The 56886-nt window shown below is 66.7% G+C and carries 53 protein-coding genes and 2 pseudogenes (2 of these 55 running past the window's edge); 22 read left to right on the forward strand and 33 right to left on the reverse strand.

Annotated elements, in window-relative coordinates:
- On the reverse strand, positions 1–922 hold the 5' portion of the coding sequence (locus tag EB75_RS16445) for an SDR family oxidoreductase (RefSeq protein WP_286150218.1). The gene continues 578 nt to the left of window position 1, outside the view; only the first 922 of its 1500 coding nucleotides appear in the window; the start codon lies at positions 920–922; its stop codon lies beyond the left edge, outside the window.
- Positions 923–1118: 196 nt separating this feature from the next.
- Between EB75_RS16445 and EB75_RS29320 the strand changes: the two genes are divergently transcribed.
- Genes EB75_RS29320 through EB75_RS16465 form a run of 5 tightly spaced genes read left to right on the forward strand, consistent with a single transcriptional unit; the run spans position 1119 to position 5180 of the window.
- Positions 1119–1268, forward strand: a complete 150-nt coding sequence (locus tag EB75_RS29320) for a DUF4193 family protein (RefSeq protein WP_168176053.1) — start codon at positions 1119–1121, stop codon at positions 1266–1268.
- Between the two features lie 51 nt (positions 1269–1319).
- Complete coding sequence (locus EB75_RS16450) at positions 1320–1670, forward strand: PNPOx family protein (RefSeq protein ID WP_073696426.1); 351 nt, start codon at positions 1320–1322, stop codon at positions 1668–1670.
- Between the two features lie 59 nt (positions 1671–1729).
- Positions 1730–2683: an enoyl-CoA hydratase/isomerase family protein gene (locus tag EB75_RS16455; protein ID WP_061001415.1), complete on the forward strand. Its 954-nt coding sequence runs from the start codon at positions 1730–1732 to the stop codon at positions 2681–2683.
- Complete coding sequence (locus tag EB75_RS16460) at positions 2680–3882, forward strand: CoA transferase (RefSeq protein WP_061001414.1); 1203 nt, start codon at positions 2680–2682, stop codon at positions 3880–3882. The genes EB75_RS16455 and EB75_RS16460 overlap by 4 nt, the downstream gene beginning before the upstream one ends.
- Positions 3876–5180 (forward strand): amidohydrolase family protein, encoded by a 1305-nt coding sequence (locus EB75_RS16465; protein WP_061001413.1) that lies wholly within the window; start codon positions 3876–3878, stop codon positions 5178–5180. Before EB75_RS16460 ends, EB75_RS16465 begins: the two co-directional genes overlap by 7 nt.
- Here EB75_RS16465 and EB75_RS16470 read toward each other — a convergent pair.
- Positions 5177–6175, reverse strand: coding sequence for an NAD(P)H-dependent flavin oxidoreductase (locus EB75_RS16470; RefSeq protein ID WP_073696427.1), 999 nt, complete (start codon positions 6173–6175; stop codon positions 5177–5179). The two genes, EB75_RS16465 and EB75_RS16470, sit on opposite strands and share 4 nt — an antisense overlap.
- Before the next feature lie 271 nt (positions 6176–6446).
- Here EB75_RS16470 and EB75_RS16475 point away from each other — a divergent pair, with 271 nt between their 5' ends.
- Positions 6447–7001: a PadR family transcriptional regulator gene (locus EB75_RS16475; RefSeq protein ID WP_073696428.1), complete on the forward strand. Its 555-nt coding sequence runs from the start codon at positions 6447–6449 to the stop codon at positions 6999–7001.
- Between the two features lie 3 nt (positions 7002–7004).
- On the opposite strand, the gene EB75_RS16480 is transcribed toward EB75_RS16475, so the two are convergent.
- Positions 7005–7664 (reverse strand): class I SAM-dependent methyltransferase, encoded by a 660-nt coding sequence (locus EB75_RS16480; RefSeq protein WP_073696429.1) that lies wholly within the window; start codon positions 7662–7664, stop codon positions 7005–7007.
- The gene (locus tag EB75_RS16485) at positions 7664–9028 is read right to left on the reverse strand and encodes a cytochrome P450 (RefSeq protein ID WP_073696430.1); all 1365 of its coding nucleotides are present in this window, start codon (positions 9026–9028) and stop codon (positions 7664–7666) included. The genes EB75_RS16480 and EB75_RS16485 overlap by 1 nt, the downstream gene beginning before the upstream one ends.
- Before the next feature lie 190 nt (positions 9029–9218).
- Here EB75_RS16485 and EB75_RS16490 point away from each other — a divergent pair, with 190 nt between their 5' ends.
- The 3 genes from EB75_RS16490 to EB75_RS16500 all read left to right on the forward strand — a co-directional run bounded on the left by EB75_RS16490 (position 9219) and on the right by EB75_RS16500 (position 13627).
- Entirely contained in the window at positions 9219–10112 is an 894-nt protein-coding gene (locus tag EB75_RS16490) for a universal stress protein (RefSeq protein WP_073696431.1), read from the forward strand.
- 219 nt (positions 10113–10331) lie between these two features.
- Complete coding sequence (locus tag EB75_RS16495; protein ID WP_073696432.1) at positions 10332–11237, forward strand: universal stress protein; 906 nt, start codon at positions 10332–10334, stop codon at positions 11235–11237.
- Positions 11234–13627: a phosphoketolase family protein gene (locus EB75_RS16500; RefSeq protein ID WP_073696433.1), complete on the forward strand. Its 2394-nt coding sequence runs from the start codon at positions 11234–11236 to the stop codon at positions 13625–13627. Before EB75_RS16495 ends, EB75_RS16500 begins: the two co-directional genes overlap by 4 nt.
- Positions 13628–13665: 38 nt before the next feature.
- Here EB75_RS16500 and EB75_RS16505 read toward each other — a convergent pair whose 3' ends face one another.
- The 8 genes from EB75_RS16505 to EB75_RS16540 form a co-directional block, all read right to left on the reverse strand.
- On the reverse strand, positions 13666–14367 hold the full coding sequence (locus EB75_RS16505) for a DUF998 domain-containing protein (protein WP_073696434.1): 702 nt from the start codon (positions 14365–14367) through the stop codon (positions 13666–13668).
- A 137-nt stretch (positions 14368–14504) separates the two neighbouring features.
- Positions 14505–15902, reverse strand: coding sequence for a WS/DGAT/MGAT family O-acyltransferase (locus EB75_RS16510; RefSeq protein WP_073696435.1), 1398 nt, complete (start codon positions 15900–15902; stop codon positions 14505–14507).
- 25 nt (positions 15903–15927) lie between these two features.
- A complete protein-coding gene (locus tag EB75_RS16515; RefSeq protein ID WP_286150219.1) occupies positions 15928–16362 on the reverse strand; it encodes a hypothetical protein in 435 nt (144 codons plus the stop codon).
- Positions 16359–17390: an Acg family FMN-binding oxidoreductase gene (locus tag EB75_RS16520; RefSeq protein WP_073696487.1), complete on the reverse strand. Its 1032-nt coding sequence runs from the start codon at positions 17388–17390 to the stop codon at positions 16359–16361. The genes EB75_RS16515 and EB75_RS16520 overlap by 4 nt, the downstream gene beginning before the upstream one ends.
- A 219-nt stretch (positions 17391–17609) precedes the next feature.
- The gene (locus tag EB75_RS16525; RefSeq protein WP_083612346.1) at positions 17610–19313 is read right to left on the reverse strand and encodes a GAF domain-containing sensor histidine kinase; all 1704 of its coding nucleotides are present in this window, start codon (positions 19311–19313) and stop codon (positions 17610–17612) included.
- Between the two features lie 57 nt (positions 19314–19370).
- Positions 19371–20018: a hypoxia response regulator transcription factor DosR/DevR gene (gene dosR / locus EB75_RS16530; protein ID WP_073696437.1), complete on the reverse strand. Its 648-nt coding sequence runs from the start codon at positions 20016–20018 to the stop codon at positions 19371–19373.
- 75 nt (positions 20019–20093) lie between these two features.
- Positions 20094–20921 (reverse strand): universal stress protein, encoded by an 828-nt coding sequence (locus EB75_RS16535; protein WP_168176054.1) that lies wholly within the window; start codon positions 20919–20921, stop codon positions 20094–20096.
- A gap of 308 nt (positions 20922–21229) precedes the next feature.
- A complete protein-coding gene (locus tag EB75_RS16540; RefSeq protein ID WP_073696439.1) occupies positions 21230–22243 on the reverse strand; it encodes an Acg family FMN-binding oxidoreductase in 1014 nt (337 codons plus the stop codon).
- Positions 22244–22466: 223 nt separating this feature from the next.
- Here EB75_RS16540 and EB75_RS16545 point away from each other — a divergent pair, with 223 nt between their 5' ends.
- Together EB75_RS16545 and EB75_RS30300 are read left to right on the forward strand one after the other, a co-directional pair.
- A complete protein-coding gene (locus tag EB75_RS16545) occupies positions 22467–23384 on the forward strand; it encodes a universal stress protein (RefSeq protein WP_073696440.1) in 918 nt (305 codons plus the stop codon).
- Between the two features lie 116 nt (positions 23385–23500).
- Positions 23501–23701 carry a three-helix bundle dimerization domain-containing protein gene (locus EB75_RS30300; RefSeq protein ID WP_502689378.1) on the forward strand — a complete coding sequence of 67 codons (201 nt, stop codon included), beginning with the start codon at positions 23501–23503 and terminating at the stop codon, positions 23699–23701.
- On the opposite strand, the gene EB75_RS16555 is transcribed toward EB75_RS30300, so the two are convergent.
- The 5 genes from EB75_RS16555 to EB75_RS16575 form a co-directional block, all read right to left on the reverse strand.
- Positions 23655–24266 (reverse strand): phosphatase PAP2 family protein, encoded by a 612-nt coding sequence (locus tag EB75_RS16555; RefSeq protein ID WP_073696442.1) that lies wholly within the window; start codon positions 24264–24266, stop codon positions 23655–23657. The genes EB75_RS30300 and EB75_RS16555 overlap by 47 nt on opposite strands.
- Positions 24267–24342: 76 nt before the next feature.
- Entirely contained in the window at positions 24343–25338 is a 996-nt protein-coding gene (locus EB75_RS16560) for an NAD(P)H-quinone oxidoreductase (RefSeq protein WP_073696443.1), read from the reverse strand.
- Position 25339: 1 nt separating this feature from the next.
- A complete protein-coding gene (locus EB75_RS16565) occupies positions 25340–26179 on the reverse strand; it encodes an oxidoreductase (protein WP_073696444.1) in 840 nt (279 codons plus the stop codon).
- Positions 26180–26204: 25 nt separating this feature from the next.
- A complete protein-coding gene (locus tag EB75_RS16570; RefSeq protein ID WP_286150220.1) occupies positions 26205–27200 on the reverse strand; it encodes an AraC family transcriptional regulator in 996 nt (331 codons plus the stop codon).
- Positions 27201–27247: 47 nt separating this feature from the next.
- Positions 27248–28273, reverse strand: coding sequence for an AraC family transcriptional regulator (locus tag EB75_RS16575; RefSeq protein WP_286150221.1), 1026 nt, complete (start codon positions 28271–28273; stop codon positions 27248–27250).
- 157 nt (positions 28274–28430) lie between these two features.
- On the opposite strand from EB75_RS16575, the gene EB75_RS16580 reads away from it, so the two are divergent.
- Positions 28431–29120, forward strand: coding sequence for a type 1 glutamine amidotransferase domain-containing protein (locus EB75_RS16580; protein ID WP_073696446.1), 690 nt, complete (start codon positions 28431–28433; stop codon positions 29118–29120).
- A 225-nt stretch (positions 29121–29345) separates the two neighbouring features.
- Here the strand turns inward: EB75_RS16580 and EB75_RS16585 are convergent.
- From EB75_RS16585 to EB75_RS16605, 5 genes and pseudogenes are all read right to left on the reverse strand, one after another.
- Positions 29346–29453, reverse strand: a pseudogene (locus EB75_RS16585) (PPOX class F420-dependent oxidoreductase); the annotation flags it as partial.
- A gap of 30 nt (positions 29454–29483) precedes the next feature.
- Positions 29484–30581 (reverse strand): saccharopine dehydrogenase family protein, encoded by a 1098-nt coding sequence (locus tag EB75_RS16590; protein ID WP_073696447.1) that lies wholly within the window; start codon positions 30579–30581, stop codon positions 29484–29486.
- Between the two features lie 7 nt (positions 30582–30588).
- A complete protein-coding gene (locus tag EB75_RS16595; RefSeq protein WP_073696448.1) occupies positions 30589–31026 on the reverse strand; it encodes a nitroreductase family deazaflavin-dependent oxidoreductase in 438 nt (145 codons plus the stop codon).
- Positions 31023–32597 carry a succinic semialdehyde dehydrogenase gene (locus tag EB75_RS16600; protein ID WP_073696449.1) on the reverse strand — a complete coding sequence of 525 codons (1575 nt, stop codon included), beginning with the start codon at positions 32595–32597 and terminating at the stop codon, positions 31023–31025. Before EB75_RS16600 ends, EB75_RS16595 begins: the two co-directional genes overlap by 4 nt.
- On the reverse strand, positions 32594–33559 hold the full coding sequence (locus EB75_RS16605) for an alpha/beta hydrolase (RefSeq protein WP_073696450.1): 966 nt from the start codon (positions 33557–33559) through the stop codon (positions 32594–32596). Before EB75_RS16605 ends, EB75_RS16600 begins: the two co-directional genes overlap by 4 nt.
- Positions 33560–33751: 192 nt before the next feature.
- Between EB75_RS16605 and EB75_RS16610 the strand changes: the two genes are divergently transcribed.
- Complete coding sequence (locus tag EB75_RS16610; RefSeq protein ID WP_073696451.1) at positions 33752–34666, forward strand: acetoacetate decarboxylase; 915 nt, start codon at positions 33752–33754, stop codon at positions 34664–34666.
- 63 nt (positions 34667–34729) lie between these two features.
- The gene (locus EB75_RS16615) at positions 34730–35617 is read left to right on the forward strand and encodes an SDR family NAD(P)-dependent oxidoreductase (protein WP_073696452.1); all 888 of its coding nucleotides are present in this window, start codon (positions 34730–34732) and stop codon (positions 35615–35617) included.
- Here EB75_RS16615 and EB75_RS16620 read toward each other — a convergent pair.
- Both EB75_RS16620 and EB75_RS16625 read right to left on the reverse strand, forming a co-directional pair.
- Positions 35614–36591, reverse strand: a complete 978-nt coding sequence (locus tag EB75_RS16620; protein ID WP_083612349.1) for a Dabb family protein — start codon at positions 36589–36591, stop codon at positions 35614–35616. The two genes, EB75_RS16615 and EB75_RS16620, sit on opposite strands and share 4 nt — an antisense overlap.
- A gap of 77 nt (positions 36592–36668) precedes the next feature.
- Complete coding sequence (locus EB75_RS16625; RefSeq protein WP_073696453.1) at positions 36669–37805, reverse strand: GGDEF domain-containing protein; 1137 nt, start codon at positions 37803–37805, stop codon at positions 36669–36671.
- Between the two features lie 386 nt (positions 37806–38191).
- Between EB75_RS16625 and EB75_RS16630 the strand changes: the two genes are divergently transcribed.
- Both EB75_RS16630 and EB75_RS16635 read left to right on the forward strand, forming a co-directional pair.
- The gene (locus tag EB75_RS16630) at positions 38192–39706 is read left to right on the forward strand and encodes a sensor domain-containing diguanylate cyclase (protein WP_168176055.1); all 1515 of its coding nucleotides are present in this window, start codon (positions 38192–38194) and stop codon (positions 39704–39706) included.
- A gap of 146 nt (positions 39707–39852) precedes the next feature.
- On the forward strand, positions 39853–40866 hold the full coding sequence (locus EB75_RS16635; RefSeq protein ID WP_073696455.1) for an NAD-dependent epimerase/dehydratase family protein: 1014 nt from the start codon (positions 39853–39855) through the stop codon (positions 40864–40866).
- Position 40867: 1 nt separating this feature from the next.
- Here the strand turns inward: EB75_RS16635 and EB75_RS16640 are convergent, their stop codons facing one another.
- The 3 genes from EB75_RS16640 to EB75_RS16650 are packed head-to-tail and all read right to left on the reverse strand — an operon-like array spanning position 40868 to position 43782.
- Positions 40868–42154: a ClC family H(+)/Cl(-) exchange transporter gene (locus EB75_RS16640; RefSeq protein ID WP_073696456.1), complete on the reverse strand. Its 1287-nt coding sequence runs from the start codon at positions 42152–42154 to the stop codon at positions 40868–40870.
- The gene (locus EB75_RS16645) at positions 42154–43308 is read right to left on the reverse strand and encodes an acyl-CoA dehydrogenase family protein (RefSeq protein WP_073696457.1); all 1155 of its coding nucleotides are present in this window, start codon (positions 43306–43308) and stop codon (positions 42154–42156) included. The genes EB75_RS16640 and EB75_RS16645 overlap by 1 nt, the downstream gene beginning before the upstream one ends.
- A 45-nt stretch (positions 43309–43353) precedes the next feature.
- Entirely contained in the window at positions 43354–43782 is a 429-nt protein-coding gene (locus EB75_RS16650; protein WP_073696458.1) for a three-helix bundle dimerization domain-containing protein, read from the reverse strand.
- Positions 43783–43924: 142 nt separating this feature from the next.
- Here EB75_RS16650 and EB75_RS16655 point away from each other — a divergent pair, with 142 nt between their 5' ends.
- On the forward strand, positions 43925–44200 hold the full coding sequence (locus EB75_RS16655) for a hypothetical protein (RefSeq protein ID WP_073696459.1): 276 nt from the start codon (positions 43925–43927) through the stop codon (positions 44198–44200).
- Here the strand turns inward: EB75_RS16655 and EB75_RS16660 are convergent.
- Entirely contained in the window at positions 44175–45542 is a 1368-nt protein-coding gene (locus EB75_RS16660; RefSeq protein ID WP_073696460.1) for an FAD-binding oxidoreductase, read from the reverse strand. The genes EB75_RS16655 and EB75_RS16660 overlap by 26 nt on opposite strands.
- A gap of 105 nt (positions 45543–45647) precedes the next feature.
- On the opposite strand from EB75_RS16660, the gene EB75_RS16665 reads away from it, so the two are divergent.
- Together EB75_RS16665 and EB75_RS16670 are read left to right on the forward strand one after the other, a co-directional pair.
- Positions 45648–47591 (forward strand): serine/threonine-protein kinase, encoded by a 1944-nt coding sequence (locus EB75_RS16665; protein ID WP_083612353.1) that lies wholly within the window; start codon positions 45648–45650, stop codon positions 47589–47591.
- A 124-nt stretch (positions 47592–47715) separates the two neighbouring features.
- Positions 47716–50817, forward strand: a complete 3102-nt coding sequence (locus EB75_RS16670) for an FAD-dependent oxidoreductase (protein ID WP_073696462.1) — start codon at positions 47716–47718, stop codon at positions 50815–50817.
- Here the strand turns inward: EB75_RS16670 and EB75_RS16675 are convergent.
- The 5 genes from EB75_RS16675 to EB75_RS16695 all read right to left on the reverse strand — a co-directional run bounded on the left by EB75_RS16675 (position 50811) and on the right by EB75_RS16695 (position 54010).
- Positions 50811–51662 (reverse strand): FHA domain-containing protein, encoded by an 852-nt coding sequence (locus EB75_RS16675; RefSeq protein WP_168176056.1) that lies wholly within the window; start codon positions 51660–51662, stop codon positions 50811–50813. The two genes, EB75_RS16670 and EB75_RS16675, sit on opposite strands and share 7 nt — an antisense overlap.
- A gap of 328 nt (positions 51663–51990) precedes the next feature.
- Positions 51991–52359 (reverse strand): LytR/AlgR family response regulator transcription factor, encoded by a 369-nt coding sequence (locus tag EB75_RS16680; RefSeq protein WP_073696491.1) that lies wholly within the window; start codon positions 52357–52359, stop codon positions 51991–51993.
- A 41-nt stretch (positions 52360–52400) separates the two neighbouring features.
- Positions 52401–53450, reverse strand: a complete 1050-nt coding sequence (locus tag EB75_RS16685) for an ATP-binding protein (RefSeq protein WP_073696464.1) — start codon at positions 53448–53450, stop codon at positions 52401–52403.
- An 85-nt stretch (positions 53451–53535) separates the two neighbouring features.
- Positions 53536–53727 (reverse strand): hypothetical protein, encoded by a 192-nt coding sequence (locus EB75_RS16690; RefSeq protein ID WP_073696465.1) that lies wholly within the window; start codon positions 53725–53727, stop codon positions 53536–53538.
- Positions 53728–53776: 49 nt separating this feature from the next.
- On the reverse strand, positions 53777–54010 hold the full coding sequence (locus tag EB75_RS16695; RefSeq protein ID WP_073696466.1) for a hypothetical protein: 234 nt from the start codon (positions 54008–54010) through the stop codon (positions 53777–53779).
- Between the two features lie 283 nt (positions 54011–54293).
- Between EB75_RS16695 and EB75_RS16700 the strand changes: the two genes are divergently transcribed.
- The 3 genes and pseudogenes from EB75_RS16700 to EB75_RS16705 form a co-directional block, all read left to right on the forward strand.
- Positions 54294–54950 carry a response regulator gene (locus EB75_RS16700; protein ID WP_073696492.1) on the forward strand — a complete coding sequence of 219 codons (657 nt, stop codon included), beginning with the start codon at positions 54294–54296 and terminating at the stop codon, positions 54948–54950.
- Positions 54951–55091: 141 nt separating this feature from the next.
- On the forward strand, positions 55092–55247 hold the full coding sequence (locus EB75_RS29325; RefSeq protein ID WP_168176057.1) for a hypothetical protein: 156 nt from the start codon (positions 55092–55094) through the stop codon (positions 55245–55247).
- Positions 55248–55541: 294 nt separating this feature from the next.
- A pseudogene (locus tag EB75_RS16705) lies at positions 55542–56886 on the forward strand (N-acetylglutaminylglutamine amidotransferase); it runs 460 nt beyond the window's last position.

Raw genomic sequence — 56886 nt, forward strand, 5'->3', positions numbered from 1 at the left:
GCGCCAGCCTGACGGCTTCGCGGTATCCGGTGGTGCCGCCGGGCGGGGGCGGGATGACGGCATCGATATCGTGCTCGGCGACCACCGCGTCGGTGCTCAGGGACTCGATCAGGGCGCGGCCGATCTGCGGTGGCACCGGGGTCACCAGCCCGATCCACAATCCGGCGAGTTTGGGTGTGAGAACCGGCAGGACCAGGATTCTGCGTTTGGCCAGTCCGGCGATGTCGGCATAGATCTGCATCATCTCGCCGTAGCGCAGGACGTCGGGTCCGCCGATGTCGTAGGTGCGGGAGCGCGGCAGCTCGGCGGTGGCGGCGGCCAGCAGGTAGTACAGGACGTCGCGGATGGCGATGGGCTGGATGCGGTTGTTGACCCAGCGCGGCGTTGTCATCACGGGTAGCCGGTTGGTCAGGTGGCGGATCATTTCGAAAGAGGCCGAGCCGGAACCGATGACCACGCCGGCCTGCAGCACGAAAGTCGGGACTCCGGAACTGATCAGGATTTCTCCGACCTGGCTGCGGGACCGTAGGTGGGTGGACAGCCGATCAGATTCGGTGTGGAGTCCGCTGAGGTAGACGATGCGTTTGACGTTGGCGCAGCGCGCCGCGGACGCGAGATTCTCCGCGCTCCGGCGTTCGGCTTCGGTGAATTCGCCGTGGTTACCCATCGAGTGCACGAGGTAGTAGATGACGTCGATGTCGCGGCAGGCGTCGCCGAGGGTGTCCGCATCGGTGAGGTCGCCTCGCACCACCTCCACATCGGCCGCCCAGGGCACGTCACTGATCTTGTCCGGATTGCGTGCCATCACGCGCACCCGATGACCGGACTCGATGACACGCGGCACCAAACGCCCGCCGATGTAGCCGGTGGCGCCCGTGACCAGTACGCGCAACGACGGGGTGTGTTGATTGACGTCTGTCACTGATTCTCCTCGGCTACGGCTTCACGTTGCTGTCATGGCATTCCCCGAAACTGCCCGTTCCTACCCAGTGATTCGGAGGCCGGCCGCGCGCGGATGGCCGGCATTCGACGCCGGATTGTTTACTCCGAACGCGGATGGGGCATTCCGGTGCGGACATGCCGTAGGTGCGGTGTCCGTCTTGGAAAGGTCCGGCCATATGACGATCGATTACGACAGCCCGCAGCAGCTGGTTCGCACGCCGCAGCAGGTCAATGAATTCATCTGTACCCGTTGCATTCACGTTCGACAGCTCAGCGAATTGGCGGCTGATCGATCGCTGGGCCGCATTTGTCGCGAGTGCGCCTGATCGAGATCGCCTGGGCGGCCGACTCGACCCACCCGCGCTAGCCTGGCGACCATGTCCAGCACGTTTTTCGACAACCCGGTCGCGCGAGCTCTCAACAAGGCGGCGGTCGGTCTGACCACGGTTCCCGTCGTCGGTGACATCGTCGGCCGCAGTCTGGTAGAGATCCGCTACACGGGTCGCAAGTCGGGCCGCAGTTTCCAGACTCCCGTGAACTACCGGCTGTCCGGTGACGAGGTCATCATCGGCGTGATGTCCCCGGACTCCAAGAGTTGGTGGCGCAATTTTCTCGGCGATGGCGGCCCCATCACGCTGCTCAACTTTCGCGGCACCGACCGTGCCGGACACGCGATCGCGTCGCCCGACGACAAGGGACGGGTCACGGTCCGGGTCAAGCTGGACTGAGCGTCGACTCGACGCCCTCAGTTGACCGGAGCGCATGAACGCCGCGGCGGTGGAGTGGCATGATCCCGGTGTCGACATCCGCAGGAGGCGAGAACGTGCCGCTGGCTCATGTCCCGGGTACCGCCGGTCTGGCGATCGGGATCGGAGACCCCGCCGGCGATGACGCCGAGGTCTGGTTGCAGCAAGCGACTTTCACGTTGGTCGACCGCCCATGCGCGGACCGCAGAACCGTGCAGGTGCCCGATGTCGACGCGGCGCTGGCGCAGATCACCGAACGCGTCGAGTCGTGGCCGCAGACGGCCGCGGTGTGCGACGACGTACTGCGGGCGTTCGACCCAGCAGCGCCGACGTTCGCCGGGATCATCACCGAATCGCTGGCGTATTCGACGATGCAGTCCGGCGCGGAGTTCGCCCGTTGGCTGGCCGAGCGCGGACCGAAAACCGTTCCGCTGCTCCCGGATCCGGTGGTGTCGGACCGCGACGGCGACACGCTGCACGTGGCCTTCAACCGCCCGCAGCGGCACAACGCGTTCTCGACCGATGCGCGGGCGGCACTTCTCGAGGCGCTGGAGGTCGCTCGTCTGGACACCTCGGTGACCGCCCTGGTGCTCACCGGGAACGGCCCGTCCTTCTGCAGCGGCGGCGACCTCGCCGAATTCGGGACGTTCGACGATCCGGCGTCGGCACACCTGGCCCGCACACGCTTCAGCCCGGCCCTGGTACTCGACGAGATCACCGCGCGATTGGGCGCGGCGTGCCAGGCCGTGGTTCACGGCCAGGTGCTGGGTAGCGGCCTGGAGATGGCCGCGTTCTGCGGGCACGTCACCTGCCACCCGGACGCCACCCTCGGCCTGCCGGAGCTGGCGCTGGGACTGATCCCCGGCGCGGGCGGCACGGTGAGCATCACCCGCCGGATCGGCCGCTGGCGCACAGCGTATTTGGTGCTGTCCGGGGCGACGATCGACGCGGCGACGGCGCTGGACTGGGGCTTGGTCGATGCGGTTCGTGCGTGAGTGACGAGGCGGCGCGGGACTGGTCGGCCAGCGGGTTGGCCGCGCTGACGGGCCTACCCGACGGGCCACCGGACGTCAGTCGTGCGGCGGTATTGAGTCGGGCTGGGGCGGTCGCGTCCACGCTGTCCGGGCAACTCGGCATCGCGGTTGATGCCGCGGAACTCCTCGCGGGACGGGCCGCGTTGTCGGGACTGCACCGGCGGGGACGGATCAGCGCCGGGGGCGCCACGCGGCTGATCGCCGGCAGGGACGGCTGGTTCGCCCTGACGCTTGCGCGGCCTGACGACGTCGCTGCGGTGCCGGCGCTCCTCGAATCCGAGGTGCCGGTTGAGCATGTGTGGTCGGCGATCATCGAGTGGGCCGGTCGTCGCCAGGTCGCCGCTGTCGCCGAGCGCGCACGTCTGCTGGGCCTTCCGGTCGGCGTGCAGGCGGAGACCACTGCCTCCGCACCGGTGGTGCGTCGACACGGCGCCCGAAACCCATTCCAGGACTACGGCCGGTTGCTTGTGGTCGACCTGTCCTCGATGTGGGCAGGCCCGCTGTGTGGGCAGCTGCTGGCCCGGGCCGGCGCGACGGTGATCAAGGTGGAGAGCCCGTCGCGGCCGGATGGCACCCGGCAGGGCGAACCACGATTCTTCGACTGGATGAACGCCGGAAAGCTTTGTTATGCCACTGATTTCGGCCAGCCGGCGGAGCTGCGACAGTTGTTGTCCGTGGCCGATGTGGTGATCGAATCGTCGCGCCCGGACGCACTCGTGCACCGGGGCCTAGGGCCGGAAGACGTCCCGGCGCGGGATGGCCGGGTGTGGCTGCGGGTCACCGGCCACGGTACGGAAGGGGCCCACGCCCACTGGGTGGGGTTCGGTGATGATGCCGCGGTATCCGGGGGTCTGGTCGGCTCCGATCCAGCCGGCAGCGGACCGGTGTTCTGCGGTGACGCGATCGCCGATCCGCTGACGGGGATGCATGCCGCGCTTGCGATGGCGAAATCGCTGCGGCGCGGTGGTGGAGAGGTCATCGAGATCGCCCTGGCAGCGGTGGCGGCCGAATACGCCGCGCTACCGCTGACCGGTGGTGACTGCGTAGATCCAGTGGTCGAACCGATGGCGCCCGTGCTCTCGTCGCACGCCCGCGAGTTGGGCGCCGACAACGCGCAGGTTCGGGACATCGTGCAGGAAAGGGCTTCCGGGGCATGCTGATTCAACGAGCTACGCTGCTCGACGGCCGGACGGTCGATATCCGGCTGGGCCGGCGACTCGATGCCATTGCGGACAGTCTCGAGCCGATGGCAGGCGAGGACGTTCTCGACGCGGCCGGCGGCACCGTCATCCCGGGGCTCCACGACCATCACGTTCACTTGCGTTCGGCGGCAGCGGCATTGACGTCGGTGCGAGTCGGCCCCGGAGAGGTGCGCAGCCGCGACGCGCTGCGTGCGGTCCTGGCGCGGGCCGACGTCGGCGTGGACGGTTGGATTCGGGCGGTCGGCTATCACGAGGCGGTCGCGGGTCCGCTGGATCGTGCGGTGCTGGACGAGGTGTCACCGCATGTGCCGGTGCGCGTCCAGCACCGCAGCGGAGTGCTGTGGACACTGAACTCTCCGGGGCTGATGGCCGTCGGCCTGCCCGACCACCCCGACGGCCGGTTGCGGAGCGCGGACCCGGGCTGGACGCACGCGTTGCAGCGCAACGACGCCGGGCTCGGCGAGATCAGCCGGCGTCTCTCCGCGTTCGGTGTCACCGGTGTCACCGACGCGACCCCCGACCTCACCGCCGAGGATGTGTTGGACTTCGCCGAGGCGCGCCGCCACGGCGAACTGCGCCAGCGCGTCGAAGTCCTGGCACCCGCCAAGCGCATTCTGCACGACGACGATCTGGACCTCGACGCACTCGCCGACTGGATCGCCGCTCGGCACAGTCAGGGCGGAATCGTTGCGCTGCATTGTGTTACGGCCATGCAACTGGTCGTCACGATCGCCGCCCTGCGACAGGCGGGGGCGCGCGCCGGGGATCGCATCGAGCACGGCGCCGTCATCCCCGACGACTGTCTGGGCGAGTTGCGTGACCTCGGCGTGCTCGTCGTGACCCAGCCGAACTTCGTCGCCGAGCGCGGCGAGCAGTACCTCATCGACGTATCCGCGGACGAGCACTGCCAGCTGTGGCGCGTGGCGTCGCTGTGCGGCGCGCAGATACCCGTCGCGCTGTCCACCGATATGCCCTTCGGGGATGCCGATCCGTGGGCGGCGATGCGTGCCGCGGTGCACCGCAGCACGCCCGCCGGCAGCGTGCTCGGGGCGAATGAAAGCATCGACGCCGCAACGGCATTGGGCATGTTCCTCGGCACACCCGAGCAGCCGCACGTGCCCCGGCAGCTGACGGTGGGCATGCCTGCGGACCTGTGCCTGCTGGCCGCCCCACCGCGCGACGTCCTGGCCGCGCTGGACGCCTCGCTGGTGGCGGCCACTGTCTACGACGGCGCGGTGGTGTACCAGGCGGGCTAGTGCGCCGGTTCGAGAACCTCGTCGTCGAGCACTCGGCTCAGCAGGTCCTGGCGGGCCTCGACGTACTGCGTCTTCAAGGTTTCGACCAGCTGCGCGACGGTGAGGCGTTCCTTGATGCTGCCCACACCCTGACCGGCGCCCCAGATGTCCTTCCACGCCTTCGCGTCGGTGTTCCCTCCGGAGCCGAAATTCATTGCGGAGGCGTCGGATTCGGGCAGGTTGTCCGGGTCCAGGCCCTGAGCGACGATGCTGCCGCGAAGGTAGTTGCCGTGCACGCCGGTGAACAGGTTGCTATAGACGATCTGGGATGCGGTGGAGTCGACGATCATCTGCTTGTACTCGGGCACCGCGTTGGCCTCGTCGGTGGACAGGAAAGCCGAACCGACATAAGCGAAGTCGGCTCCCGCGGCGAGCGCGGCAAGAATGGACCGGCCGTGGGCGATGGCGCCCGACAGCAGCAGCGGACCGTCGAACCACTCGCGGATCTCGCGGACCAGCGCGAACGGGGACTGAGTACCGGCGTGGCCGCCGGCGCCGGCCGCGACGGCGATGATGCCGTCGGCGCCCTTGTCGATGGCCTTGTGTGCGAACTCATTGTTGATGATGTCGTGCAGCACGATGCCGCCGTAGGAGTGCACCGCGTCGTTGATCTCGGGCCGTGCGCCGAGCGAGGTGATCACGATCGGGACCTTGTGCTCGACGATGACGCTCATGTCGTGTTCGAGCCGGTCATTGGACCGGTGCACGATCTGGTTGACGGCGAACGGTGCGACGATGGCGTCGGGATTGGCAAGTGCGTAGGCGGCGTTCGACTCCTCGATCTCATCCAGCCAATCGCCGAGCAGGCTCGAGGGCCGGGCGTTCAGCGCGGGAAACGAGCCGATGACACCGGCCTGGCACTCCGCCTTCACCAGTTCGGGTCCCGAGCACAGGAACAACGGCGACGCGACCACCGGCAGGGACAGGCGCTGTGCGAGGACGGGAGGCAGACCCATGGTGATAGCCCTTCGAATCGGAAACCGTGGTTGTTCGGGACTTTAGCTGCGCCAACTTGTTTATGCAACTAGTGGCATAATACTGGGTGGGTGTCCGCCCGCGCGTTGCCGCGGTTTTCGAACAGGTTGGAAATAGGTCGATTTAGGGAAGCGTGGAGCGGCCTCGCCGGCTCCCATCGAGATTTTGTGCAACAGATTGGATGACGGTCGTGACAGGACTCTTGCCGCCGCGTTCCGCCGGCGGAAACCCCACTGGACCTACGATCACGCCATGTCGCTGCAATTCGCCATCCTGACCGCGCTCACGGAGCGGGCATCGACCGGTATCGAACTCACCCGCCGGTTCGATCGGGCATTCGGCTACTTCTGGCCGGCGACGCACCAGCAGATCTACCGGGAACTCGACAAGCTCAAGAACTCTGGGCTCGCCGAGGCCTCGACTCCCGACCGCCCCGAGCGCGGCCAGCCCAAGCGATTCAGCATCACGCCGGCCGGCCGGCGGGCTCTCAGCGAATGGCTGTGTGGCATCGATGATCCCGCGCCGGAGCGCATGGCCATCGCCGTTCGCGTGCGCGCAGCCGCAGCGCTGGGGGAGACCGGGGCCGTGCGTGCCGGGATCGCCCACCACCTTGCCGTGCACGAAGCGATGCTGGCCAACTACCGCGAGATCGATGCCCGAGACTTCGCGGCCCCGGTCGCCGACGCCGACGTCCTCCGCCACCTCGTGTTGAAGGCGGGCCTGCGCACCGAACAGGCCTGGGTGGACTGGTGCCGCGAGGCGCTGGACGTGCTGGACAGGCTCACGTCATCCGAAGCCCGCACCTGAGGGCTACGCGGCGGGCTTCTGCCAGAGCAGTAGGTAACGCCAGAAGAGCAGGCGCCGCACATGGGCGCCCGGAAGAAGCTCGGCCGTCTGTGCGGTGACTTCGCGCGTCGTCAGCGGTGGATCCAGGACCACCGGCATCACGTTGTGATCGGGCGTCTTCGCGAAACCCGTACCGGTCTTCAGCAGCCGTTCCGCGCCAAACCGGACACCGAGCGCGCGATGCGCGAGCGCGGCCGCGAGCTCCTGCGGCCACTCATGCCGCAGGTCGGTCCGAGGCAGGGCGATCGCCGCGAGGACACCGCCGGGCCGAAGCGCTCCGGCCAGCTTGGGCAGCACGGTGTCGAGTGGCATGTGGTGCAGTGCGCTGATGGACACGATCGCGTCGTAGCCGGTCGCCGGCAGCCCGTCGGTCAGCACGTCGGCCTGAACGCAGTTGACGTTCGTCGGCGTCCGGCGCCGGGCTTCGGTGATCATCGCGGCCGAACGGTCAACCGCGTCGACGCGGTCGCTGCGCTGGGCGAGCTGGACGGCGAATCCGCCGGCTCCGCAGCCGACGTCCAGGACACGTCGGCACAGTGGTGGCAGGTGCCGGAGCAGCAGGCGCTGGTAGTAGGCGTTGTGGTCCCAGTCGAGCAGGCTTCGCGCGTTGGCCACCGCCGGCATCACACCCGCGCGGCGACCCGAACCGGGATGGGACCTTTGGCGACCGTCGTGTACGGCGATTCGAGCGGGAAGTCGTCGTGCAACGACTCGATGCGGTTCGACCGCACGATGGTGGCCAGCGCGAGCGTCGTCACCAGCATCGCGAAATGCTCACCGATGCAGGACCGCGGGCCCGCGGCGAACGGGATGAACTGCCACCGGTCGCGGGTCTTGGCGTTCTCCGGGCCGAACCGGTCGGGGTCGAAGGCCAGCGGGTGGTCCCACAACGTCGGGTCCCGGTGCACGGCACTGATGCCGATGGCCACGATGCTGCCGGCTTCGACGCGGTGGCCGTCGACCACGATGTCCTGCATCGCCGTCCGGCCGACACCGGCCGCCGGCGGGCACAGCCGCAGCGACTCGTTGAGTACCTGCGCGGTGTAGGGGAGCCGGGACACGTCGTCGGGGGTCAGCTCCCGGTCACCGATCGCGGCGACCTCGGCCGCCACGCGATCCTGCATCTCGGGATGACGCCCGAGCTGCCACAAGGCGTACGTCAGCGTCGTCGCCGTCGTGTCGTGGCCCGCCAGCATGAAGATGAGCAGGTCGTTGCAGATGTCGTCGTCGGACAGCTGCCGGCCGGTGTCGGGGTCCGAGGCCGCGAGCAGCGCCTTGACCAGCGGCGCATCGCGGTCCGGATTCGCGCGGCAGTCCTGCAGGACGTCCATGGTCATCTTGCGCATCCGGGCGACGGCGGCACGCGCGCGACGGCGTCCCGGCGTCGGGAGCCACTTCGGCGCCTTGATCGGTCGCAGGGCGCGATCGGCCGTGTAGCGCGAGGCCACGTGCATGTTCTCGGCGATGGTGTTGCTGTGCTCGTTGATGTCGAGACCGAGAATCGAGTAGCCGAGGGAGCGCATGGCGAGCCGGCGGCACTCGGCGTCGAGGTCGACGTCGCGAGCGTCACGCCAGCGGTCGGCGATCGACTGCGCGGCCTGGGACATGTGTCCGCCGAACCGGTCGACGTGCTGCTTGGTGAACACGGGCTGCAGGGCACGCCGGCGCGGCGGCCAGGCGCTGTTCGGCAGGACGAAGAGATTGTCGCCGACCACGTTGCGCACTTCTTCGTGGATCGTGGAGCGCTCGGCGAGGTTGTCGGTGCGGCCCAGCACGTCGCGGATCCCGGCGGGGGAAGTGACGAGCACGATGGGCGGCGCGACGCGCTTGGGTACGACGGCGATGCGGCTGACGGGCCCGCCGGCTTCACTCAGCAGGACCAGCCCGGTGTGCAGTTGCCGGGTGGAGAACAACTGCCGGAACGGCAGCGGATTCTTCGGCGCGAGCGGCAGCGTGCCCACGTCGCGGGCGTCGATGGTTGCAGTCATGTCAATAAGAATTATGCCGCGCCCGGTGCCCGTGGTCGAGAGATTCTTCGGACCAGTGCTGCCGAGTCGTCGGCCCGGCAGCGACCCCGCCGACTCCCGGCCGGTGAGTGACTTTTGGCCGTAGCACCGGGCAGTCGGCGTCCGTACCGTTGAAGGTGTCGGAATTGCACCTTCGTCTGGAGCGGACACCATGACCGAGTTATCTCCTCGCCCTTACATTTTGGTTGGCATCGATGGCTCGCGGTCATCGTTGGAAGCGCTGCTCTGGGCCATCGGTGAGGCACAGCTGCGCAATCTGCCCTTGCGGCTGGTTCACGCCGTCGACTACGGCAATTTCGTCATGGGCTTCAATCCGGGCGCCTCCGAAAGCTTCTTCAAATTCGTGGAGACGTCGGGCCAGAACTTCCTCAACGAAGCCAAGGAGCGGGTGCAGGCGCTCGCGCCCGAGGTGGAGGTGTCTGTCCACAACCTCGTCGGCCGCCCCGCACAGTTGCTGGAGGAACAGTCGAAAGACGCCTTCCTCACCGTCGTCGGTTCCAGTGGGCTGCACGGATTCACCGGGCTGGTGGCGGGGTCGGTGGCGGTGTCACTGACAGCGCACGGCCACAGCCCCGTCGTCGTGGTTCGCGCGCCCGGACAACATGCCGGGGGACCCGTCGTCGTCGGCGTCAGCGGTGCGCCCGACAGTGAGGAAGCGATCGGCTGGGCCTTCCAGGAGGCGTCACTGCGCGGTGCGAAACTGCTCGCCGTTCTCGTATCGAGTTATGTGCCGGCCTATTTCGACTACATCGAACCGACTTGGGAAGAGCTGCCGGGGCCGGCCCGTGAGGACCAGCAGGCGATGCTGCTGGCGGAACGGCTGGCCGGCTGGCAGGAGAAGTTCCCTGAAGTCGCGGTCCGCCGCGTGGTCGCTGCCGGCCACCCCGGGCACGTCCTGCTGGGCTATGCGCAGCGCGCGCAGTTGATCGTCACCGGTACTCGCGGACACGGAAACGTGGCCGGGTGGTTCCTGGGGTCGACGAGTCACCGGCTGGTTCAGCATGCCGAGTGCCCGGTGCTGGTCGCCCGCCCGCAGGCCCGGTAGTCAGACCGTTGACAGGGCAGGTGGCCGTTCGCGGTCACCTGCCCTGGGCGTGCGGAACCGTAGATGTGTCATCGAACCCTCACGCGGGTAAGCACTCGGGGTCGACGGCTTGGAGCCATGGCGACTGTTCACTCGACGAGTGACTTTCGGCCATAGCCGCCGAGGGGTCGTGCTCGTACCGTCAGGGGCATCGGACAAGCAGCGTCATCGGAGGACAATGTGAGCGAATCATCGCCCCGCCCTTACATTTTGGTTGGCATCGACGGATCGAGTTCAGCGCTGACCGCACTGAACTGGGCCGTCAACGAGGCGCAGCTGCGCAATCTTCCGCTCCGGTTGGTGCACGCCGTCGACTTCGAGAGTTTTGCGATGGGGTTCAACCCGGGTGCCTCGGAGAGCTTCTTCCAGTACCTCGAGACGACCGGCCAACGTTTCCTCGACGAGGCCCTGGATCGCGTCCAGACGCTGGACCCTGATCTGGAGGTGACGTTGACCAGGAAGGCGGGCCGGCCGGCCCGGGTGCTCATCGACCTGTCGAAGGGCACATTCCTCACTGTCGTCGGTTCAAGTGGACTCAACGCGTTCACGGGGCTGTTGGCCGGCTCGGTGGCAGTCGCACTGACCGCGCACGGCCACAGTCCGGTGGTCGTGGTCCGCGCGCCAGGGGTACCGGTGACGGGGCCCGTCGTGGTCGGGATCAGCGGGGCGCCGGACAGTGAGGACGCGATTGCCTGGGCCTTCGAGGAGGCCTCCATGCGCGGGGCAGAACTGACCGCGGTCCTGGTGTGGGGCTACCTGCCGGTGCATTTCTACGATGCGGAACCATCCTGGAATGACCTGACCGGCGAGGCTCGCGAGGAGCAGCAGGAGATGCTGCTGGCCGAGCGATTGGCCGGATGGGAGGAGAAATTCCCCGAAGTCGCGGTCCGCCGTGTCGCGGCAATCGGCAATCCGGGGCACGTTCTGCTGAGCCACGCGCAGCGCGCCCAGTTGGTCGTCACGGGAAGTCGTGGCCGCGGAGACGCCACCGGACTGCTGCTCGGGTCCACCAGCCACAAACTGATTCACCAGGCGAATTGCCCGGTACTCGTTGCTCGGCCGCACGCTCGCGAGTCCACCCGATGACCAGCGCCACACGTCAGTTGAGCGATTCGTCTCCGGCTACCCGCCTGCGATCGGTCGACGCGTACTGGCGCGCGGCGAACTATCTCACGGCCGGTCAGATCTACCTGATGGGCAATCCGCTGCTGCGTACACCATTGGCCCAACAGGACATCAAGCCGCGTCCGTTGGGCCACTGGGGCACTTCGCCTGGGCTGAACTTCATTTACGCGCATTTGAATCGCGCCATCATCGAGCACGATCTCGACGCGATGTACGTCATCGGCCCCGGTCATGGCGGGCCCGCGCTGTTCGCGAATGCCTGGCTCGAGGGCAGCTACAGCCGAACGCGTCCCGACATCGCCCGTGATGGCCACGGGATGGCGACATTGTTCCGCGAGTTCTCTTTTCCCGGTGGCGTTCCCAGCCACGTGGCGCCTGAAGTTCCGGGATCCATTCACGAGGGCGGCGAGCTCGGGTACTCCCTGGCGCACGCCTATGGTGCGGCTCTCGACAACCCGAACCTGTTGGTGGCGTGCGTAATCGGCGACGGCGAAGCAGAGACCGGCCCGCTCGCGGCCAGTTGGCATTCCAACAAGTTCATCAACCCGGCTACCGACGGCGCCGTCCTGCCGATCCTGCACCTCAATGGGTACAAGATCGCCAATCCGACGGTGCTGGCCCGGATCACCGACGCTGAACTCGACTGCCTGTTGCGGGGATACGGGCACTACCCGATCTACGTCAGCGGTGACGATCCGCACCAGCTGCATCAGGACATGGCGGCGGCACTGGATCGCGTCGTGGCGATGATCGACGAAATCCAGACTGCCGCGCGCATGGTCTCGGCGCCGCCGCGCCCGCAGTGGCCCATGATCGTGCTGCGGACACCGAAAGGCTGGACCGGACCACGATGGGTCGACGGCCTGCCCGTCGAGGGCACGTGGCGTTCGCATCAGGTGCCCCTCGCCGACGTCCGTACCGACCCCGAACACCGTCGACAGTTCATGGACTGGCTGCACTCCTACCGCCCCGAGGAACTGTTCGATGAAACCGGTTGTCCCACAAAGCTGGTCACCGACAACGTGCCGGCGCCCGAACATCGGATGGGTGCGAACCCACACGCCAACGGTGGCCTGTTGCTGACGCCGTTGCACCTGCCGGTCGCCAAGGAATTCGCCGTGTCCACGGTCGGACCCGGGGATACGATGGCCGAACCGACCAGGGTGCTCGGCCGGTATCTGCGCGAAGTGATGGTGCGCAACGCCGGCTACCGCAACTTCAGGTTGTTCGGACCCGATGAGACCGCGTCGAACCGGCTCGGTGCGGTGTACGACGTCAGCGACAAACAGTGGAGCGCAGCGGTTTTGCCGAGCGATGAGCATCTGGCTCGCGACGGGCGCGTGCTCGAAGTCCTGTCGGAGCACATGTGCCAGGGTTGGCTGGAAGGTTATCTGCTGACGGGGCGGCACGGTCTGCTCAACAGCTATGAGGCCTTCGCCCACGTCGTCGACTCGATGGTGAACCAGCATGCCAAGTGGCTCAAGGTAAGTCGGCAGTTGCCGTGGCGTGCACCGATCGCGTCACTGAACTACCTGATTACGTCACATGTGTGGCGTCAGGACCACAACGGCTTCTCGCACCAGGACCCCGGTTTCATCGACCACGTCGCCAACAAGCGCGCCGAGATCGCCCGCATCTACCTGCCGCCGGATGCCAACACCCTGCTGTCGGTGGCAGCGCATTGCCTGGCCAGCCGGGACTACATCAACGTGATCGTCGCCGGGAAGAACGACGCTCCGGTGTGGCTGACCGCCGAACAAGCCGCGGTGCACTGCGCACGCGGCGCGGACATCTTCGAATGGGCCAGCACCGACGGAGGCTCGGTGCCTGACGTGGTGCTGGGCTGTGCGGGCGACGTGCCGACCCTCGAGGTGCTCGCCGCCGTGTCGATACTGCGAAAGCACCTGCCAGAGATCAGAATTCGCGTCGTCAACGTGGTCGACCTGTTCCGTCTGCAGTCGAACACCCAACATTCGCACGGCATGACCGATGCGGAGTACGACACACTGTTCACCACTGACCGGCCCGTGATCTTCGCCTACCACGGATACCCGTCGTTGATTCACCGGCTGACCTACCGTCGCCGCAACCATCAGCACATGCACGTGCGCGGATATCTGGAAGAGGGCTCGACGACAACGCCTTTCGACATGCTGGTGCTGAACAAGATGGATCGCTTCCAACTGGTGATCGACGCCATCGACCTGATGCCCGGACTCGATGGCCCGGCGGTACGCACACTGCGCGCGGACATGGTTGCGGCTCACGATCGCCACCGAGAGTGGATCCGGACGCACGGTGAGGATCTGCCCGAGGTCACGGACTGGCGTTGGGAGCCCATCGGTGGCTGACGGTGCCAGGTCGTCGGTCGCCCATGACGACCCGCAATTCAGCGCGGCAGCGAACTGACCACCGATCGTCGAGTGACCGGGCTTGTGGTGCGCGCGACGACGAAAGTCAGCGTCAGGAGAAACGTGCCGACGACGGCAACGTGGATGCGCTCGAACAGCCCCGTCCAATCTGTGTCCGCGAGCGCAGTACCGATTTCGATGCCGCCGAGTATCGCTCCGATCGCTGCACAGGTGAGGCCGGCCGATCCCAGATGACGCGTGGCCGGCCGGCTGCTCAGTGCAATGCCGTACGCCGCCATCGCGAACAGGACCGCGGTGAAACCGACGACGCCGGAGACGGTGTGCAACTCAGACAGCTGCGTCGACAAGGCGGCGTGATCGGCTGCCCAGCACCGGGGATCAACCGACGGGGCGCAGCTCATGGGGGACAGGGCGTCGACGATCGAAGTGGCGGCCGCAACCGCCAGCGCCGTGCTCCCGAGCCGAATTGGTGACGAGGGGTGCCAGATGACCAGGACGCCCGCGAGTATCGCGAGGCCGATGCCGGCGACCAGGTCGCCGATCCGGAAGACCTGGTAATACGGTTGGCCGGCGACCGCCAGTTCACTGATGTAGGACCGGCTCGGGCTGAGCGGAGATCCGACGACCCATTGAAGCGGGAAGTCGCAGTAACCGATGAGTCCGACGAGCACGGCGACAGTCCAGGGTCGTAGTGCCGACCGGAACCTGGTGTAGGTCACCGTCGAAGCCATACCCTCAGCCCGATCTCGAGAAACCTGGTTAGGCCGCAGCTTCGGCAGTGTGTGTCTTCGTCATAGGACGACTGTGCGCTCAGCGGGCTGCGGCGGCTAGGGTCTTGGGTCCTCAGCTTCTGGGTCTAGCCGCTGAGCAGCATCAGGTTGCCGAGTCGGCGGGTATGCGTCGCAGCAGACGCGACGGTGATCAGGTGAGCGATTCCGTGCTCGATGCCGCGGGCGAGATCGTCCGTCTCGAGTTCGGCGTCGTAGTCACCGATGACGCCGAACGTCAGGCGGTCGGCGTAGCTCATGATGGCGATACCGGTACGCATGCCCATCGCAATCGGGGGCACCGGGACGAGCGCGGCGATCTTTCGGCCCATCAAGCGCATTGGCCGATTCGGGCCGGGGACGTTCGTCGTCACGGCCACCACGCCGTGTTGCGGCAGCCGGCCCAACAGCCGCACGGCAGAAGCCATTACCGGAAACGGAATCAGGTTGGCTGCGGCAACCACGAAGGAGCCGGCTTGGCGCTGGCCACTGCTTTTCGCCGTCGTCAGCCTCTTGTGGACCAGCCGAAGCTGTTCGAGCGGATCCGGTCGATCGACGGGTAGGTCCGGCAGCAAGACTGAAACCCGGTTGTCGGGCACGTGGAGTAGTTCGGCCGGCCGGACGGAAACCGGCACGACGGTGCGGATCGGCCCGGCCGAAGGTTGCATGTCGTGCTGCAGCATGGCGGACCGGAAACCGTCGGTGATGGCAGCCAGAGCCACGTCGTTGACCGTGACGCCGAACCGTTTGGCGACCATCTGGACATCCTGCAACGAGACTTCGACAGCACTGAATCGGCGCATATCGCTGAGCTGACCGTTGAGGGGTTGGGTCGACGTGGTGAGCACGCCGGCCACGAGTTGAGCGGCCCCGAACGCCATCCGCACCCCACTGCGCGCCGTCGACCGCACCATCCGCCACGCATCGGTGCCGAGCGCGATCGGATTGAAGGCGCGCGACGGACGCCGGTCCGATACCGAAGGGAGGCTGAGGATTTCATCGCGGTCCGCCCACTGGTTATCGCAGATGCCCGCGAGCATCGCTGTCGCCGCGACCCCGTCGGCGATGCAGTGGTGCAGCTTCACCACGATCGCCCAGCGACCGTCAGCCAGACCGTCCAGCATCCACGCTTCCCACAATGGCCGGGATCTGTCGAGGCGACGCTCCATCAAGCTCGCCACCGCGCGATGAACCGCGGTGTCATCACCGGGCGCTGTCACCGTGAGCCGGCGGACGTGGTGGGTGATGTCGAAACTGGGCGCCGGTACCCATTCTGGAGCGCTGAGGTCGAGCGGATAGGAGTGCAAAACCTGTCGGCAGCGGGGGAGGGTGGCCGAGCGCTCGTCGAGCACCGCCTGCAGTTCGGCGAAGTCCGGTGCCGGGCCCTCCATGATGGCCACCACCGCGACGGCCAGATTGGCATGACTGTCGGAATCCTCGGCCTGCAGGAATCCGGCATCGAGAGCGGTGAGCTGGTTGTCGTTCATCGGTGTCCCTTGCCGTTGGCGCGCATCAAGATTCGGAAGGCACGGTGACGGACGGGGTTGATCGCCGGTCCGGCGACCACCCGATGACGGTGAGATACAGGCCGGCCAGTCCGGTGACGATCACGCCGGCCTGCCACCACGGTGCGCCGGCCAGCACATCCTGTCCCGTCGTGAGGTACGCCCCGGGGAACGTCATCAACGCCACACCTTTGAGTACCGTCAACCAGCCCAGCACCGACACGGTAGCGGCGGCAGCTCCCCTCCAGTACGGGTGCAGCGTGACGACGACCAGTCCCATCGGTAAGACGAAGGCGCCGGTGATCCAGGGCCATACGGAGTTGTCCCCGAACGTGTGCAGCAGTGTCTTGACGTAATCGGCCCGGGTGACGAGTGAAGCGGCCGCAACGACGAGGTAGGGGCCGAGCACCCGGGCGAACATCCGGGTGCGGTGCGCGATCATCGATCCACCTCCTCGTCGTCAGTGGGCTGTGAGCCCAACGCCGGGTCGTCGTCGTGCAGCAGGGAAACGACGTCCGTCAGCGCGCGGCGCGGGGTCGCGGGCAGCGGGTCGGCGTTGAGGGGTGCCCAGCCGACCCGGATGAGCATCTGCGGGAACAACTCGTCGCCGAAAACGTCCGACCGGACGATGGCTCGGCACTCGGGATTTTCCAGCGCTTCGGTGACGGGACACGTGGAGAGCCCTTGTGCGGTGGCAGTGAGCAGAACTGCGCTCGTGGCTTCGCCGGCCCGCAATCGATCAATCGGGGCGTCGGTCGAGGTACCGAGCGCCAACAGCGAGCCATTGTCGTCGGTGGCCGTCGCACCCACGGGCTGGTTGAGGACGGGGGCGGCGAAGATGCGGCTGGGGAGGGCGGCGCTGTGGTCGGGCGTGGGTGTACTACGTGCAGGTACTCCGGCGACCGATGCGTAGCGCCCGCTCCAGACCGTCAGTTCGGTGAGGTAATCCAGATCATGCACATGCTGCGAAACCGCTTGTCGTAGTGCAGTTGTGAGGACGTCGTTGAGCTTCACTCGGCGTAGCCCGATGCCGAGACGGGCAGCGCGGGCGGTCATCAGAGCGATGTCCCCGAGCGGGACGGGCCAGCCGCTGTAATACCGCCGGTCGGTTCTGCGCCGCGGAATCGCCGCGGCAAGGGCGATGTCGGGCTGCTCGGGAAAACAGGGGCTCAATTCGATTGCGGCGAGGTGATCAGGCTCGGCCGGGTTGGGGAATCGTCGCACTGTCGGCTGCCAGCCCAGCGCGTGGAAAGCCACGGTCGCGTGGTGCAGTGCCGCACCGCAACTGATCAACAGGTCGCGGCCGTCGGGATCGGTGTGGATCAGGTGCAGTGATGATTCGGCGTACAGGTGCACGCTGTTCGAGCCGATCCGCCACCGCCACGGTTGCGTGTTGTGGACGGAGGGGGCACGCGTCGCCAGCGCCATGGCTGCGCAAACCGTCTGATGGTCGGGAAACGTCTCGGACATCTGATTCACCTCACAAACTCGTTGTCGAGACCGAGCGGTGCGCTCTAGGGAGCGCACACCGCTCGTTTCTCATACAGCGATCCTGCAGGTGATCCGACCTCACCGACAGAGCACTACGTCACTTGCTGCAGGGTTTTGCCCGGTGCCCACGTGCCGGCCGAAGCCGGGCGTATCGTCGTTGGACGCCAGGGACATTGGTCCCGCGCGCCAAGTCGCCCGTCAGGGCAGCGGTGCCCACCACCGCAGGACGGTGCCGGCGTCGGCGCCGGGTTCGACGGACATGTCACCGCCGGTGTCTCGTGCCCGTCGGCGCAGATTCGCGAGGCCACTCTCGGTGATTCCGTCGGACAAACCCTGGCCGTTGTCGGCCACCTCGATACGCAAGTCGTTGTCGACGTTGATGGTGACGCTGACCGCGCTGGCGTTGCCGTGGCGGACGGCGTTGCTCACAGCTTCCCGGACGACGGCCTCGGCGTGATCGGCCAAGTCAGGCTCGATGACCGAAAGCGGGCCGTCGTAACGGACCGTGGTGTGCAGTTCGTGGCTGGAGAACGAGGCGACAGCGGCATCGAGTCGCTGTCGTAACCGGGTGGTGGAGGCTGTGCTGCCGTGGAGATCGAAGATCGCCGTACGGATTTCGGTGATCACTTCCTGGAGGTCGTCGACGCAGTCGGTGATGCGACGCTGCACATCGCTCGACTTGGCGCGTGGGATCGCGCCCTGGAGCGTCAGACCGACTGCGAACAGTCGCTGGATGACGTGATCGTGCAAGTCGCGGGCAATCCTGTCACGGTCCGCCAACACATCCAGCTCACGCTTCTGACGCTGGCTGGCCGCAAGCTGCCAGGCCAGCGCGGCCTGGTCGGCGAACGCGGCCATGGTGTCCAGCTGATCCGGCGTGAATTCCTGCCGGCCCGCACGCCGCAGCACGATCAGGACTCCGATGACGCTCTCGGTGGTGCGCAGTGGCAGCACCAGAGCCGACGCCATGTCGGCTGCTATCGCTTCAGGCAGGTCCGGTGCCCGACAGATCAGGGGCGTCCGATGGTGAAACGCATGGCCGATGGGCCCGTCGGCCACCGGCGCCTCCAGCGATGATGCGTGGACGTCGCCGACGACGTCGATGACCTGGAGTTCGGTGATCTCGTTGCTCGGAGCATCGTCGTCTTCGGGAACCGCTATCAGCGTCGCGTCGGCGTCCGTCAGGGCACGTGCTTGCTCTGCGATCTGGCGGAACACCTGAGCCGGCTCGGTGCCCGACAGCAGGGCGGTACCGATATCGCGGGTGGCCTCGATCCAGGCCTGGCGTTGCTGCGACTGGCGGTAGAGCCGTGCGTTGTCGATGGCGATGCCGGCCGCTGCGGCAAGCGCCTGCGCGAGCACTTCGTCGTCTTCGCTGAACGGCTGCCCGGATGCTTTTTCAGCCAGATACAGGTTGCCGAATACTTCGTCGCGGATGCGCACCGGCACACCGAGGAAAGTGCGCATGGGCGGGTGGTGCTCAGGAAATCCCACCGAGGCAGGGTGCGTGCGAATGTCCTCCAGCCGAATGGGTTTCGGTTCGTCGATCAGCACTCCGAGTACGCCGCGTCCCTGAGGAAGCGGGCCGATTTTGCAACGGGTCTCCTCGTCTATGCCCTCATAGACGAATTGGACGAGCTCGTGGCCGGTGCCCCGCACTCCGAGGGCGCCGTACCGTGCGTCGATCAGCTCGATCGCAGTGTGGACGATGGTGCGCAGCGTCTCGTCCAGTTCGAGGCCGGACGTGACAGTGAGCATGGCCTCGACCAGACCGTCGAGCCGGTCACGGCCCTCGATGATCTGTTCGACGCGATCCTGAACCTCAGTGAGAAGTTCACGCAGCCGTAGTCCGGCTAGCGGCGCTCGCAGCGGATGCTCAGCGCTGCCGTCATCGCGTGTCACACGCGTGATTCTGCCATCGACGCAACGGTGCGCCAGGAAATTGACGCCGGGTGCACATCAGTCGTCCGAGCGGCGCGGTCGGTCCAGCTTCGACACGAATACCGCGGCCTGCGTGCGGCGTTCCATGCCGAGTTTGGCCAGCAGACGTGACACGTAGTTCTTGACAGTCTTCTCCGCCAGGAACATTCGCGCGGCAATCTGCTTGTTGGTCAGCCCTTCCCCGAGCAGGTCCAGCAGCACCCGCTCTTGATCGGTCAGCCCCGAAAGCGGGTCCGACCGCTCGGCTGCGTTGCGGAGCTTGGCCATCAATGCCGCGGCAGCGCGATTGTCCAGCAGGGAACGTCCGGCGCCGACGGCTTTGATCGCCTCGGCCAGTTCCATCCCTTTGATGTCCTTGATGACGTAGCCGCTCGCGCCGGCCAGGACCGCGTCGAGCATGGCCTCGTCGGAAGTGAACGAGGTGAGCATGAGGCAACGCAGGTCGGGCAGCCGGGACAGCAGATCGCGGCAGAGTTCGATGCCATTGCCGTCAGGCAGGCGAACGTCGAGGACCGCGACATCGGGCCGGAGCGCAGGAATCTGGGCCATGGCATGTGCCACCGTGCCCGCTTCGCCGATGACTTGGAGGTCGGGGTCGGCGCTCAACAGATCGATGAGTCCGCGCCGCACGACTTCGTGGTCGTCGACGAGAAATACGGTGACCATTCACATGCCCTTCCGAACACCGACGCCGGCGTGTGGGTGTTCAATTCTCACTCGCAACGATAGGTCAGTCATCGACTACAAGCGCTGATTATGCTGGCAGATCAACACGCTGCAGTTGACCTGGCCCGGAACTGCGCGCGCGGTCCCGACGATCTCACCCATACCGGCCCGGCGATGCCTGCTGGTGACCAGCAATTGGATCGAATCGGCATGGTGCTCAAGATAATTCATCGTTGAGCCATTGACCGCAACCGGATTGAAATCGATGTCCGGGTTTGCCAGACGGTAGCGCGTCAACCGCTTGTCCAAACGTGTGAGGGTTTTGTCATCCGGGATGTGCTCATGCACATCCGCCAATTTGGCTTGCCATGTCGCGAGCACCGTCAGCGGCGCACCGCGCAGCCGGGCTTCGTTGATCCCCGCGTCGAGAACGTTGACGCTGTCCGGGCTCTCATCGATTTCCGCGACCACGTGCCGAGGCTGCGTCGACCAATGCCGGCCACCGCTGCGAATGATGGCAACCGGGCACAGCGCAGAGGTTGCCAATGCCGCTGCGGTCGAGCCGAATCGCGACCCCGTGGCATGTGCGATGCCGAGGGAGCCCATGCAGAACAGGTCGGCAGATCGGGTCGCGTTCGACAGCACCCTGGTCGGTTGCCCTTGTAGAACTTCCCACTCGATCTTGACCGGCTTCTCGGTCGATTCGACCGCGACCAGGGTCCGCCGGACCGAGACTTCGGCGCAGGCCAGGTCCCGAGCTTCCTGTTCGGGATCGATGTCGCCCTGCCCGCGAGGCGCGACGACGTAGAGCAGCCGCAGGGGCACATCGCGACTGACGGCCTCGTCGACCGCCCACAAGGCGGCGTTCACCGACCACTGCGAGCCGTCGATGCCGACTACCACGGCTGACGACGGCGAAGCTGATTTGTACATCTCCGCACTCTCCTGAGATCACCGAGCTGACTATTCGTCGACGGTATGTGTCGTGACGGGGGCTGCGGCAGGGGAATTGGTCCCTAGTCGTCGGTCACACCGACCTGCGGTCGCGGGACGGTTGGCCACGACGTCGGGTCCATATGCCCTACACGGCAGCCTGGTGGTTCGTCATCGTCGTTGACATGAAGAAACGGTTGGCTACCGGCATCGTGCTTGCCGCCGCGCTGTGCGCGGCGGGATGGTTGATACGTAGGCATGGTGCGGCCAAACGGGGATCAGGCGCCCCGGCCTCGTTCCCGATCATGCGGGCGCTCTGGCCCGTGACGGAAGACATCCGACAGTTGGCGCCGCGGTGTCGGTGGCGGGACGTCATCGAGGGCCGGCGCAGTGCCGATACGGACCAGCACCTGCGGCAGCCGATGCCCGGTGAGTGAGCTGATGATGTCGCTGGTGGCCGCGTGTTCGGTCACATGCGTGAGCGTGCTACTGGCTAGGCCCACGATGGTGGCCTCGAGCAGCACCGCGGACAGTGTCTCGCCGCACGCCAGGATGTCCTCCCGGGTGTCGCCGAGCGCGGAGATCACCACAACGGTGGCCTTGTCGTCCCCGGCTTGTTGACGTCGCTCCCTGGTGTGCGTGACCGGGAACGACCGTCCGACATCAACTCGGTCGCTTTCTGCGGCCGATACCAGGGCGCTGTGTGGGATACCGGTCGTCGCGCCAAAAGGTGTGGTCCACCAAACCAATTCGGCGTGATAGGCGGTGTCGTACATCCTCAGTGCCTCGGCGAGATGCGAGGCCTCGGCCAATTTGGTGCGCTGTCCGGCGTCCAGCACGTCAAGCTGGGTCGGCCGGTCACCCACGGCCAGCCGCAGCAGCTTCTCGAACGCCGGCCAGTCCTCCACGGCGCCGAGGGGCAATCGGTCGGTTCGCCGGCACAGGATGGCGTCGGCCGCCCGCCGTTGTGCCGGTGTCACTCCGGCTGCAGGCCGGCAGTCGATATCGGCGAGGTGGTGAGGATTGCTCGGATTGGGAAACCGGTCGACGAGTGTCGTCCAGCCGGCTGCCGCCATGGCCACCCGCAGGTGGTCCAGTGCCGCGCCGCAGCTCAACATCGCCTGACGCCCGGAATCGTCGGTGGCCACCAGCCAATCGGTGTCGAGAAACAGTTTCAGCGTGGCGGATTCGAGAACCCACTTCCATGGCTGGCTGTTGTGGAACGACGGTGCGCGGCAGGCCAGATGTACCGCATCTTCTATCTCTCGGAGTGACATGGTGGTTTTGGTCATGAGATGTCCTTCTCGACGGGGCGAGGTCTACACCGACGCTGCCCGATGCGGTTGTCGCGCGACAGAGCCAGAAGTCATCAATACGCGTCCTTGTGACCATCGGCGGTCACAAGGACGTCTGCGTGCGGCGAGGGACTTTGGACACTAGGCCTGGGAGTCAGAGCGAGGTCAGATGTATTGGAGATCAATCGATCTGGAAGTTGTCAGCGGATGGAGGAGCGACATGATCGCGAATCGGGAGGTCCAGCAGCGCACGACAGCCACCGCGAGGCCCGTCGTCGTCGGCATCGACGGTTCCAAACATGCCCGGCGCGCTGCTCGGTGGGCTGCAGTCGAGGCGGCAAGCCGGGATGCCACCCTGAGGCTGGTCTACGTCATCGACTCGGCTGATGGCGATCGACAGGAGGACATCGATCGCGCAGAGCGTGCATTGCACAAGGCATGGAAAGCGGTGAGCGACACGCACATCGACGTCAAGCTCGAATCGGAGATTGTTGTGGGCGACCCGGCAGAATGCCTTGCCAACGAGTCTCGTGGTGCGTCGATCGTCTGTGTCGGAGACCGTGGAAACGACGACACTTCGGACGCTCCTCGCGGATCCACGGCTGTCGAGATTGCCCGGACGGCACCTGGTTCGGTGGCGATCATCCGTCGTGCGCACCGCGACTTCGACCACAGGAAGTGGATTCTGGCCGTGTTGGACGAATCAGACTCTGCAGTCGCCGTGTTGAAGGCCGCGGAAGCCGACTCGGCATGGCGCAACGCTCCAATTGTGATTTTGGAACCGTGGTCGCACTCCAGTGGGCCGGTCGATGCGAGACATCCGGTGCATGCCGCCCTGGAACGGTATTGGGAGGACGTGCAAGACCGTCACATCCGGTCGGCCACTCTGGCGATGCCGGAGCACCTGAGCAGCCTGTTGCGCCAGAGTGCGTGCATCGACCAGCTTGTCATCGTGCCCGGAGACCACCCGAAGTTGGTGGCGGAACTGACCAGCGACGAAGTGTGCAAGACGTTGAAGGATTCAGACTGCACCCTGCTGTTCGTCCGGCCGGCACCGCCGGCAGCTCGCGGTGGTAATGGCTATGGCAGTGCCCGCCCACAGATTTCGATTGATCCGGTGGCAGTAGGGCGGCCATGACGCAGGTATTGAATGAGCCGGCTCAGGTGGCCGAGGTCGCGCCCACGAGGCCTCATTCACGGGACTGGATCGTGGAGGTCGCCGGGAAACTCGCTCGCCGCGAGGGCCGCGACGATATGGCACGGGAAACCGAGATCACGCGGTGGTGCCGGGAGGCTGCGATGCGGTTCGCAGACGCCCCGATCCAAGCGTTCGTCCCACTCTTGGTCGAGCGCATCGTGGCTGATCGAATCCGTCGCGAACGCCGTCAAATGGCGAACGCCGCTGCGGCTATGGATCATTGCGTCGCGGCTCAGGTGCGTCCGGCGACGTCGTGACGAGGGCGTGCAACCGGGTCTTTTCCAGGAGGCCGACAAGTCTGCGCAGGATTGGCCGGGCAAGCAGATATCCGGCCAAGCTGACCACACCGCCCAGGGCAAGGCCTGCCAGCACATCGCGCGGATAGTGAGCGCCCACATAGACGCGGGCGAACGCCATCAAGCCCGCAGCCAATGCAGCCACGATGCCGAGACGACGGTTCACCAGCCACAATCCGGCGGCGGCAGCAGCCGCGACGACGGCGTGGATGCTCGGGAAGCCGCCGTCGGTGTTGCAGTGCAAGACGACGATGTCGCGGAGTGCATTGCACGGGCGGGTCTCGTTGACAGACAGGGCGATCGGGTCATAGACCAGCACGGCCGCCAACACACCCAACGGTGCCCACAGTGCTGCAACCATGGCCATCGGGTCAGGGCTCTTCCGGGCAATCCACCATCCGGCCAACAGCAATGCGGCGAACACGAGAACCCCGTCGTTGGCGTACGACGCGAGCAATGGATGCAGCCACGGGGTATCGCGCGCGAAATCGTTGATGGCGTGGAAGATTCGTAGGTCGAGGTTCATCGCCGAAGCTTTCGGGTCGCCGGTCGTGGTTTGCAGCCAGCGTCAATGATGCCGCTCCGCGGTCGGCGATGGGATGCTAACCGGAGCGCCTGACGACCAGCAGCACCTTCCCGACCGTCTTGTCGGAGTCGAGCAGTCGGTGCGCTTCGGGGGCCTCGACGATCGGCACCTCCGCCGCGACGACCGGCGCCACGGCACCGGCGTCGATCAGCGGCCACAGGTGCTGCCGCAGGGCGGTGATGATCTCGGCCTTGGAGCCGGGGCCGGTCTCGGGCCGGCGACGCAGGTTCGTCACGTGTATCGAGCCGCGTTTGAACAGCAGCGCACCGAGATTCAGCTCAGCGACGGATCCGCCCTGCAGCCCGATGATGGTCAGGTGCCCATTCTCGGCCAGGGCTTCCACGTTCTTGCCGAGGTAACTGCCGCCCATGATGTCGAGAATGACGTCGGCCCCGGAGTATTCGGCGTTGACCACGGCGGGGAAGTCCTGGTCGTGGTAGTTGATCAACGTCTGCGCGCCGAGTTCGCGACAAGCGTCCAACTTGAACTGGGTGCCGGCCGTCACCGCCACGTTGGCGCCTAGCGCGCGGCCCACCTGTATTGCGTGCGTGCCGATTCCGCTGCCGCCGCCATGGATCAGCAGTGTCTGTCCGCTCTGCAGTCCGCCGGTCATGACGATGTTCGACCAGACGGTGGCCGCGGTCTCCGGCAGGGCCGCCGCGGCTGTCACACTCACGCCGTGCGGAACCGGCAGTACCTGGGTCGCGGCCACGTTGACCCGCTCGGCATAGCCGCCGGCTGCCAGTAGGGCACAGACCGCATCACCGGGTGCCCAATCCTGCACTCCGGCACCGACTTCGGCGATGTAGCCGGACACCTCGAGGCCCGGGATGTCGCTGGCGCCCGGTGGCGGAGGGTAGAAACCCATGCGCTGCATGACATCCGCGCGGTTGACTCCCGCCGCCACCACGTCGATGGCGACCTGGCCGGGGCCCGGTGCGGGCAGATCCTCGACCTCGGCCCATTCCATGACCTCTGGGTCGCCGTGGCCGTTGAGGGTGATCGCGTACATGCTACTTGCCTCCAGGGACGGGGAATTGGGCGCGCATGGCCAGGTCCCAGAACTTGTCCGGGGTCAGCTGACGTTGCAGGATGCTCAGCGTTGCGCTCGGGGTGACGGTGTAGCGAGCTTTGGGGCTCTTGGCTTCGATCGCCTTGCGGACCACTTCGGCGACCGAATCTGGGTTGCCGCCGAGGAATTTGGCGACGTGACCCGCGTAGATGTCCGCGGTGACTTTTCCGACCCGGGCGTTGAACTCTGCGTAGGGCCCGTCGTTCAAGCCGTCGACCGACCCGACGGCGGTGTCGGCGAAACCTGTGGTGATCAGCCCGGGTTCGATGAGCACGATCTGGACCCCGAACCCCTGGACCTCGAACCGCATGGCGTCGGAGATGGCTTCGACGGCGTACTTGGTGGCGTGGTAGATGCCCCCGCCGGGAAAGGTGAGCTTGCCGCCCATCGAGCCGATGTTGATGATGCGTCCGCTGCCTGCCGCCCGCATGCCCGGCAGCACCAGCTGGCTCATGCGGATGAGCCCGAACACGTTGGTTTCGAACTGTTTTCGGATGTTGTCGAGCGGAATCGACTCTACGGCGCCCGATTGTGAGTAGCCCGCGTTGTTCACCAGCACGTCGATGGAACCGGCTTCGTCCTCGACGGCGGCCACCGCCGCCGCCATCGACTCTTCGTTGGTGACGTCGAGCGCGACGGTGTGGCAGCCCTTGTCCGCCAGGGCTTTCAGGGTCTCAGGACGCCGCGCCGTGGCATAGACGGTGTGGCCATGCGCCACCAGATCGGCGGCGGTGGCCTCGCCGATACCGCTCGAACAACCGGTGATGAGTACAACAGACATGCGGTCCTCCTGGGTTTGGTTGTGACTAGTGCGTTCGGTTCGGCTTTGCGTACGGTGTTCGGCGGGCCAGGTAGGCGCGCGGGCTGGAGCCGTTCCAGCGATGGAAGGCGTGCGAGAAATTGCTGACGTCGGTGTATCCCAGGCGGTTCGAGACCTGCTCGACGGTCATGCCGCTCTGGAGCAACTCTGTGCCGAGGTGATGGCGCACTTCGTCGAGCAGTTTCCGGAACGACGTGCCCTCGGCCTCCAACTGGCGCCGCAGAGTCCGGGTGCTGCAGGACAACCGGTCCGCCACCTGGGCCAGGCTCGGTGGGTTGGCCGGGTCGGCCAACAGGAGGTCGCGGACCAGACCGGCGCGACCGGTGCGAGCTTCCCGCTGTTCGAGCAGCAGGCGGCATTGCTGCTCGGCGAGTTTGGCGGTGTGGCTACTCGCCTGCGGCAGAGGGACGTTCAACAGGTCGGCGGTGAGGGTGACCGAGGTCTCTGCGTCGCCGAATTCGGGTGCGGCGCCGAACATCTCTTCATAGAACGACACCGCCGACCCGGGATCCGGCAGGGCGAATGCGATGCGGCTCGGTGGCGGCTCGGCGCCGAGGACCTCGCGACACAGATTGGGGATGGCCGCGGCGTCGCGTTCGAGGACGAACCGGCGGATCGATGCGGGCACCGCGCGGGCGTCGATGACGATCGAGAGGTCGTCACCGTGCCGACGGGCCTCGAAGGTACAGAAGGCGTAGCTCAGCTGGACAAATCGCACGGCGACGTCGATCGCTTCACCCACGGTCGGACTGGTGAGGATGGCGAATCCCCACACCCCGAACGCCGTCACCGGATAGCGTGCTGCGGCCTGCAGCCCGAGTCCTGGGCGATCACCCAACGAGGCAACGATGTTGGCGATGGCCTTGAGTTCCTGCTGGGCGGTGACCTCGGCATCGGGGACGCGAATCGCGGCAGGCGTCGTCCTGGTGCCGGCGAGACATTGCTGCGGGGTCAAGCCGAGTTCGGTTGCCCACTCGACCATCAGTGCCAAGCTGGCAGCTGACCGTTTGGACTGCAGATCGAGCGTCGTCATCGGTCACGAGCCCGCTCACGATAGTCCCGCGGCCCCATGCCTTTCCACCGCCGGAACGCCTGGGTGAAACTGGAGGTCTGCGAATAGCCAAGGCGTTCCGCGATTTCCGCAACGGGCATGCCGTCGGCGAGCAACTCCTCGGCGAGTGCTTCCCGGGTTTCTTCCTGCAGATCACGCAGCGACACGCCCTCCTGGGCGAGATGCCGCCGCAGCGTGCGGGCACTGACCGTCAGCTGCCGGGCAGCGTCATCGAGCGTCAGCACGGGCGACGGGTTCGACAGCATCATGTCGCGGAGAAGCCCCGCGACGCCGGCGCGTGCCGACCTCTCGCGCAACAGTTCGACCGCTTGCTTCTCGGCCATCGAGCGGGCGTATTGATTCGCTTGCGGTAGCGGCTTGGTCAACGACTCGAGGCTGATGATGAGGCAGTTCTGTGGTGCGCCGAACTCGGGTTCGATGCCGAACACGTCGACGTACTTCTGTACGACGTCCTCCGAGGGGCGCGCCATGGTGTAGGCGACCTGTAGTTGCACGTCGGATGACATCAGCAGATCGCGTTGCAGAGTCTGGATGCCGGCGCTGTCGCGTTCGACGGCGAACGAGCGGATGTCGGAGGGAAGGTGAGACGGATCGAGAATCAGTCGGCCGTAACTGTCCCCGGCGTCCGCAGAGACCGTCAACCGGCACAGGCAGAAACTCAGCGAGGCCAGCGATACGCCCACTGCCAGTGCGTCGCCCAGGGTGCGGGAGCTCATGAGCGCCAGGCCCCAGATTCCTGGCGACGCGGCATGGCACCGGAGACCGGCCTCGATGCCCAAGCCCGGAACATCAAGACCGCCAAGAATATTCGAGATGATCTTGAGTTCGTCCCGAAGGTGGACCTCGGCGTCGAGATCTTCGAGCGTGGTCCGGGTCAGCGGGGTGCCATGCAGAGAATCCACGTCGGCCATGCCGTGGTCCGCAGCCAGGTCGACGAGCAGCGCCACGCCCGCGGGTGAACGAAGAACATCGTGACTACTCACATGGTCCTCAATCGGCTGTGTCGAACGGTTTGCTGTCATCCTGCGGTACCGAGCCTAGGTCTGGTGGCTGGTTGCGCAATAGGTGATGGATGGCCAACAAGTTGTGAGAAGTGGCCACTTTCTGGCGCCACGGGTTCGGCTGCGGAATTCTGGCCGCATGACCAAGCGCATCCTGAACGTTGTCACCAACGTCTCGCACTACGAGGACCCGTCCGAGCCCACCGGCTTGTGGCTGTCGGAGCTGACCCACGCCTATCACGTCTTCGCCGAGGCCGGCTACGAGCAGACGATCGTCAGTCCGCAGGGCGGGCTCTCCCCGCTGGAGCCGCGGTCGCTCAAGTTCCCCAACTACGACAAGAGCGCCAAGGCGTGGAAAGCCGACGATGCCAAGATGGCGTTGTTGGCCAATGCCGCCGCGCCCGCGGACATCGACTCGGCGGACTTCGACGCCATCTACTTCACCGGCGGTCACGCAGTGATGTTCGACTTCCCGGACAGTGAAGGGCTGCAACGTATCTCGCGAGAGATCTTCGAACGTGGGGGAGTCGTGTCCTCGGTCTGCCACGGCTACGCCGGGCTGCTGAACACCACGCTGTCGGACGGGTCGTTGTTGGTGGCGGGCCGCAAGCTCACCGGATTCTCCTGGACCGAGGAAGTGGTGGCCCGCGTCGACAAGCTGGTGCCCTACAACGTCGAAGAGGAGATGAAGAAGCGCGGCGCGCTGTACGAGAAGGGGCTGATTCCCTTCGCGTCGTACGTCGTTGCCGACGGTCGCCTCGTGACCGGCCAGAACCCGGGGTCGGCCAAAGCCACGGCGAAGAAGGTTGTCGAAGTCCTCGGGGTCTAGTGTCCTGCCGAGCCGGGCAGGATCCGGGTCGAGGGTGCGTACAGATCGTCAGAACCATGGTTGAGGCGCGCTGATTGCACACTCGTGGCCTGATGTTGTTCACCGACTTTGGCGAGTGTGCAGTCAGACGGACGAATCCGTGAAATCGACGATCTGGCGGCACAGTCACGAGTCTCCGCCTGCTGGGCATTCGACAAGCAAATGCCGGCTCTCGGCCCGGACGCGCTACGGGCGGGGCGAGATCTCGATGGCGAACGAATTCTGCTGACGGCGGGTGATCCAGACGCCGAACTCGCTGAGCGGTCCCATGAGCCAGTACTTACGGTTGAGGATTCGCCCGTCCGACGGCATCCCAATCAGTACTCATACCTCCACCATGCCGCATTCCTTGGCACCGGCGACGAGTTCGTCGAGCCCGAACGCTTCGACAGGCCCGACGACGCCGGGCGTCTTGCCGGCTCCAGAGGCCAATTGGTCTGCAGCCCAGGCCATCAGCTCACCAGTCAGTGAATAGGGGCTAGGGCCCTCGACGTGGACCTCGGAGACCGCCGTGCCACGTTGATCACGCGCCACCGCCACGACGTGGCTGAGGGTGCGGGCCCGCTCGGCCGCGTCGGGGCCGCCGCCGGGGCCGACGGTGCGGGCCGAGATGGCGTTGACCAGGTCGCGGCCGCGCGGCAGCTTCGCCGTGGCGTTCGCAGCGGCAGAGACGAGTTGGATGCCGCGGCTCAGCGGCGGGAACCAGCCGTTGTAGACCGTCACCGACTGCAGCCCGGGTACCTGCGACGGCAGGAACAGCACCTCGGTGCCCGACACCAGGAATGCACTCCTTCGCTTGCCGCGCACACTGAACTCACGCACCTTGTGCGCGGTCTTCTCATCGACCAGGCGGCCGTCGCGCCATACCGGAGCAGGCAGAATCAGCCCCTCCGCCATGGTTTTTCGGGTGCCCTCGCTCAGGCCGTTGCGCAGCGAGCCGATAGCGAAGTAGCCGACGTCGATCGAGTGGACCGCGGTGGCGGCGGCCCGCGCGGCGAGGGCACCGGCCAGGATGCCGGGCACGTAGTCGTACCCGAATGCCGGCGCGATGATGGCCCCGGCCGCCCGGGCCAGGGCGTCGTGCCGCTCCCACACTTCGCGGACGAAGCCGACCTCGCCTGTGGAGTCGAGGTAGTGGGCGCCGGCATCGGCCGCTGCCTGCGCGACCGGATGGCCGAACTGCTCGAACGGGCCGACCGTCGTGACGAGGACGTCGCCCTTGTCGACGAGGGCGCGGACGCTGGCGGGGTCGCCGACGTCGGCGATGCGGTAGTCGAGCCCACCGAACTGCTGCGCCAGTGCGGCCAGTCGTTCGGCGCCACGTCCGGCCAGCACCGGTCGCACTCCGCGCCGCACCAGCGCCTCGGTCACGAGACCGCCGGTGTACCCGGTCGCCCCGAAAACGATGATCTGATGGGTCATTCGTTGCTCATCTCGGTTCGCAGAGCACAACCGGGATGTCGCGGCTGGTCCGTCGTTGATAATCGGCATAACCGCGGTAGGCGGAGACGATCTTCGGCCACAGCTCGGCTTTTTCCGCGGCAGTTGCGGTGCGGGCGCGCATCTGATGTCGCTGACCGTCGATCACGACCTCGCAGTCGGGGTTGGCCTGGAGATTGCGGTACCAGTCCGGGTTGCGGTCGTCGCCACCTTTGGATGCAACCAGCACCACGCGCTGCGAATCGTGAACGGGTGAAGTCAGATAGCACGAGCGCGGCAGCCCGGATTTACGACCGGTCGTGTGCAGCTCAACCAGTGCCATGCCAAAGGGTTTGGCCAGCAATCGGTTTCCGCTGAGAGTCAGAACAGCGCGGTGGGCACAGTTCATCAATTTGGCGCCGGCGTCGCTCAGGGTGTTGCTGTTCATTTGACGCCCGGGATTCGACGGAGCAGGCGTATGCCTTTGGTCATGACGCGGGCGTAGGTACCCGCGCCGAGCCAGGTGGGTGCGCCGACCGGCAACAGCCGCTCGACCGCAATCGTCTGGGACTCGGTGTATTTGAGGATGCCGTGCTCACCGTGCCGGCGGCCCATGCCGGACGCCTTCATGCCGCCCATCGGCGCGTCGACCGATGCCCACGCGGCCGCATAGGCCTCGTTGACATTGACCGTGCCCGCCTGCAGTTTGGCGGCCACCTCGCGCCCGTGCTTCGGGTTGGACGTCCACACACTGAAATTCAGGCCGTACGGGCTGTCGTTGGCTTTGTCGATGGCCTCGGCCTCGCTCTCCACCCGGTAGAGCGAAACCAGCGGACCGAAGGTCTCGTCGGCGTAGACGATCATGCCGTCGTGCACGCCGGTCAGGATGGTCGGTTCGTAGAAGTACGGTCCGAGGTCGGGACGGGGCCGCCCGCCGGCGAGGACGACGGCGCCCTTCTCCACCGCGTCGTTGACGTGGCGGGTCATGGTCGTGAGTTGCTTCTCGGAGATCAGTGATCCCATGTCGGCCGAATAGTCCAGCGCGCCGGAGAGTTTCATCTTCTTTGTTGCAGCGGCGAACCGGGTGGAGAACTGATCCCACATCGCCGCCGGCACGTAGATGCGCTCGATGGAAATGCACAGCTGGCCGGTGTTGGAGAAACACGCCCGGATCGCGCCGTTGACGGCCTTGTTCACGTCGGCGTCGTCGAGAATCAACAGAGCGTTCTTGCCGCCCAACTCCATAGAGCAGTCGATCAGCTGCTCACCCGCCTGTGCGGCGACCGTGCGCCCGACCGCCGTCGATCCGGTGAACATCAGGAAATCCGACTGCTCGATGATCGACGTGCCCAGCTCGGCACCCGAACCCGTCACCACCTGCACCAAACCCTCTGGCATACCGGCCTCTTCGAGCAGCCGTACCGCCCACAGCGTGGCGAACGGCGTCTGCTGGTCCGGTTTGGTCAGCACCGCGTTGCCGGCGACGATCGCCGGAATCGAGTCACTGATGCCCAGCGTCAGCGGGTAGTTCCATGGCGAGATGACGCCGACGAGGCCCTTCGGGTGATGCAGTTCCCACACCTCGGTGAGGGCCAGCTGCGCACCCTGGCGGCGTTTGGGCTCGAGGTAGCCGGCAGCGGTGTTCGCGTAATAGCGGGAGACCATGGCGACGTCGATGATCTCCTCGAAGGCGTGCCGTCGTGCCTTGCCGTTCTCGAGCTGAATGAGGTCGAGCACCTCGTCCTGGCGGTCGAGCACCAGATCATGGAAACGCATCAGCATGGCCGCGCGTTCCTCGACAGGTGTTGCGGCCCAAGTCGGTTGGACCGCGCGGGCCCGGGCGGCGGCGGCCGCGACATCGGCCGGGGTGCACCGCGGAACGTCCGCGAGCACTTGGCCGGTCATCGAGTTGAGGACGTCGAGGCGCGTGCCGGGGTCGAGAGCCTGGACCCGGCCGGCCAGGTCCTTCAGCAGCGCGCTGCGGGTGCCGGCCACGGGTGGGGTTGCGAATGTGGTCATGATGTCTTCTCCTGCAGGGCGGCGCGCAGCGTGTCCTGCGCGAGTTTGATTGCGGCCGTGGCCGCGTGGGTGGACCGGAGCGTGTTGAGCATCATGAAGTCGTGGATGATGCCGCCGAAGCGCACCTGCACGACGGGGACGCCTGCTTCGCGCAGCTTGGCGGCGTAGGCTTCGCCGCCGTCGCGGAGGACGTCGGCCTCGGCGGTGATCACCAAAGCCGTTGGTAGACCGGAGAGTTGGTCGACGGTTGCCCGCAGCGGTGACGCGTAGATCTCGTCGCGCTGTGCGTCGTTCTCGGTGTACTGGTCCCAGAACCACTTCATGCCCTCGCGGCTCAGGAAGTAGTGCTCGGCGAACTGGTGATAGGACGGTGTGTCGAAGTCCGCTGCGGTCACGGGGTAGAGGAGCACCTGGTGGCAGATGGTGACGTCGCCCCGGTCCTTGGCCATGAGCGTCAGCACGGCGGCCATGTCACCACCCACCGAATCGCCCGAGACCGCGAACCGGGAAGCGTCCAAGCCTTTTTCGGCACCGTGGACGAATACCCATTGTGCGGCAGCGTAATTCTGCTCGATGGCCGTCGGGTACTTGGCCTCGGGGGACAGGTCGTATTCGGGGAACACCACGGCGGCGTCGGCCCCGACAGCCAACTCCCGGACCAGGCGGTCGTGCGTGTGCGCGTTGCCGAAGACCCAGCCCGCACCGTGGATGTAGAAGATCACCGGCAATCGGCCGGTGGCTCCTGCCGGTTTGATGATCCGCACCTTCACCGAACCCGTCGGCCCGCCCTCGACGGTGATCCACTCGTCGTCGACGTCCGGCATCGCGACGTCACCGGACTGCACCTCGTCGACCGTCTTGCGGCCCTCGGCGGGCGGCAGCTGATAGAGGAACGGCGGAGTGTCGGTGGCCTCGCAGAACGCGACGGCTTCGGGTTCCAGGACGGGCTTGATAGCGGTCATGGTGTCTCCTCTTGCTCACGGGTTGGCACTGCTCGATGAGGTGGGACCTGATTGATCGTTGTCCACCTGCCTGCGGCTGACACCTGTTTGGCCACTTCTCACAAGTTATTGGCCATCCGGCACCTGTGGAGCGCGGCGGCGTCCTGTCAGCCTTGAGCTGTCAACCCCTACGGAAGGACGAGGTCCATCACCATGGCTACGCAAGTCACCGAGGTCGAATTCGCCGGCCAGACCGTCGAGGTGCCGAAGGGCGGCTACTACGACCGCTACCGCTCGAACCCGAACCTCGACGAGGTGGCACAAGACCCGGCCGTCGGAAACATCGACTGGTTCCGGCGCATCCCGAAGGTTCAGGTCGATTCGCGGGTAGGGCCGCTGTGGGCACCGAACTTCTACTATCGCGCGAGCATCGTGCAGGCGAATCTTCTTGCGCCGCTGGACCGGTTGGCCGCGATGCTGCCCGCGCCACTCGAGCCGCTGCGTGCCGCTCCCGGCTACGGCATCGCCGCGCTGACGTTCTTCTCGTACTCGGTATGCGACAACGATCCCTACGACGAGGTGTCCGTCGCGGCCGTCATCCGCAAGCCCGGTGACCACGGCCTCGTGTCTGGCATCCTGCCCGAGCTCGAACTGCTGAATGCCCTGCGGCGCAGGAACTTCTACGCGCACGTCCTCGCGCTCCCGGTGACCACCGAGATCGCCCGGGTCCGCGGCGTCAACGGGTACCAGCTGCCCAAGTGGCGCACCGACATCAGCGTCGACATCGGCGACACCGTGCGCGCTGAAATCGCCGGTCCCACAGGGAAACCCGACGTGATCCTGACGGCGCCGCGGCCCGAGTTCACCGACGTGCCGTCGCAGTCCCGCATGGGCACCAACACCATGATCCATCTGGTCGACGGCCAATGGCACCAGACGTCGGTGCAGTCGAACACCTTGTCCTACGCACAGCGCAGCTTCCCGCGCGACGTCACGATCGACCGCAACGGCGGTCCGCTGAGCGACCTGCTCGACGGACTCGGCGCCTCCCGAATCCTGAGCTTGGATGTGGCGAGGGACGCGCAGCTGGTGCTGAACCTGCCGCGGCCCCTGAACACCTTCGGCTGAGCGGGATCCCGGCCAGCGGTCACGCGCCGGCCATCCGCCGTGCCCGGAGGCTAATTTCGGGAAATGGCAGGGCTTCTCGCGGGCAAGACCGCATTGGTAACGGGTAGCAGTCGCGGCATCGGGCGAGCCATCGCGCAACGCCTGGCGGCCGAAGGCGCCACCGTCGCGGTGACCGCGCGGGCGTACACCCCGTCACCCTCGGTGCGTGCCGGGGTGACGCAGGCCATCCCCGGCTCCATCGAGGAGACCATCGCGCTCATCGAAGAGGTCGGCGGTTCGGCCTTCGGGCTGGCGGCCGACCTCGAGGACCCGGCAGCGCGCGACGGTCTTGTCGAGGCCGTCGTGGCGCGCACCGGGCGGCTCGACATCCTGGTCAACAACGCCGGGTACGCCGACTACTCCGTTGTGGACGAGATGACGCTGGAGACCTTCGACCGCACGGTGGAGCACTACCTGCGCACGCCGTTCGTGTTGGCGAAAGCCGCTGTGCCGCATATGCGGAAGCAGGGCGCCGGCTGGATTGTGAACATCGGTTCGGTGACCGGCATGGACCCGGAACGGCCGTACCGCGACTACAACAAGACCGCCGGCGACGTGATCTACGCGTCCTGCAAGGCGGCGCTGCACCGCTTCACCCAGGGGGTGGCGGCCGAGCTGCTCGGCGACAACATCGCGGTCAATGCGGTGGGACCGTCGACGGCAATCCGCACCCCTGGTGCGGCGTCCCTGATTCCGGACAGCTTCCCGACCGAACCCGTCGAGTATCTCGCCGAGACGGTCCTGGCCATGTGCCACGTACCCGCGCAGGAGCGCACCGGCCTGGTCGCATTCAGCCTGCACTACCCGTGGTCCCAGCAGCTGCCAGTGCACTCGCTGGACGGCCGCACGGTGCTGGAGCCGCTCGCGCCACCCGCGACGGCGAACCCGAACATCAAACCTGCGGGGCTCTAGAGAACCGGCGCCGGCAGCTCACAGAAGCTGTGGCACAACCGATCTCGCACGATCACATCGGTGGTCTCGGGGTCGAACCAGCGATCCACGACGGTCCAGTGGATCGGATGCATGAGATAGGGGCCCAAGAGCCCGTCGACGTCGGTGAACTCCTGCTCGAACACATGCGTCCACGCGCTGGAGCCCATCGAGGTCTCGACGCGGCTGAGCTGCCAGGCCTTGATGGTGGACACGAAGCCGGGCATCGACATCAGTTCGCCTTCGAACCGGGCCACGGTCGCGGCGTCCGCTGCCGGGTCGACGCGGAGCAACAACGCGCGGTAGACGGTGCCGGTGCCGCGGCGGTTCGGTGTGCCGCGGTAGGTCGCACCGTTGACGTGGGTGACGGCCGGGTCGGCCAGGCAATCGTCGAAAGTGCTTTGTTCCCAGACAGCTTGAGAAGCGAACCGCAGGTGCACCAGGAGGTCGCCGCCGTTGCGGGACCCGGGCAACGTCGGTTCCACGACAAACGACGCGGCCCCGCTGCTGCGCGCAGCAGAGCGGAGGGTTTCCAGCACGCGGCGCCGCTCGGGTTCGGCGGCGTCGACAAGGCGCGTCACGCAGTAGACGGGTGCCTCCGGCGCACTCGACACGACGACTTCTGCTGCGGGGACGGCATTTTCGGGTGCGGCGGCGACGCTGCGCTCGCGCGAGACGATGAGATCGGTGATGCTGTCCCACCATTGCGCCAGCGTGGGGTCGGAGCGACCGTGCCACGTCATCTGCCACCATGCGGCGGCATCGCGCAGTGTCCAGGTGATGGTCACGACGTTGGTCTGGTCGTCGAACCAGATCGGTGGACTCACCAGAACGTCCCGCAGGGTCATGCCTCGCCCGCGGGCGCCCGGGGCGTAGCCGGCCAGGTAGGCGTCGATGAATCGCTGGGCGCATCCGGGAGCGGTCACCACACGGTCGACGACGAAGACCTCGTCCATGAGTCGACGCTATGGTCCGGGGCTACGCGGCGCGCGGTGCGCTCCCGGCCATCGGGAGGGCGCCGCCGTGGTTCGGATCATGCTCCTTGCGCTGTCCGCCGTTTCGCCTGGTACAGCTGTGCATCGGCGGCCGAGATGGCGTCAGCGAGCGCGGTATGCGGGCTAGCGGTGGCGATGCCGAAACTCACGGTGACGGGGGCGGTCTCGGCGAAGTGGTTGAACGGGGCCTTGGCGAGTTCACGGCGGATGCGCTGCCCGACATGCAGAGCGTCGGCATATGTCGCCCCGTGCAGGAATACGGCGAACTCGTCGCCGCCCAACCGGCCTACCACGTCGGACCGGCGTCCCGCGGACTTCATGACCGTCACGAAGTTCCGCAACACGTCATCGCCGGCGGCATGCCCGAGACGGTCGTTGACGGGCTTGAACTTGTCCAGGTCGAAGACCAGCAGTGTCGACTCGGTGTGATCATCGGCGGACGCCAACATCCGTTCCACTGTCGCCTGGAACCCGCGTCGGTTGAGAACACCGGTGAGAACATCGGTGTCGCGTTCCAGGCGGAGAGCGTCGCAGTATTCCCACAGTTCTTGGACTGCGAGAATCGCCACCAGTACGAGCACCAGCGCAGCCCACGCAATGACATACGGAGGGGTGAATGCGGCGAAGCCGGGGCGGTGCCCGGTCCAGAGCGCGTCGTGATCGAGGCCGACCCAGGATCGAATGAGGAAGTACACGAAGGTGGCCAGGACCATCACGCCCAGAAGGCGATCTCCGCGTCGCTCGCCGACGAACAACCGTCTGCGGTAGAGGACACACAGGCTGAGTGCGGCGGCAGTGAGGTCCTGGATGTGGACCTGCCATGCCAATTGGTGACCGTGCCCGTTCAGCACCACACCGACGACGCCACAGATTCCGGCCGTCGCGATGACGAACGGCACCGATGACGAGCCTGGGCGGGTGCCCCGACGTGAGACGCCTTCCTGCGCGAGGAAGAGGCCGATGATGAAGGCGATGGCCGTGGCCGCCACTTGGTGGTTGACAACCAGTGGCACATCCACGGCGAGGAAACTCAACGCGATGACCGCCGCTGCTGCGCCGAGCATCAGCAAATAGGTGTGCGCGCGCTCGATGAGCCAGATGCCCCACATGATCGCGGCGCTGATGATGAAACTGAGTGAAACGACCTGGGTCCACACGTCCGAGACAGCATCCATCCGACCTCCCGAGTGGCCGCATCCGGCGGTTGGCACGCCTCTGTTCAGCAAACTCTAATTCGCCATCTGCCACCACCTCAAGTGGTGGGGAGCAAACATGTTGCGGTTTTCCCGAGAACAACGTGGTTTCGCCGGGTGCGTGGGTGGTTCCGCTGCGTCGCCTGCCGCCGTGCGGCGCCATCCTGCGGCATTTGAAGAGTCGGTTGAAATTCACTGAACATCAATATGACAGCGGTTGTTGCATTGTAAAGGCAGTTATTGGTTGATCGGAGAGGTTGCTGCAACGGGTGCGAAATGTCTAGGCTACGTGCGTGGGGGAGCGAAGGTGTCGTGTCCGCTGGCGGGACCGGATATCGCAAGTCTGCGTCGTCGTCGTCATGCTTTCGTTGACGCTCTCCGCCATATTGGTCACCCGCCACCACATCCGTGGCGTCGACACGCAGCGGCTGTCATTCCACGCGGCGCTTCTCGATGCCGCTATCGAACGGCGGTTCCGAGCGTATGAGCAAGTACTCCTCGGTGTTGCCAGCCTCTTTCAGTCGTCGCCGTCCGTCGGCCGCACCGAATTTGATGAGTTTGTCGCGGGGCTCCATATCGACGAGCGGTATCCCGGAATCAAAGCGGTGTATTTCGCCCCGGCGGTGGCTGCTGCTGATGTCCCGGCCTTCGTCAACTCCGTTCGTCGGCAAGACCCCATATGGGCGGACTTTCACGTCCATCCGCCCGGTTTGACGCGAACCAAGACTTCTTCCTTTGCCGCGCCGGTGCTCTACATCGCACCTTTCTCGCGCGTCAACAGCAGTGTGCTCGGCACGGATCCGCTGCAGGAGCAGACGCGCGGTGAGGCGGTGGAACTGGCGTGGAGTCGGCCGGGTGTACCGGCGTGGACGACGCGGTTGGACATGGGCATTGAGCGTGACGACGACGGCCGTGTCGGGTTTCTGTGCTTTCTGGCGGTGCAGGTCAACAACAAGCTCATCGGTTCAGTCGGCGCGGCGTTCTGGGCCGAGCCATTCATGGCCGGCTTGGTGAACGACGGTGACACCTCGGTACGAATGGAGGTGAGCGACCGGAGTGGCCAGCTGCTGTACTCAACCGATGGTGTGACTGCACGGGGTGCGCCCGTTCCGCTCGGGACGCAGGCACGACCAGGTCCTGAGGTCTCGACCGTCGTCCCCAATGTCGACTGGCATGTGCGCTACATCGCCGCTGACGGGTTCAGCAGTGATACGACGGCTGTGGCTCCGTGGCTGGTGGCGGGTATGGGCCTCCTCGCCACATTGCTGTATCTCACGCTGGTGTCAGCTCTCGCGCGGTGGCGCCGATACGCAGGTGTCCTTCAGTTCACGGAAAGCCAAGTCCGACATCAGGCGACGCACGACTCGTTGACCGGATTGCCCAATCGGACCGTCTTCATCGACCGCCTCGCGGGACTCATAGCTGCTGATGAGCCGTTCGCGATCGCGTACGTCGACATCGATGGCTTCAAACCTGTCAACGACTGTCACGGCCACGTCGTCGGCGACCAATTGTTGATCGCCATCGCCCAGCGCATGCGGACTCGTACCCGGGCCGGCGACACGGTCGCGCGGATCGGCGGCGATGAATTTGCAATCCTCCTGACGGAACCTGATGGCGCTGAGTCCATCGCCGAGAAACTCGTCGGCCATCTGAGTGCGCCGTACTGCCTCGGGGAACAAGGTGTCGCTGTCACCGCGTCGATCAGCGCGAGCGTCGGAATCGCCAACTATCCGAACGACGGAAACTCCGCGGACGAGCTCATCCACGCAGCAGACACTGCGATGTTCGTGGCGAAGCGAGCCGGCGGCAACCGGTACCACCCCGTTGGCGCCGAGGAAGCGGTCGACGCGGCCGGTTCTGGCGCTGACCATCGTCACTGACTCCTACCAGCGGCAAACTCGGCGCCATTTTCAAGCGAATGACAGCTTCTCGGCGATAGGGTGCGCGTGCGGCGATGCGCACCAGCGACTTTGTCGAGCTATCGCCATACCGACACTGGCCGCCAAGTCCCTGGGAAGGACGGAAGATGAAGGTTCTGGTTACCGGGGGGACGGGCTTTGTCGGTGCGCACATCGTCTCCGCGCTGATCCGCGATGGGCACGATGTGCGGATGCTGGTCCGTCGTTCCGAGCAGGTCCCGATATCGCTCGGACCGCTCGAGGTTTCGGTCGACGACCTCGTCGTCGGGGATGTGCTCGACGCCGAGGTCGTGGCTGCCGCGCTCGACGGCGTGGAAGCGGTGGTGCATGCGGCCGCCGTCTTCAGCCTGGACGCGCGCCGGGCCGCGGAGATCACCCGCACCAACCTGCGGGCGACGGAGTTGGTCGTCGGCGGAGCGGTGGAGCGCGGACTCGATCCCGTCATACACATTTCGTCGACCGTCGCGCTGACGTGTCGTGATGGCGGCGGTCCCGACCTGCCGCTGGGCGACGTCGACCTGCCGTACGCCAAGTCGAAACGTGAGTCCGAGGTACAGATCCGGGCGTTCCAGTCGATCGGGGCGCCGGTGGTGTCGGTGTACCCCGGTGGGGTGCTGGGCCCGCACGATCCCTACGTGGGAACACAGGCCGAGCTCTTCAAGTGGATCGTCAAGGGACGCTTCCCGATCTGGCCGAGCGGGGGCGCGCACTACGTCGACGTCCGCGACGTCGCGGACGTCGTCGCCGCCTGCATGGCGCAGGGTTATGGACCGCGACGCTACGTGGTACCCGGGCATCATCTGGACGGCGACTTGATGAACGGCACGCTCCACAAGATCACCGGCCGGTGGCTACCTTTCATCAGCGCACCCGCCATGGTGGCCAAGCCGTTCACCCAATTCGCCGAATTGGTGAACAAGGTCCTGCCCGGGAACATGCACCTGCCCGCGGACGCGGAGACCGTCGAACTAGCCGAGCGGGACACCCGCTTCGACACGTCGCTGACCACAGAAGAACTGGGCATCGAGGCCCGCCCGTTCGAAGAGACCGTTACCGACACCCTGCTGTGGCTCATCGAGATCGGTGCGCTGGGAACCAGATACGCCGGCAACCTGCGCTGAGCTACGTCGTCACCTTGGATGCGGCCGCCCGGTCGGTGAGCAGGTCGTAGATCGGGCGTGAGCCCAGAGCGATGGCGACCAGCAGAGCCGTCGCGCAGGCGCCGAGCATCGGTGGCAGCTGATTGGTGCTCCCGGTCAGTTCGGTGGCGAGGATGAGGCCCGTCACCGGCGCCTGAACGGTTGCGGTGAAGAACGCCGCCATCCCGACGAGAGCCAGGGCGGCCGGGCTGGGCGCGGAATGCGGCGCGACGTGGGCCGCGATCAGACCGACGATCAACCCGACGTCGGCCCCGAGGACGAGCATCGGGGCGAACAGACCGCCCGGGGTCCCCGCGGCATACGACACGACACCGAGCACGAACCGCAGGATCAGCACCGCGGTCACTGCCCCGATGGCCCCGTGTCCGAGCAGCGCCTCTTGAGTGAGGTGGTCGCCTCCGCCGGCGAGATCAGGGGAGTACCAGACCAGGACCCCGACCCCGGCGCCGATGAGTGCGGCGCGGACCTCGACCGGCCACCGGCTGGTGTCTGCCGTGCGCAGACCGAACATGATGGCCTTGTTGTAGAGCACGCCCAGGACACCGGTGAGCACGCCGACGGCCAGCACCCACCCCGATTCGGCCAGCTGTGGATCGGCCAAGGACGGCACCTGGAATTCGCTGCCCGAGTGGACGAACGGATAGGCCGCCATGAACCCGGATGCCGACGCGACCAGGGTGGCGACCGTGGTGCGCGGGTCGAACCGCTTTACCAGCTCCTCCAGGACGAAGACCCCGCCGGCGATGGGCGCGTTGAACGCGGTCGCCAGGCCGGCGGCGGCGCCGGCGGCGGCGAGGACGCGCAGATCAGCCTGGGAACGCCGGGTCGCCGAGGCGACGATGATGGCGATGGAACCACCCATCTGCACCGACGGCCCTTCCCGTCCGAGGGCCAGGCCCGACCCGAGGGACAACAGCCCGCCGAGATATTTGATCGGCAGGATCCTGAAGCGCCCCGGCTCGGCGCGGCCGGCGACGACGGCTTCGACGCGTGGGATGCCGCTGCCTTCGGCGTTGGGCTCGACGCGCCGCACCAGCGACGCCGCCGCCGCGGTGCAGACGGCGCAGATCGCGATGACGACGAAGGGACCCCACCAACTGCCGTGCGACCAGTGCGACAGCGAGGCGCGCCAGAGCGTGGCGTGGTCGAGCAGTACCCGGAAACTGGCCGCGGCCAGTCCCGTCAACGCGCCGACGACGGCCGCGGCGAGGACGAACCCGACGACGTCGCTGGCGCGGCTCTTACCCATCACAGACCGCCGCGCGCGACCAGTTGCGCTGCGATGACGTTGCGCTGGATTTCGTTGGTGCCTTCGCCGACGATCATCAGCGGCGCGTCGCGGAAGTAGCGTTCGACGTCGTATTCGGTGGAATAGCCGTAGCCACCGTGGATTCGGACCGCGTTGAGCGCGATCTCCATGGCGATCTCCGACGCGAACAGCTTGGCCATGCCCGCCTCCATGTCGCATCGTTCGCCGCTGTCGTAACGCTCGGCGGCATACCGTGTCAGCTGGCGCGCGGCCGTCAGTTTGGTGGCCATGTCCGCGAGGTAGTTGCCGACCGACTGGTGCTTCCAGATGGGCCGGCCGAAGCTCTCGCGCTCCTGGGCGTATTTCAGCGCGTCCTCCAACGCCGCGGTCGCGACGCCGAGGGCGCGCGAGGCGACCTGAATCCGGCCTGTCTCAAGGCCTTTCATCATCTGACCGAAGCCCTTGCCGGGCTCGCCGCCGAGGATCGCCGATGCCGGGGTCCGGTAGTCGTCGAACGTCAACTCGCAGGATTCGACGCCCTTGTACCCGAGCTTGGGCAGATCCCGTGACACCGTCAGCCCGGGTCCGTGTTCGACGAGCACCACCGAAATGCCTTTGTGCCGAGGCTCGGCGGTGGGATCGGTCTTGCACAGCAGCGCGATCAGGCCCGACCGGCGCGCATTGCTGATCCACGTCTTGGACCCGTTGATCACCAACTCGGAGCCGTCCGGGCGCGCGGTGGTCGCCATGTTCTGCAGGTCCGAGCCGCCGCCGGGTTCGGTCAGCGCCATGGTCGCGCGCAGTTCACCCGTGGCCATGCGCGGCAGGTATGTCTGCTTCTGCTCTTCGGTGCCGAACAGGCCGATCAGTTTGGCCACCACGGTGTGCCCGCCCATGGCCCCGGCCAGGCTCATCCAGCCACGCGAGAGTTCTTGTGTCACTTCGACATAGCACGGCATCGACACCGGAGACCCGCCGTACGCCTCCGGGATGGCCAGTCCGTAGATGCCGATCTGCTTCATCTGCTCGATCCACGCCTCGGGATAGGTGTTGGCATGTTCGACGTCGCGCACCGAGGGCTTGACGTCCCGCTCGATGAACGCGCGCACGGTCTCGACGAGCATGGCCTCTTCGGCCGTCAGATGTGTGGACACGGGCACTACCTTGCCAGGGCGGTGCCGCTCTCGAAGCCGCTCGCGCTAGGCGAGTTTCCGGTGCGCGGCCTGCTCCACGAACAACGGGATGAAGTCCCGCACCGCGTGATCGTGGAAGTCGGCGTGAATTCGGCGGACGACGGCCGTCACGGTCCGGGGGTCGATGTTCGGATAGGTGATGGTCAGTTGCGCCACCAGGGCGTCGATGGCGGCGTATTCGGCGGCCCGCGCTGTGGTCAGGTCCATTTCCGCGTCGCCCGGCTCGGTGTCCAGATGCTCGATCGCGAACGCGTCGAACGCGGCGACGACCTGCTCCGGGGTGGCATCCGGGTGCTCGCGGGCCAGCGCGTCGAGCGCAATCCAACAGGTCGGGCCCAGAATCGTGGTGGGTGGCGGCCGGTGTCCCCGCGTGATGGCCGCAGTGAGCAGATCCTGGAAGGTCTGCTCGGCGAGGCTCGTCGGTTCATCGGGCATGACAGCGACTGTACGGATCGTTGGTTACCGCCAGGCGACGCGCACGTGAGATCGACTTTTCGCGTCACGGGGTGGGACAGGCGCCGTCAGCGGCCACTGTTTCTGCCCACAATCGGCGGCGACGGTCAACGAAGGAGTACGGATGTACCTGCACATCGATCCCACCCAGGTCCCACCTGTCGTCCAGGTACGGGAACCGGACGACTTCACGGCGTTCAAGGTGGTTGTCGAGGTGCCTGAACACGCCTGGATCGCCCCGGACGTGCTGACCGAACTTGCCGGCCGCGGCGGTGACGACGAGTGGAAGCAGAACCTGGCCGGGATGCTCGCATACGCCGCGAGTAAGGGTTGGTGCGACGAGGCCGGACGGGTGCGGGCACACGTCGAGACGACTATCGCAGTACCGCACCAGGATTGAGGATGCCCAGGGGATCCAGCGCGTCTTTGATGCGCTGGGTCAGGGCCATGACGTCGTCGCCCAGCTGCGCGGGCAGCCAGTCTCGTTTCAACCGTCCGACGCCGTGTTCGCCGGTGATGGTGCCGCCCAGTCCGATGGCGAGCTCCATGATGCGGGCGAACGCGCGTTGGGCGCGGTCGGTGGCGTCGGGATCCGTGGGGTCGTACACGATGATCGGATGGGTGTTGCCGTCCCCGGCGTGCGCCACCATGTAGACCTGTACATCACAGGTCTCGGCGATGTCCTCGACGCCGGTGACCATCGCCGGCAGCTGCGGTATGGGGACACCCACGTCCTCCAACAGCAGGCTGCCGAGCCTCTCGACCGCCCCGAACATGCCGCGCCGCGCCGCGGTGAAAGCGGCGCCCTCGGCGGGATCGTCGGTGGCGAAAACCTCCGTGGCACCACACTTTTCGCAGTGGGCGATCATGGTCGCCACTTCCCCGGCGGCGGCGCCCGGGGCATCGGACTGCATCAACAGCATGGCGCGGGCGGACCGGTCCAGGCCCATCCGCATGTGGTCCTCGGCGGCGTTGATGCTCGCGTGGTCCATGAATTCCAGCATCGCCGGGCGGATTTCGCCGGTGATGGCCACGACGGCGTTGGCGGCATCTTCGACGGAGTCGAACAGGGCCACCACCGTCGAGGCCGGCGGCTGGGCGGGAATCAACCGCAACGTGAGCTCGGTGATGACACCCAGAATGCCTTCCGATCCGATGAACAACTTCGTCAACGGCAGTCCCGCAACGTCTTTCAGGAGCGGGCCACCGAGCCGCAGTGCGGTGCCGTCCGCGAGCACGACCTCCATGCCGAGCACATAATCACCGGTGACGCCGTACTTCACGCAACAGAGGCCGCCCGCGTTGGTCGCCGCGTTGCCGCCGATCGACGAGATGTCGATGGAGGAGGGGTCCGGCGGGTACCACAGGCCGTGTTCGGCGGCCGCCCGCTTGACTTCGGTGTTGGTCAGGCCCGGCTGTACCACCGCCGTGCGGGTGCCCGCGTCGATCCGGATGTCCCGCATGCGTTCGGTGCTCAGCACGACGCACCCGTCGATGGCGTCGGCGCCGCCGGACAGGCCCGATCCGGCGCCCCGCGGCACCACGGCGATGCGGTGGTCGGAGGCCCATCGCAGCACCTGCTGCACCTCGGCGGTACTGGCCGGACGGACCACCGCGAGCGGGGTGCCGGCGTTCGGATCGGCCGCCGAATCACGGCGGTAACGCTCGATGATGTCGGGGTCGGTGATCAGCGCGCCGTCCGGCAGAGCGTCGGCCAGACGGTTGAGCGCAGCGGCGTGCATCGTCGGACTGTATCGACCCGGCAGCCGCGATGGACCGACTTGGTCCGCTGGGTGGATTTGGCGACGTTGCCAGCGCAATAACCGCCGCGGGCCTACGATTTGCCCGTGTTGCTCACCGAGGGTCAGGTTTTCGCCGGCTACACGATCCGGCGGAAATTGGGCGCGGGCGGAATGGGCAGCGTCTACCTGGCCTCGCATCCGCGGCTGCCGCGCCTGGACGCCGTGAAGGTGCTCTCGGCCGAGCTGACATCGGATCCGGAATACGGCCCCCGGTTCATGCGGGAGGCCGACGTGGTCTCGACTCTTTCGCACCCCAACATCCTCGGTGTGCATGACCGCGGTGAGTGCGACGGCCAGCTCTGGATTTCGATGGACTACGTGGCCGGGACCGACGCCGCCCGGCTGTTGCGTGACCATTACCCATCCGGGATGCCGCCGGAGGTCGCGCTGCCGATCATCAATGCCGTCGCCTCGGCGCTGGACCACGCGCACCGGCGCGGGCTGCTGCACCGAGATGTGAAGCCGGCCAACATCTTGTTGGACGCCGAGACCTCCCGCATCTACCTCGCCGACTTCGGGATCGCCCGCCCGATGAACGACTCGTCCGGCTTGACCGCGACGAACATGGCGGTGGGAACGGTGGCGTACGCGGCGCCGGAGCAGCTCCGCGGTGAGGCGATGGACGGTCGCACCGATCAATATGCGTTGGCGTGCACCGCCTTCCAACTGCTCACCGGCAATCCGCCGTACGCCGACAGCAATCCGGCGGTGGTCATCACCAAACACGTCACCGCGCCGGCACCGTCGTTGGGGGAGCACCGGCCCGAACTGCGCGACCTGGATCCCGTACTGGCGCGGGCGATGTCGAAGACGCCCGCCGGCCGTTTCGGCAGTTGCAGCGAATTCGCCCATGCCCTCGAGCAACAGGCGCTGCGGCCGGCGCCGATGGCGTCCAACGATTTCCGCAACTACCCGACCATGGCTGCGCCGGCCCCGACACAGCCGTACCCGCCGACGCAGCTGAGCCCGCCCCAACCGGCTCCATCACCACAGTTCAGCCCGCCGCCGACGCGGTCGTCGCGCTCCGGTGCGCTCATCGCGGTCCTGGCGGTGGTGGCCCTGCTGGTCGTCGCCGGCGGGGTGTTCGCCGGAGTGAAACTGCTCGGGCGGGACGATCGTCCGGCCGCAAAACCCGCCGCACCCGGTCCGACCGCGACGGCGGCAGGCAGCGGCTTCAGCGGCAGGTACCGCGCCGATTACGGTCCGGCCACCGATCTGCAGGGCACGGCGATTCCCGGCGGACCGGCGATGACGGGCCAGTGGGATGTGCGGTCGTCGTGCGGCGCCAACGGGTGCATCGCCACCGCGTCGTACACCGGCAAGAGCGCTGTGCCCGTGGTCTCGAACATGACGTTCGATCAGATTTCCGGCGACTGGGTCGCCGTCGGGACCGGAGCGGTGAAGTGCAGCGACGCGCCCAACGAGGCGCCGACAGAGGTGTGGGTGGTCTTCACCTTGACGCCCAAGCCCGACGGCACGTTGACCGGGGACACCACCCGCAGTGCCGTCAACGGGTGCAGCAGTGTCAAACGGACGGTCACGTTCACCCGCACCGGTGACGGCGAGGTGAGCGGTGTGCCCGACCCGGCCGGGCTGCCGCCGCGCACCACTTCACCGGCCTCGACGCTGCACGGCCGCTACCACGAGAACATCGTGTACTCGGTCGGTGGCTTCGCGCCGGGTGCGCCGGATCTGCAGGTCCGAACACAGTGCCTGCGCACGGGTGATCGGTGCATCAGCGCATTCCACGCGATGGACGGTGTGGTGACATTGATCTTCGCCGGCGGAAAGTGGACCCGCACGGAGGAAGGAACCGTCCCGTGCGCGCTCGGCGGGACCACGCACGTCAAGATCACCGCTGAATATCCGCTGCCAACGGATCTCCAGGATCCGATCCCGACGCTGGAAGGCCGAGGTACCAATACGTCGACCGGCGGCGAGTGCAAGGGTGGCGATTTCACCGACAAGTTCGTCCGCACAGGGGACTAGCGGCAATTTGTCAGATAGTGCGGATCGGGAGGCGGATCGGTCCGCCCCGAATTAAGCTGACTGCCAGCAAATTCGCCCAGATCATCCGGGCACCGCGTGGTGACGACTTCTCGGGGAGCTGACCATGGCTGAGCCTCCGGTGATCGAGGTCCGCGAATGGGGCAAGCCGCCGCGCCGATTGACCCTCAGCAGGCCGCTGCTGTTCGGGCGGGAGTGCGACGGCATCAACCTCGCGGACAGCGAGGTGTCTCGCCGCCACCTACGGCTGGTTCCGACTCCGACGGCGCTGTCGGTCGTCGACCTGGGCAGTAGCAACGGCAGCACCGTCAACGGCGTGCCGCTGGCCGGCCGGGGCACGCTGTCGACCGGCGACGTGATCCGGTTGGGCCGCACCGAGATCATCGTGCTCCACGCTCCCAAGCCACTGGCCGCGGATCAACCGCCGGTCGCCGATGCGGCCCACGACGCCACGCGCACCATGCAGATGGTGAAGCTCCTCGACGTCCCGGTTCCGGCGGCAGCGGCCGCAGCGAGTGCCCCGAGGGTGAGCCTGGCCGAGCGGGCACTCGGCATCGATCCGACGGGCACCCGGGATCTCTTTCCGCCGTATACCGAACTGCCGCACAAGATTTCACGAGGGGTTTGGCTGGGCGTCCGCGTCGGCAGCGTCCTGGCGTATCTCGCGGTGGTGGTGCTGCTGTTTGTGCGGCCGGCTGCGGGACTTTTCGTCTTCTTCCGGGTCATCGTTCCACTGTGGCCGGCGTTGTTCTTCATCGCACCGGGCGTCTGGCGCAACATCTGCCCGCTGTCGGCGTCGAATCAACTGCCGCGGGTGGCCGGGTTCAGCCGGGCGGCGACGGCGCCCGGTTGGTGGACGCGTAACAGCTTTCTCATGGCCGCGGCACTGTTCTTCGGTATCGCCGGCGCACGGCTGATCGGCCTGGACCGCAACGGCCCGGCCATGGGCGTGGTGTTGGCGGTGATCATCGCGTCGGCATTCGCCGGTGGATACCTGCTCAAGGGCAAGAGCGGCTGGTGCTCCAGCATCTGCCCCCTGCTGCCGCTGCAACGTACATACGGGCAGACGCCCTATGTCACCTCACCGAACAGTCACTGCGAGTCCTGCCTGGGCTGCGCTAAGAACTGCTACGACTTCAAACCGCGGGCGGCCTGGCAGGCCGACATGGCCGATCCGGAACCGAGCTGGAGCGCGCCGCGCGTGCTGTTCGCGGCGGCATTACCGGGATTCATCATCGGCTTCTTCACCGTGCACGCCCAGCACGGCGGGACAGCGACCGAAAAATACGGTGTACTGGCGCTTTTCGTGTTGGTGAGCGTCGGGCTCTGCTACGTGCTGCAGGCTGTCACCCCCTTGAGTCAGGCCATGGTGACAGCGGTTTTCGCGGCGGTGGCGATCAACGCCTACTACTGGTTCTCCGGCCCCATCATCACCGATTCCCTGCGCCAGATCACCGGCGTCGACGCACCCTGGTTGCGGTGGCCCATCACCGCCTCGATCGCGGTCCTGACGCTGTGGTGGCTGGCGCGCACCCGGGTCAGCGAACTGCAGTTCGCCTATGTCACCGGTGCCCGGTCAGAACCGGTGCTGCTGAACTCGCCGAAGATGCCACCTGCCGCGGCGGGGTCCGGCGCCGAAACCAGTGCTGTGCGAGTGCGTTTCGAACCGGGATCGGAGCCCGTCGGGGCGGACATCGGGATGAGTCTGCTCGACGTCGCGGAGAGCAGCGGGCAGCCGATCGAGGCGGGCTGCCGGATGGGTGTGTGTGGCGCCGACCCGGTATCGATCGTCGACGGGATGAACTGCCTCTCGCCCGCGGAAGCCGACGAACTCAAGACCCTGAACCGCCTGGGTCTGGGCAAGTCCAGCCGAATGGCATGCTGCGCACGGATTCAGGGCGGAGACGTCACGGTGTCGCTGACGCCCGAACGCGCCGACGCCGCCGCGAGCAGGCCCGTCAGGTACGACCGCTCGATCGTCAGCGTCGTGGTCATCGGCAACGGCATCGCGGGTGTGACGGCCGCGGACTTCCTGCGCCGTGGGCACCCCGACTGCGAAATCCATGTGGTGGGCGCCGAACCGCACGGTCTCTACAACCGGATGGGCATCTCGCGGTTGGTGTACGGGCGGTCCGCGATGCAGGGGCTGTACCTGCTACCGGAGCAGTGGTACGACGAGCACGGCGTCACGGCCTGGCTGAACACCTGGGCCACCGGAATCCATTTGCGTTCGCAGCTGGTGCGTTTGGGCACCGGTGAGGCCCTGCCCTACGACAGGCTGATCCTGGCGATGGGGTCCAGCGCGGCGGTGCCCGACATTCCCGGGCTGAACCGGCCCGGCAGCGTCGTGCTGCGGTCGGCCGCCGATGCGATGCGGATCCGTGCGTACGTGCAGGAGCGCCGCGCCCGGCATGCGGTGGTGGCCGGCGGTGGCCTGCTGGGGCTGGAGGCGGCCTACTGCCTGCATCAGCTCGGGCTGCGGGTCACCGTGCTGGAACGCGGCACCCGGCTGCTGAGCAAGCAGATCGACGCGCGTTGCTCACAGCTCGTCTCCGAGCATTTCGCCCGAGCCGGAATCACCATCGCGCACAAGGCGGAAACGGCAGAGGTGCGCGGCGATCCCGCCGTGACCGGGGTGCGGTTCAAGGACGGCCGGATACTGTCGTGCGAGGTGTTCCTCGCGGCCACCGGCATCCGGCCCAACATCGAATTGGCCAGGGACGCCGGGCTTCCCGTCGGAAAAGGCGTGCTGGTCGACGACCGCATGCAGACCCGGATACCGGGTGTCTACGCGGCCGGCGACGTGGCAGAGCACGGTGGCCGGGTGCTGGGTCTGTGGCCCGTCGCCACCGAACAAGCCGAGGCGGCCGCGGTCAATGCGCTCGGCGGGGACCGCAGCGTCCCGGTCGAGACGCCGCCCACCATCCTCAAAGGTGTTGAGCTGGAGCTATTTTCGATCGGTCCGGTGGATCCGGCGCCAGGCGACCAGGTGGTCGTCATCGACCGGCCCACGGTGCCGTCCTACCGCAGACTGGTGGTGTCGCAGGGCCGTGCTGTCGGCGCCACGGTGCTGGGCCACCACCCGGCCGACCTGGCCGCCGCGCAGAAAGCGGTACGTGAGCGGCGCCGGGTCGGGCCCGAGGCGCTGAGCGTCCTGCGAACGGGCAACTGGGGCATCCTGTCCGACCCCGACCGGCTCGCCTACTGAGCTGTCGCGGACATGTCGTAGGTGAGGATCTTCTGGCCGATACGCAGGTAACAGCCGGGCTTGAGCTCGACGGGTCGGTCGCCGATCTGCGTCCAGACCTGATCTCCCGGCGCCGCGATGTAGGTGCCGCCGGCGGTTTGCGCGTCGCGCACCATCACCAGCCCGCCGTGCACCGTGACGTGGGCATGGACCCGGGACACCTGCGGATCGTCGGGCAGGCTGATGGGTGACGCTGCCGCGTTGCTCACCGCGGGGTCGATCATCGGATTCCGGCCGATGACGTAGGCGCGATCCAGGGGATACACCGCGCCGTCGTCGGCGACCAGTGCCCCGGTGATCGGCCGGCCGCGGGTGGTCGCGGCCGGTTGCGGTGACTGCTGCGCGGCCGCCCCGACCATGCGTGGCTGCAGGACGAATCCTGCGCCGGGCACGACGCCGGCGACCAGGTCGGTGTCTGCACACGGCACGAATGTCGTTGTGGCGGTACAGATGGTGATCCTGTCGAACCACGGGGCCACCGTCTCGTCGACCAGCGGCCTGCCGGCGCCGCTGACTCGGCGGTGACCGCCGCCGGCCTCGATGTCGGCGATCACCTCGCCGCGCACGATCAGGTGCAGCGCGTCGCCGGCGGGGACCAGTGCCCCGAAATGTGGCACGGCATCCAGCTCGGGACCGCCCACCAGGGCGGCGAGCGCGTGGGGCAATGTGTGTGGCGGGGTCGAGGCCAGGAGCTGTAGAAGGGGCCGGCCGCGGCCGGCGTCGGCGATGTACATCAGCACGTCGCCGAATCGGGCGACCAAACCGTCGCCGCGGCCGATGGCCACGTGGTGCCGCTTCTGTTCCATGGCCGCCGCCTCGGTAGTTTGCCGCAGGTGCTGATGATAGGTCAGCGCCTGACCCCCTGCCATACGGATCGGCGGCTGAGTAGTTCACTACTGCAAACGTGGCGGGCGCCGTGGACACGACCGATGGCCGCGCAGCGTCTTCCAGCTGGCTGCAAGAGGGGACGGGTGCCTGCAGGAGCGACAACGGTGGAGGTCAGGCGCGACGATGGAAGCGCAGGCCCGGCTCCGCCAGACCAGTGTTTCCGCCTTCCAAGGGTTTTCGGTGAAGGCGGTATCGAGGGGTGACACTGGTAGGGAGCCGGGCTGTTTCGACTGTGGTGACGCGGGTTCAGGCGATGAGGGCGCGGATCGCGTCACCCGACAGATCGAGCTTCGGCAGGAACCTCGGAGTGGAGCCGGTAGTGAGATCCGCTACGGGCAGCTCGGTGAAGGTCGAGGTGAGGATGGCGGTGACGCCGGTTGTGTCGGCGCGGGCATGCAACTGGTCGACGAGGTCGAATCCGCTTTCCTCGCCGAGATGTACGTCCACCAGCGCGATGTCCGGTTGCAGGCGTTCGACCGCGTGGATGCCGTCCGCGACCGACTGCGCCGTGGCGACGACCTCGATGCCGCCCTGTTGCAGGAGCGCGGTCGCCGCGGCCAGGTACTCGGTGTTGTCGTCGACGATGACGCAGCGCAACGGCACACGATTCGTCATGTATTGCATTGTCGCTCAAGGATGCTCGGTGGTCATTCCTGCTAGCCGGTATCTGTGCCGACGGCGAGACCGGCGTCTGTGATGGGCATCTCGGCGACCAGCGCGGTGCCGACACCGATTGTGCTCGACAGCCGCAGCGTGCCGCCGAGCGCGGCCACCCGGTCCTCGAGGCCGCGCAGTCCGCTACCGGCATCGAGGGACGCCCCGCCGACGCCGTCGTCGGTGACCGTGATGCGCAACGAGGTGGTGTCGGTATCGACGTGCACAGTCACGGCGGAGGCCTGGGCGTGCTTGGCGGCGTTGGTGAGTGCCTCGGCGACGGTGTAATACGCGGCGATCTCGACGGCCTGCGGAAGGCGCACCGGAACGTCGACGTGGACGTCGACCGGCAGCGGTGCCCGCCGGCCCAGGTCACGCAGCGCCGGGCGGAGCCCACCGCGGGACAGGATCGCGGGATGAACGCCGTGGGCGAGCTCGCGCAGCTCGTCGCTGGCGGTGCGCAGGCCGTCGCCGATGGCAGCGATGCGGGACCGGAGTTCGGCAGGATCCTCCGGGATCGCCATCTGGAGCGTACGGGCCTGCAGTGCCAGGGTGACGAGGCGCTGTTGTGCGCCGTCGTGCAGATCGCGTTCGATGGCGCGGCGCGCATTGTCGGCGGCGGTGACGATGCGCGCGCGTGACGCGACCAGCTCGGCGCGTGCTGCCATGGCTTCCCGCCAACTCTCGTGCGCCTCGCGGGCGCGGGTGCGCAGTTGCCAGCCAAGGACATTCGCGAGTCCGGCGATGGGCAGAAACACCGACAAGGTCAGCGCATCGATCGGCTTGAGAGGCAGCAGCGGCCCGCCGTCCAGATGCACCTGCAGGTAGGCGAAGGCGCTGGCGATGGTGGTCAGTACCGACAGGCCGAGGCCCCAGCCGGCGCTCATGATCAACACCCCGAACATGAACACGATGGCGTAGGTGCTGTGCGGCGGGGGATCGCGCAGTAGGCGGACCACCGCGACCTCGCCGGCGATCAACCCCGCGGCGACCAGCAGCCCGACGTACCACGGCGGGGTGGAGACGGCCGGATTCCATCGTGCCGGGTTCATCCGCCGCCTCCCCGCCTGGTCGTCTGATTCAGTCACCGACCCTAACCGTGGTCAGGGCGGTACCGACGGCAGCTCGGCCGAAGTGTCAGAAGGACTGATCGACGTGGCCCTGCGGCGCATTCGTGTCGTGATTGCCGTTCTGGTACTGGCTGTGGGAATCGGTGCCGTAGTGGACGGTCGGGTTGGTGTCTGCGCTGGCCACGGGGGCCACGATGAGTGCCCCGCCGACCGCGGCGATGGACAACCACACGGTGACGCGCTTGAGGGTGTTCTTCATGATCGGTGCTCGCTTTCGGGTCCGGTGGGCGGGTTCGGGTCAGATCAGCTCAGTGGTTGCGGAACAGCAGGAAGCCGTAGTCGTAGCCGAAGGGCTCCTGCAGCTGCCCGGCTTCCTGGGCAGCAGGACCCGGGGTTGCCACGATCTGGGCGTTGCCGTTGCTCTGGCTGACGGTGGCTCCGGTGGGCAGGGTGGCCGCGGCGGCGGTCGGTGCGGCGACGATGGCCAGGGCCGCGGCTGCCGTCGCGGCCAGCGGGATGATCCGGGTGCGGGTGATATGCATTGTCCTCTACCAACTTTCGGTGTTCTGGTGACTCCGGTGGGCCGTGTCCGGCTGGTATTCACATTGCTCCGCAACATCACCGGTGTCGCCACTGCTGCCCGCCAAATCGGAGGTAGGGCTAGCTGCTATGCCCGCCCCCTGCCAGCGGGTCGGGGGCCAATTCACAGGACCGCGCGCGACACCGACCGGCCGCGGGGCAAGATGAACGCAGAGAACGGCATGTCCGGCGTCTGACGGCCGCGGCGGCTGACGGTTCGAGACGAACAGGACGTACGTGGACGCAGTGCAGGAGGGGACGCGCGTCGTCGTCGCCGATGACGATGTGCTGCTGCGCGCAGGCGTGGCGAGCCTGCTGGCCGGTGCGGGTTTCACCGTCGTCGGGCAGGCCGGCGACAGCGCGGAGCTGCTCGCGTTGGTCAGAGACACCGTCCCCGACCTGGTGGTGACCGACATCCGGATGCCGCCGACCCACACGACCGAGGGCTTGGACGCCGCCAAGGTGATCCGCGGCGAGCTGCCGGATGTCGCGATCCTGGTGCTGTCGGCGCACGTCGACGTCGAGCATGCGATGGAGCTGTTGAGCGGCGGCCGGCGCATCGGCTACCTGCTCAAGAGTCGCGTCATCGACGTGGCCGATTTTCTGGAGACGCTGCACCGCATCACGGGCGGCGCGTCGGTGGTGGACCCGGCTCTGGTGCAGGAACTGTTCGCGGCGCAGCGTCGCGAAGACCCGCTGGCGGTCCTGACCGAGCGTGAGCACGAGGTGCTGGCACTCATGGCGGAGGGCAGGTCGAATGCGGGCATCGGCCATCAGCTGTGGGTGACCGAAGGCACCGTCGAGAAGCATGTGCGCAGCATCCTCAGCAAGCTGAACCTTCCCGACACCGGTGAGGATCACCGCCGCGTGTTGGCGGTCATCGCGTATCTCGACGCGCGCTGAGCGCCGGTGCCCACCGGGGCCCTGCATTTTTTCGACGTTTCGACGCTCGAGGTTTAGCGCCGCCGGCTTCGGGGTAGGTGAGTCAGGAGGGCAGCACGCGTGCCCCCAACTGACGGAGCAGAGCCACGGAGGGAGCGGTCCTTGCCGGACCCGATGAACAACTCGATGCGGACGATTCGCCTTGCTGCGGCGGTCGGTGCGGGAGCGACGATGGCGGTAGGGGCCCTCGCCGTGATGGTTGCCGCGCACCAGGTTGCGTCGTTGCGAAAGGGTGAGTACAGCATCGTCATCGCGTGACCCAGCTGCCAATCAGGCAGTGGCACAGACAAATTGACAAGGTTAGTCGGCTACCGCGACGGGCGGTAGCCGACTAGCCGGCTGCAGAGCTGCGAAATCCATTGGGAATCAACGGAGAACTACAGTCGATGTACCCGCCGTCGGGTGGTATTTGCCCGACCGTCAATCCGGTCGCTGCGGAGTCGGCGAGCAAACATATTGCAGCAGAGCATATTTGACCGATCCTTACGTCTACGGTGAACATCGGGTACGGTGGAACCGGGAGACGTCCACCAAGGGAGCTGACTTTCCACCATGTGCGGCATTGCCGGCGAAATCGCCTGGGGCCGTGGTGCTGATCTGGCGGCAGTGGCCGCCATGACCGATCGTTTGGCATCGCGGGGCCCGGACAGCAGCGGCTTGTGGGTCAGGGACGGAGTGGCGCTCGGCCACCGGCGCCTGGCCATCATCGACCTGTCCAGTCACGGACATCAACCCATGCACGATCCGGAGCTCGGGCTCACGGTCGTCTTCAACGGGTGCATCTACAACTATCCCCAACTGCGCAAGGAACTTTCGGGCAAGGGATATCGGTTCTTCTCGCACAGCGACACCGAGGTCGTGCTCAAGGGCTACCAGGAGTGGGGCGAACGGGTCGTCGAGCACCTCTACGGCATGTTCGCGTTCGCCGTCGCGGAAATCGAGTCGGCCGGGTCCTGCTGGCGCGCGACCGGCTCGGCGTCAAGCCGCTGTACTGGTGTGAGGCCACCGGGGGAGCGTTGCGGTTCGCCTCGTCGCTACCGGGTCTGGTGGCCGGCGGCGGAGTAGATACCGAACTCGATCCCGTTGCGCTGCAGCACTATCTGAGCTTCCATTCGGTCGTGCCGGCCCCACGCACCATCCTGCGGGGCGTGCAGAAGCTGCCGCCCGGCACCATCATGCGCATCGAACCCGATGGCACGCGCACCCAAACCACCTACTGGGAACCGATTTTCGAGCGCTCGCTCGAACGTGCCGACTGGTCGGAGCACGACTGGCGGGACGCCGTCCTGGACTCGCTGCGCACCGCGGTCGAACGCCGTCTTGTCGCCGATGTCCCGGTGGGATGCCTGCTATCGGGCGGCCTGGACTCCAGCTTGATCGTCGGGCTGCTCGCCGAGGCCGGCCAGCACGGACTGGCCACGTTCTCCATCGGCTTCGAGTCCGCCGGTGGTGAGGAAGGCGACGAGTTCAAGTACTCCGACATCATCGCCCGCGAGTTCGGCACCGATCACCACCAGATTCGCATCGATTCCTCGCGCATGCTGCCCGCGCTCTCGGGCGCCATCGACGCCATGAGCGAGCCGATGATGAGTCACGACTGCGTGGCCTTCTACCTGCTGTCGCAGGAAGTCAGCCGGCACGTGAAGGTCGTGCAGTCGGGGCAGGGCGCCGACGAGATCTTCGCGGGTTACCACTGGTACCCACCGATGGCGAGTGCGGCGGACAACGATCCAGGGGACGCGCTGCGTCGCTACCGGGCCGCTTTCTTCGATCGCAGCCATGACGCCGTCAACGCGCTGCTACAGCCGCCGTGGCAGCTCGACCACGATTCCGCCGGTGCGTTCGTCCTGCAGAATTTCACTCATCCCGGCGCGGCCACCGCGACCGACCGGGCGCT

The sequence above is a fragment of the Mycobacterium sp. ST-F2 genome (assembly GCF_001905655.1).
Classification (GTDB): domain Bacteria; phylum Actinomycetota; class Actinomycetes; order Mycobacteriales; family Mycobacteriaceae; genus Mycobacterium.

Excerpts from the sequence above, each read along its gene's own strand:
- EB75_RS29320 (WP_168176053.1), top strand. The coding sequence starts at position 1,119 with ATGACGATCGATTACGACAGCCCGCAGCAGCTGGTTCGCACGCCGCAG.
- EB75_RS16450 (WP_073696426.1), top strand. The coding sequence starts at position 1,320 with ATGTCCAGCACGTTTTTCGACAACCCGGTCGCGCGAGCTCTCAACAAG.
- EB75_RS16455 (WP_061001415.1), top strand. The coding sequence starts at position 1,730 with ATGATCCCGGTGTCGACATCCGCAGGAGGCGAGAACGTGCCGCTGGCT.
- EB75_RS16465 (WP_061001413.1), top strand. The coding sequence starts at position 3,876 with ATGCTGATTCAACGAGCTACGCTGCTCGACGGCCGGACGGTCGATATC.
- EB75_RS16470 (WP_073696427.1), bottom strand. The coding sequence starts at position 6,175 with ATGGGTCTGCCTCCCGTCCTCGCACAGCGCCTGTCCCTGCCGGTGGTC.
- EB75_RS16475 (WP_073696428.1), top strand. The coding sequence starts at position 6,447 with ATGTCGCTGCAATTCGCCATCCTGACCGCGCTCACGGAGCGGGCATCG.
- EB75_RS16480 (WP_073696429.1), bottom strand. The coding sequence starts at position 7,664 with ATGCCGGCGGTGGCCAACGCGCGAAGCCTGCTCGACTGGGACCACAAC.
- EB75_RS16485 (WP_073696430.1), bottom strand. The coding sequence starts at position 9,028 with ATGACTGCAACCATCGACGCCCGCGACGTGGGCACGCTGCCGCTCGCG.
- EB75_RS16490 (WP_073696431.1), top strand. The coding sequence starts at position 9,219 with ATGACCGAGTTATCTCCTCGCCCTTACATTTTGGTTGGCATCGATGGC.
- EB75_RS16500 (WP_073696433.1), top strand. The coding sequence starts at position 11,234 with ATGACCAGCGCCACACGTCAGTTGAGCGATTCGTCTCCGGCTACCCGC.
- EB75_RS16510 (WP_073696435.1), bottom strand. The coding sequence starts at position 15,902 with ATGAACGACAACCAGCTCACCGCTCTCGATGCCGGATTCCTGCAGGCC.
- EB75_RS16515 (WP_286150219.1), bottom strand. The coding sequence starts at position 16,362 with ATGATCGCGCACCGCACCCGGATGTTCGCCCGGGTGCTCGGCCCCTAC.
- EB75_RS16520 (WP_073696487.1), bottom strand. The coding sequence starts at position 17,390 with ATGTCCGAGACGTTTCCCGACCATCAGACGGTTTGCGCAGCCATGGCG.
- dosR (WP_073696437.1), bottom strand. The coding sequence starts at position 20,018 with ATGGTCACCGTATTTCTCGTCGACGACCACGAAGTCGTGCGGCGCGGA.
- EB75_RS16540 (WP_073696439.1), bottom strand. The coding sequence starts at position 22,243 with ATGACCAAAACCACCATGTCACTCCGAGAGATAGAAGATGCGGTACAT.
- EB75_RS16545 (WP_073696440.1), top strand. The coding sequence starts at position 22,467 with ATGATCGCGAATCGGGAGGTCCAGCAGCGCACGACAGCCACCGCGAGG.
- EB75_RS30300 (WP_502689378.1), top strand. The coding sequence starts at position 23,501 with ATGGCACGGGAAACCGAGATCACGCGGTGGTGCCGGGAGGCTGCGATG.
- EB75_RS16555 (WP_073696442.1), bottom strand. The coding sequence starts at position 24,266 with ATGAACCTCGACCTACGAATCTTCCACGCCATCAACGATTTCGCGCGC.
- EB75_RS16560 (WP_073696443.1), bottom strand. The coding sequence starts at position 25,338 with ATGTACGCGATCACCCTCAACGGCCACGGCGACCCAGAGGTCATGGAA.
- EB75_RS16565 (WP_073696444.1), bottom strand. The coding sequence starts at position 26,179 with ATGTCTGTTGTACTCATCACCGGTTGTTCGAGCGGTATCGGCGAGGCC.
- EB75_RS16570 (WP_286150220.1), bottom strand. The coding sequence starts at position 27,200 with ATGGTCGAGTGGGCAACCGAACTCGGCTTGACCCCGCAGCAATGTCTC.
- EB75_RS16580 (WP_073696446.1), top strand. The coding sequence starts at position 28,431 with ATGACCAAGCGCATCCTGAACGTTGTCACCAACGTCTCGCACTACGAG.
- EB75_RS16590 (WP_073696447.1), bottom strand. The coding sequence starts at position 30,581 with ATGACCCATCAGATCATCGTTTTCGGGGCGACCGGGTACACCGGCGGT.
- EB75_RS16595 (WP_073696448.1), bottom strand. The coding sequence starts at position 31,026 with ATGAACAGCAACACCCTGAGCGACGCCGGCGCCAAATTGATGAACTGT.
- EB75_RS16600 (WP_073696449.1), bottom strand. The coding sequence starts at position 32,597 with ATGACCACATTCGCAACCCCACCCGTGGCCGGCACCCGCAGCGCGCTG.
- EB75_RS16605 (WP_073696450.1), bottom strand. The coding sequence starts at position 33,559 with ATGACCGCTATCAAGCCCGTCCTGGAACCCGAAGCCGTCGCGTTCTGC.
- EB75_RS16610 (WP_073696451.1), top strand. The coding sequence starts at position 33,752 with ATGGCTACGCAAGTCACCGAGGTCGAATTCGCCGGCCAGACCGTCGAG.
- EB75_RS16615 (WP_073696452.1), top strand. The coding sequence starts at position 34,730 with ATGGCAGGGCTTCTCGCGGGCAAGACCGCATTGGTAACGGGTAGCAGT.
- EB75_RS16620 (WP_083612349.1), bottom strand. The coding sequence starts at position 36,591 with ATGGACGAGGTCTTCGTCGTCGACCGTGTGGTGACCGCTCCCGGATGC.
- EB75_RS16625 (WP_073696453.1), bottom strand. The coding sequence starts at position 37,805 with ATGGATGCTGTCTCGGACGTGTGGACCCAGGTCGTTTCACTCAGTTTC.
- EB75_RS16635 (WP_073696455.1), top strand. The coding sequence starts at position 39,853 with ATGAAGGTTCTGGTTACCGGGGGGACGGGCTTTGTCGGTGCGCACATC.
- EB75_RS16640 (WP_073696456.1), bottom strand. The coding sequence starts at position 42,154 with ATGGGTAAGAGCCGCGCCAGCGACGTCGTCGGGTTCGTCCTCGCCGCG.
- EB75_RS16650 (WP_073696458.1), bottom strand. The coding sequence starts at position 43,782 with ATGCCCGATGAACCGACGAGCCTCGCCGAGCAGACCTTCCAGGATCTG.
- EB75_RS16655 (WP_073696459.1), top strand. The coding sequence starts at position 43,925 with ATGTACCTGCACATCGATCCCACCCAGGTCCCACCTGTCGTCCAGGTA.
- EB75_RS16660 (WP_073696460.1), bottom strand. The coding sequence starts at position 45,542 with ATGCACGCCGCTGCGCTCAACCGTCTGGCCGACGCTCTGCCGGACGGC.
- EB75_RS16670 (WP_073696462.1), top strand. The coding sequence starts at position 47,716 with ATGGCTGAGCCTCCGGTGATCGAGGTCCGCGAATGGGGCAAGCCGCCG.
- EB75_RS16675 (WP_168176056.1), bottom strand. The coding sequence starts at position 51,662 with ATGGAACAGAAGCGGCACCACGTGGCCATCGGCCGCGGCGACGGTTTG.
- EB75_RS16680 (WP_073696491.1), bottom strand. The coding sequence starts at position 52,359 with ATGACGAATCGTGTGCCGTTGCGCTGCGTCATCGTCGACGACAACACC.
- EB75_RS16685 (WP_073696464.1), bottom strand. The coding sequence starts at position 53,450 with ATGAACCCGGCACGATGGAATCCGGCCGTCTCCACCCCGCCGTGGTAC.
- EB75_RS16690 (WP_073696465.1), bottom strand. The coding sequence starts at position 53,727 with ATGAAGAACACCCTCAAGCGCGTCACCGTGTGGTTGTCCATCGCCGCG.
- EB75_RS16695 (WP_073696466.1), bottom strand. The coding sequence starts at position 54,010 with ATGCATATCACCCGCACCCGGATCATCCCGCTGGCCGCGACGGCAGCC.